The sequence below is a fragment of the Sphaerisporangium sp. NPDC049002 genome, assembly GCF_040649355.1.
Classification (GTDB): Bacteria; Actinomycetota; Actinomycetes; order Streptosporangiales; family Streptosporangiaceae; genus Sphaerisporangium.
The window spans coordinates 1-40,490 of the sequence record NZ_JBEZFH010000044.1 but is presented as its reverse complement, the minus strand read 5'-3'; the positions used below and the strand labels follow the sequence as shown (position 1 = coordinate 40,490).

Here is a 40,490-nt window from a genome sequence, read left to right as displayed (position 1 = left end):
CCAACGCGGCCCGAACCGTCTTGGCCTCCTCCAGCTCCACGACGGGCAGCGAGGCCCCGGTGAGCCACCGCAGCGCCGCGGCCTGATCAGCATCGGCAGTTGCCTCCGCCCGGCCAGGGCGCGCCACGGCGCGAGGTCTCCGGCTCGGAGACCGTCGTGAGCCGTGACATGGGCGGCAGGCGAAGCCGCAGGTCGCCCGGCGGTCCCGGGCCGGGTGCGCCCGGTGGCAGGGGTCCGGGCGACGGGCCTCCCGGTGAGGGCCCGGGCAGGCGGCGGCAGAGGGACGACGAGCCGCCCGGCCGTACGGGCTGGAGGCGGTTCGTCCCCAACTGGAAGATCGTGATGGTCGGCTTCGCCGTCCTCGCGGCCGGCGTCTTCGGCATGATCGCCGTCGCGTACGCCAACACTCCGCTGCCGAGCGAGAACGACGCCCAGAAGGCCGCCACCGCCCAGGCCAGCACCTTTCTCTATTCGGACGGCTCGACGATGGCCCGCCTGGGCACCGAGCGCAAGGCCGTCAAGCTCGCGGACGTGCCGAAGTACGTGCAGGACGCGGTGGTCGCGGCCGAGAACGACACGTTCTGGACCGACCCCGGCATCTCCCTGTCCGGCATCGCGCGGTCGGCCTGGAGCACCGCGACCGGAACGCAGCTGCAGGGCGCGTCCACGATCACCCAGCAGATGGCGAGGAACTACTTCAACGGCCTCAGCCAGGAGGTGGCGATCAAGAGGAAGGTCAAGGAGATCTTCATCGCGATCAAGCTGGACAAGGACTGGGACAAGGAGAAGGTGCTTGAGTACTACCTGAACACCGTCCCCTTCGGCCGCAACACCTACGGCATCGAGGCCGCCGCCCAGAAGTTCTTCGGTCATGGCGTCAAGAAACTGACAAAGGCCGAGGGCGCCTACCTCGCCGGACGCATCCAGCAGCCGGGCAACTTCGACATCGCCGAGGAAAAGAAGAACTACTCCGGCACCCAGTTCCGCTTCAACTACGTCCTCGGGCAGATGGCGAAGCTCAACCCCAAGGAGTACGGGGCCTTTCCGACGACGCTGAAGTTCCCGACGCCGAAGCCCCGCAGGGATTCCTCGGCGTTCGGCAAGCTGCGCGGCTACATGCTGACCCAGGTGCTCAGCGAGCTTGAGTCCAAGGGGCTGCCGCGGTCCGAGATCGAGACCGGTGGCTACAAGATCTACACGACCTTCGACAAGAACCTCATGCTCGCCGCGAAGAAGGCCGTCGTCCAGACCACCGCGGGGCTCCCGAAGGAGGTCCACACCGGACTCGCCGCCGTCGACCCGCGCAACGGCCGGGTGATCGCCTTCTACGGCGGCAACGACTACCTCGGCAAGCATCCCGACCAGTTCAACGAGGCGTTCCAGGCCCGCAAGCAGGCGGCGTCGGCGTTCAAGCCGTACGTGCTGGCGGCGTGGCTGGAGGCGGGCCACAGCCTGAAGAGCTACGTGAGCGGCAAGCAGCCGCTCAAGCTCGAAGGCACGACGCCGATCTTCAACGGTCACGCGACGCCGGCCTCGATGGACATCGTCTACGCCACGCAGCACTCCATCAACACGGCCTACGGCCAGATGGGCGCCGAGGTCGGGCTGGACGCCGTCAAGCGGATCGCCGAGGACGCGGGCCTGAGCAAGGACAGCCTCGACAAGGACGTCAACGACCACCGGTTCCTGTTCTCCATCGGCAGCGCCGGTGTGACCCCGGTTGAGCAGGCGGGCGGCTACTCGATCTTCGCCAACGCCGGCAAGCACTACCCGACCCACACGGTCATCAAGGTGATCGGTCCCGACAAGATCGAGGTCATCACCGAGGACAAGACGCCGAAGCAGGTCATCTCCGAGGAAGTGGCCGCGGACGCGATCGTCGCCCTGCGGTCCGTGGTGAAGGGCGGCACCGGTACGGCCGCGGCCCTGTCCGACCGTCCGGTCGCGGGCAAGACCGGTACGAACAATGACAACAAGGAAGCGTGGTTCGTCGGCTTCACCCCGCAGCTCTCCTCGGCGGTCGGCATGTACAAGGAAGACCGCAAGACCGGCGCCGAGCTGTCGCTGGGCAACAACTTCGACGGAGGCACCGTCCCCGCGCGCGTGTGGCGGGCCTTCATGGCCGAGGCCATGAAGGGCCAGAAGGCCGAGGAGTTCCCCCCGCCGACGAACATCGGCTCGCCGCTCGACCTCGCGCCCAAGCCGGTTCCGACGCCCACCCCCACACCGACCGACGAGGGGTTCCCGGACGACAACGGCTGGCCGGACGACAACGGCGGCGGGGACAACGGCGGCGGCGACAACGGCGGCGGCTGCCTTCCCTGGGACGACGCCTGCAACAACGGAGGCGGCGACCCGATCAACCAGGGCGACGCCCCGGGCGGCACCTCGACCACGCCGTCACCGCCCGCCCCCTCACCGTCGCCCACAGGCGGGCGCCGGTCGACGCCCGCGCCCACCCGGTGATCGGATAACGCCATGAGCCGATCGACGTACGTCCCCGGTCCCGCCGCCCCCGTGGCCCGTGCCGTGCTGCCCCTGGTTCCCCTCGGGCTGCTCGCGGCCCTCGGGGCCGTGCTCGCGTACGCCTGGAAGGCGCCCTGCCGGTTCGGCGGGGCGTGGAACGACGGCACCCAGCAGTTCCTCAACTTCTGCTACACCGACATCTATCCACTGTGGTGGAACGAGAAGCTCGACCAGGGGCTCGCGCCGTACTTCGGCCACGACGTGGAGTACCCCGTCGGCATCGGCTCCCTGATGTGGGTCATCCAGAAGATCGTGTCCGGGCTGAACGAGCCGGGGGTCTGGTTCTACGACCTCACCGTGCTCGTCATGGCGGCTTCGCTGATCGTGGGCGTCCTGGTCATGGCGTCGCTGGCCGGGATGCAGGGCCGTCCCTGGGACGCCGCCTGGTACGCGCTCGCGCCCGCGCTCATCCTCACGGCGTTCATCAACTGGGACCTGCTGTGCGGAGCCCTCAGCCTCGGGGCCTTCCTCGCGTGGTCGAGGAACAGGCACTTCCTGGCCGGGGTGCTGCTGGGCCTGGCGATCGCCACGAAGTTCTACCCGCTCGTCCTGTTCGGCCCGCTGTTCCTGCTGGCGCTGCGCACCCGCAGGTTCCAGGCCTTCCTCTGGACGCTCGGCGGCACCGTGATCGCGTGGGCGGCCGTGAACCTGCCATTCATGCTTCTCGCGTTCAAGGGCTGGAAGAGGTTCTACGCCTTCAGCAGCGAGCGCGGAGCCGACTGGGGATCGGTCTGGTACTTCTTCCAGACGAAGCAGTGGCCGGTCCTCGGGGATCCGAGCCGCATCGACATGCTCGGCATCGCGTCGTTCGGCGTGTTGTGCCTGGCCATCGCCGTGCTGGCCCTGACCTCGCGCACCCGGCCGAGGCTGATGCAGCTGTGCTTCCTGGTCCTCGCCGCCTTCATGGTGACCAACAAGGTGTGGTCCCCGCAGTACGTGCTGTGGCTGGTGCCGTTCGCGGTGCTGGCGCGGCCGAACTGGAAGCCCCTCCTGCTCTGGCAGGTGGCCGAGTGCTGGTACTTCTTCGCGATCTGGCTCTACCTCGTCGGCATCCAGCCCGGCAACGAGGCTCTCGGGATCAGCGACGGCACGTACTTCACCGGGGTCTGGGGCCGGGTGGCCACGATCGCGATCATGGCGGCGTTCGTGGTCAGGGACATCCTGCGGCCCGAGCACGACGTGATCCGGCGGGGCGGCGTGGACGACCCGATCGGCGGCGTCTTCGACGGGGCCGAGGACCGCTTCGTCCTGCGGGTGGCTCCGCGCGCGGTCGAGGACCGGCCCGCGTGAGCTCGGCCTGAGGTCCTGATCGAAAGTCCAGGATGACCCTCTATTCTCCTTCCTGTGCAGACCTCCCTCCAGGAGACCGTTTCCCGGGTGCCCTCCGGGCGCCGGTCCGACGGCGACGCGCTGGTTCTGTGGCTGGGTTCGCGCCTGGGGATCGTCGTCGCGGCGACGGTGGGAGCGAGCGTGCTGGCGGGGGACAAGCTCCTCACGCCGTTCCTGGACCGCTGGCAGCACTGGGACGCCAAGCTTCTCGTGGACATCGCGAAGTACGGCTATGACGGGAACCCCGCCACCGACCCCGACGCCGGGCTGCCCGCCTTCTTCCCCGGGATGCCCCTCGCCCTGCGCCTGGTCCATGTGATCGTGCCCGACTGGTCGCTCGCCGGCCTGCTCATCTCGTTCGTCGCGGGGCTGGTCGCGATGACGGCGCTGGCGAGGCTCGGCGAGTTAGAGGGCCCCGAGGGCGCCGGCTGGCGGGCCGTACTGGCGCTCCTGCTCTGCCCGACGGCGGTCTTCCTGTTCGCCGGGTACACCGAGTCGCTCTTCCTGGCCTTCGCGGTGCCCGCCTGGCTCTACGCGCGACGCCAGAACTGGATGGCGGCGGGCCTGCTCGCCGCCGGGGCCTCATGTGTGCGTATCACCGGGCTGTTCCTCGCCCTGGCCCTCATCGTGGAGTTCGTCATGCGCCGGGGCCGGGCCGGCAAGGCCGCGTGGCTGCTGGTCCCGTTCCTGCCGCTCGTGCTCTACTCCGCCTACCAGCACGGACGTACGGGCGACTGGCTCGCCTGGCAGCACGCCCAGGAGGCCGGCTGGGGACGGCAGATGGTGTGGCCGTGGCAGTCGTTCTGGACGACCTGGCAGATGGCCGCGGGCGACGGCCAGTTCGTCTGGGCGTTCCGCATGGAGATCGCCGGCGCGCTCGTGGGGTTCGCCGTGGTGATCTGGCTGCTCCTCGCGCGGCGGTGGAGCGAGCTGGTCTACGTCGGCCTCCAGCTCGGCGCGCTCGTCTTCTCCGCGTACTACCTGTCGATCCCGCGTGCCCTGCTGCTGTGGTGGCCGCTGTGGGTCATGCTCGGGCAGGCCTCCGCGCGGCGGCGGCCCGTGCTCATGCTGTACGCGCTGGTCGCGGGGCCGCTCATGGTGCTCAACACCATGACCTTCATCAGCGGGGCATGGGCAGGCTGAGGCGCTGGGCCGCAGCCTGTACCCACTTTCCCGGTGGAGTAATCCGGGGACTTATCCACAGGCTGTGGATCAAAGGTGATCGCGAAGGAAGGCGATGTCGGCCGCCTGGCCTTCGCCCGGGGTCTCCACCACGATCGGAGCCCCGGCCGCGCGGCACACGCTGAGGATCAGCTCGGGGTCGATCTGGCCGCTGCCCAGGTTGGCGTGCCGGTCGGCTCCCGAGTCGAAGGCGTCCCGCGAGTCGTTGCAGTGCACCAGGTCGATGCGGCCGGTGATTGCCTTGACGCGGTCGACCACGTCGGCGAGTTCCTCGCCGCCGGCGTGGGCGTGGCAGGTGTCCAGGCAGAAGCCCACGTCGAAGCCGTCGAGCGCCTCCCACAAGCGGGCCACGCGCTCAAGCTTGCGCGCCATCGCGTTGCCACCGCCCGCGGTGTTCTCGATGAGCACCGGGATGGGGGTGTCGAGCCGCTCGAACACCTTCCGCCAGTTGTCGAAGCCGAGCTGGGGGTCGTCGTCCTTGCCGACGTGGCCGCCGTGCACGATCAGGCCCTTGGCGCCGATGGAGGCCGCGGCCTCCAACTGGCTGGCGAGGAGCTTGCGGCTCGGGATCCGGATGCGGTTGTTCGCGGTCGCGACGTTGATCACGTACGGGGCGTGGACGTAGACGTCGACCTCCGACGCCTTGAGGGCGTCGGCGGCGGCCGGGACGACCGGCCCCTTCCACCCCTGGGGGTCACCGAGGAAGAACTGCACGACCTCGGCCTTTCGCGCCGTGGCGTGGGCCAGTGGGTCGTCTTGGTCGACGTGAGCTCCGATACGCACCATGGGACGAGCGTAGCCGTTTCAAGAACCGGCCCAGGGGCAGGTGGAGCGCCGGGTTGGTACGCCCAGAAACCCGCGTACCGTGAGACATAGGAGACGACTGTGGCCTATCGCCGCCGCGGAATCAGCCTGTTAGGCCTGATCTACATCCTCATCGGCATCTACGTTGCCTGGGTCCACGACTACATCACGCCCAGCCTGCTCAAGAAGGTCGCCCAAGCCCTTCTCGCGGTCTTCCTCTGGTTCCTCATCCTGCTCGGCGTCGATCTTCATATCGGAGGCTGACATAGCTTCCGCCCACCTGCCACGCCGACGGGGGCGCCTCGGGGGGCGCCCCCGTCGTTCGCGTCTCTGGCGAATTGGCCATCGCCCGTTACGTTGTGACCGTCAGGGGATGAACCCGCCGTGGTAGATGCCCGTCGCCACGCCGACGAACGACATGACGATGGCGACGATGTTGACCGAGCGCTCAGCGGTCGTGGCCGAGACGTACTGTGAGTACATCCCGACGACGAACCCCACCAGTCCGGCCCACGACGCGATCATGTGGGCGCTGACGACGAACCCGCTGACGAACGCCACCAGACCGCAGGCGAACGCGACCATGGTCAACATGTTCTCGCGGGTGTGCTTCCTGCCGTCGGTGTTGAGCGTGAGGCGGAAGGGCTCGCTCTCGGTCGGGCCAGGGGCTTGTGGCATGGCGGCCACCTCCTCTCTTCCCTCCGTGACGTTCCCCTTACAGGCGGCGGACAATCGCGGCGGGGCAGTCGGCCGGTCCTGGTAGACTTCTGGGGCCGCGTTTGTTATGCGTGTGTTATCGACCGCGCTTAGTCGCTCCGCCACCGAAGGCGGCACGAGAACGTCGGCGTCCTCCTGTCACGGCATGGTGTCGTGACCGCAAAAGTCCAGAGGAGGTTGGAAGTCCGCATGCGTCGTTACGAACTGATGGTCATCCTTGACCCGTCCCTCGATGAGCGCACGGTGACTCCCTCGCTCGACCAGTTCCTCACGGTCGTCCGCAATGACGGCGGCACCGTGGAGAAGGTCGACGTATGGGGTCGTCGCCGGCTGGCCTACGACATCATCAAGAAGTCCGAGGGCATCTACGCCGTCGTCGACCTCACGGCCGAGCCGGCCACGGTCAAGGAGCTCGACCGGCAGCTCAACCTGAACGAGGGCATCCTGCGTACCAAGGTGCTGCGTCCCGACATGCACTGAGCGGCTTCGGGTCATGCCGAAGCCCGGCTTTTGTCGGGCGGTAGCCGTACTCTGAGGCCCAACAGGCTGCGCAGATTCACGCAGGAAGGCGAAAGCGACCGATGGCAGCAGGCGACACAACGATCACCATCGTCGGCAACCTTGTCGACGACCCGGAGCTGCGTTTCACCCCCTCGGGGCAGGCCGTGGCCCGGTTCCGCATCGCATCCACTCCGCGGTTCATGGACAAACAGACCAACGAGTGGAAGGACGGCGAGAGCCTCTTCCTGACCTGCAACGTGTGGCGCCAGGCGGCCGAGAACGTCGCCGAGAGCCTCCAGCGCGGCATGCGGGTCATCGTTCAGGGGCGGCTGCGCCAGCGGTCGTACGAAACGAAGGAAGGCGAGAAGCGCACCGTTTACGAGGTCGAGGCCGACGAGGTCGGTCCGTCCCTTCGTAACGCCACGTGCAAGGTCAACAAGACCGCCCGTCAGGGCGGTGGCGGTGGCGGGTTCGGCGGCGGAGCCGACGACCCGTGGGCCTCGGCCACTCCGGCACCTCCGGGTGGCGGTGGCTACGGTGGCGGCGGCGGCGGTGGTGGCTACAACCAGGGTGGCGGCTTCGGCGGCTCCCACGGTGGCGGCGACCTCAGCGACGAACCGCCTTTCTGATCAGAAGTTCAATCCCAGTAACCGATCGACCATTCCCGCAACGTGCGGGGCTCTCTTAGGAGGAGCACCACGATGGCGAAGCCGGCACTGCGCAAGCCGAAGAAAAAGGTTTGCCTGTTCTGCCATGACAAGATCTCCTACGTCGACTACAAGGACACGGCGCTGCTTCGGAAGTTCATCTCCGACCGCGGCAAGATCCGTGCCCGCCGGGTGACGGGCAACTGCACCCAGCACCAGCGTGACGTGGCGACCGCGATCAAGAATGCCCGTGAGATGGCCTTGCTGCCGTACACGAGCACCGCGCGCTGACAGGAGGCGGAGACATGAAGCTCATTCTCACCAACGAGGTCTCGGGCCTCGGCGCCCCCGGTGACATCGTCGAGGTCAAGGACGGCTACGGCCGCAACTACCTGATCCCGCGCGGGTTCGCCATGCGCTGGACCCGTGGCGGCGAGAAGCAGATCGAGTCGATCAAGAAGGCGCGCGACGCCCGCGAGATCCGTGACCTCGGCACCGCCAAGGAGGTCGCCGGCAGGCTCGGCTCCCTCCGGGTGACGCTGAAGACCCGGGCGGGCGAGTCCGGCCGCCTGTTCGGCTCGGTGACGACCGGTGACATCGCCGACGCGGTCAAGGCCGCCGGCGGTCCGCTGCTCGACCGTCGCCGCATCGAGATCACGAACGCGATCAAGAGCGTCGGCTCCCACCGCGTCTCGGTCCGGCTGCACCCCGAGGTCGCGGCCAACCTTGACGTCGAGGTCGTCGGCAACTGAGCGACCCGCTCGTGAAGTGAATGGAGGGCCCCTTCCCGATCCGGGGAGGGGCCCTTCGCCGTCGCATGGGAGGGTGGGATTCCACCGGCGATAGGGCTGTATGTGGTAATGCGTCGTACCGGATATCCTGAGCGACGAATTCCCTCGGTTACACCCCCTTCTGGAGGCCTGAATGCTCCGTCCCTCGATGCTGCTGGCGCTCGGCGCCCTCGCGACGGTGGCGGTGGCATGCGCTCCGGCCTCCGACACCTCCTCGCCGTCGGGTACGACCACCGCCGCCCCCTCGGCGTCCGAGTCCTGCGCCAAGGACCAGCTCAAGCTGCTCAAGCCGGGCACCCTGACCGTCGGCACCGACAAGCCCGCCTATGAGCCGTGGTTCAAGGACGACAAGCCGGCGAACGGCCAGGGGTTCGAAAGTGCCGTCGCCTACGCGGTGGCGAGCAAGCTGGGCTTCGCGACCAGTGAGGTGACCTGGTCGGTCGCCCCCTTCAACTCGGCCTTCGCCCCCGGCCAGAAGCAGTTCGACTTCGACGTCAACCAGGTGTCCATCACCCCGGCACGGGCCAAGGCGGTCGACTTCAGCGACGGCTACTACACCGTCAAGCAGGCCGCCGTCACGCTGGACAGCTCGAAGTTCGCCTCGGCCACCTCGCTCGCCGACCTCAAGGACGCCAAGATCGGCGTCCAGGTCGGCACCACGTCCCTTCAGGCCGTGAAGGACGTCATCAAGCCCGGCGCCGAGCCGAACGTCTACAACGAGCAGATCGACGCGGTGACCGCCCTGAAGAACAAGCAGGTGGACGCCCTGGTGGTCGACCTGCCCACCGCGTTCTACGTCACCGCCGCGCAGGTCGACGGCTCGAAGATCGTCGGTCAGTTCGGCAGCGGCTCCGGTACGCCCGAGCAGTTCGGCCTGGTCTTCCAGAAGGGCAGCCCGCTGGTGAGCTGCGTGAACAAGGCGATCGGGGAGCTCACCTCCTCCGGCGAACTGGCGAAGATCGAGTCCCAGTGGCTCGGGTCCGCGGCCGGTGCGCCGGAACTGCGGTGAACGACCCGTCCATCGAACCCGGCGGGACCTCGACAGCCGAAGATCCAGCCGCCTCGACGGCGGGATGGGCCAAGAGCGAACGCCAGCGCGAGCGTGAACGGCTCCGCCGCCGCATGGACCTGCGGTCGAGCTCAGTCGCGACCGTCTCCACGATCGTGTTCTTCGTGCTGGTGATCTGGCTGGTCACCGCCTCCCCGGGCTGGCCCAGGGTCAAGGAGACGTTCTTCGACCTCGGGCAGTTCACCGACGCGTTCCCCGACGTGCTCCGGGGGTTCCTGCTCAACATCAAGATCTTCCTGATCGCTGAGCCGCTGATCCTCATCGTGGGCCTCGTGGTCGCGCTCGTACGCAACCTGCACGCGCCGGTGTTCTTCCCGCTGAGATCCCTCGCGGTGCTGTACACCGACGTGTTCCGCGGGGTGCCGACGATCCTGGTCATCTACCTGGTCGGCTTCGGGCTGCCCGCGCTGCGGTTGCAGGGCATGCCGTCCGACTTCGCCACCTTGGGAGTCATCGCGCTGACGCTTTCGTACGGCGCGTACGTCGCCGAGGTGTTCCGGTCGGGCATCGAATCCGTGCATCCCAGCCAGCGCGCCGCCGCGCGCTCGCTCGGGCTCACCCACGGCCAGACGATGCGGTTCGTGGTCCTGCCCCAGGCCGTACGCCGCGTCGTGCCGCCGCTGCTCAACGACTTCGTGTCGTTGCAGAAGGACACCGCCCTGGTCGCGACGATCGGGCCGCTGGAGGCGCTGCGCCAGGCGCAGATCCACGCGGCCGAGACCTTCAACTACACCCCTTACCTCGCGGCGGCGCTGCTGTTCATCCTGCTGACGATCCCGATGGCCCGTTTCACCGACTACCTGTCGGCCCGTTCCCAAAGGCGGCGAGGCATGTGAGCGGCCTGCTGGAGATCGAGGGCGTCTGGAAGCATTACCACCGGCACAGCGTGCTGCGCGGCATCGACCTGTCGGTGGACTCCCACGAGGTGGTCTGCCTGATCGGCGCCTCGGGGTCGGGCAAGTCGACCCTGCTGCGCTGCGTCAACCTGCTCGAAACAGTGGACGACGGTGCGATCAGGCTCGACGGCACCGAGATCACCGACGTTCGGGCGAACCCGGACGATGTGCGCAAGCGCATCGGCATGGTCTTCCAGTCGTACAACCTGTTCCCCTACATGACCGTGCTGGACAACATCACGCTCGCGCCGAGGAAGGTGCACGGCGTGGGGCGGGCGCAGGCCGAGGAGCAGGCCCGTGAGCTGCTCTCCCGGTTCGGCCTGGACGGCAGGGCCGCGGCCTACCCCGACCGGCTGTCCGGCGGCCAGCAGCAGCGGGTGGCGATCATCAGGGCGCTGGCCACCCGTCCCCGCCTGCTCCTGCTCGACGAGGTGACCTCGGCCCTCGATCCGGCGCTGGTCGCCGAGGTGCTGGAGATCATCCGTGAGCTCAAGGAGTCCGGCATGACGATGATCCTCGCCACCCACGAGATGGGCTTCGCACGCGACATCGCCGACAAGGTGTGCTTCCTTTCCGAAGGGGTCCTGCTGGAGCAGGGCACGGCCGAGCAGATCTTCACCGATCCCCGGGAGCCCCGCACCAGGGAGTTTCTCCGCCGGGTGCTCGGCGCCCGCCGCATATGACCAGACCGGCGGCGTACGGGCGGTGCGCGCCGGGCTCGGCGGGCCGGTCGGCATCGGCCCGTCAGGCCGGTCAGCCGCCGGTGACCAGCCACGCACGGCCGTACGCGCGCAGCCCGAGGGTGACCGCCCGGGCCGCCATCCAGGCGACGAACGCCATCCACAGTGCCACGAGGCCGCCGCCGAGGTGGACCACGCCGAAGGCCGCCGGGAGGTAGACGATCGTCGTGAGGGAGGAGGCCCAGGCGAGGTAGCGCCGGTCGCCCGCTCCGATCAGCACGCCGTCGAGGACGAACACCACCCCGGCCAGGGGCTGGAGCAGCGCGACGATCCACAGGACCGCCACGAGCTCGGCGCTCACGTCGGGGTCCGCGCCGAACAGGTGCGGGATGGCCGGCCGAAGGACGATGATCACGAGCCCGAGGAACACCCCGTACCCGATGCCCCAGGCCACCATGGTCCGCGTGGCGGCACGCGTCTGGCGGACGTCCCCGGCGCCGAGGGCGCGCCCGGTGATCGCCTGACCCGCGATCGCGATGGCGTCGAGGGCGAACGCGAGCAGCGACCAGATCTGCGTCGCGATCGAGTGCGCGGCGAGCTGGGCGATCCCCATGCGCGTGGCGACGGCCGTCGCGAGGATCAGCACCAGGCGCAGGCAGACCGTGCGGATCAGCAGCGCGATCCCCGCCGTGCCCGAGTCCCTGATGCCCGCGAGGTGCGGCTCCAGCGAGACGCGGTGCTCGCGGGCCGCCCTGGCCGCGACGAGCAGGTAGACGACCGCCCCGAGCCCCTGGGCGAGGACGGTGCCCCAGGCGGACCCCGCGATGCCCCAGTGGAGGACGAGCACGAACACTGCGTTCAGCACCGCGTTGAGCGTGAACGAGCCGATGGCGACGGCCAGCGGGGTCACGGTGTCCTGGAGCCCGCGCAGGATGCCCGTACCGGCCAGGACGATGAGCATGGGCGGGGTGCCCAGCAGGCTGATCCGCAGGTAGGTGACCGCCTGGCCGGCCACGCCGGGGGAGGCGCCGAACAGCTCGACGATCCACGGCGCGAGCGGCCAGCACGTCGCGATCAGCGCCAGGCCGATGGCGGTGGCCAGCCAGAGTCCGTCGATGCCCTGCTTGACCGCCCGCGCGAGGTTCCCGGCGCCCACCTGCCTCGCCACCGCCGCGGTGGTGCCGTATGCCAGGAAGACGCAGACGTTCACCAGGGTGGTCAGGGCGGTGCCGGCGATGCCGAGCGCCCCGAGCGAGGTCGTGCCGAGACGGCCGACGATCGCGTAGTCCACGAGGATGAAGAGTGGCTCGGCCACCAGCGCGCCGAAGGCCGGAACGGCGAGCCTGAGGATCTCCCGGCTCCCGACGTGGGGGGTAAGAGTCACTTGTCCATCTTGCCCCTTACGTCGCCGTGCTCGGGACGGGGGCGGGCGACTGTCCACGTGTCGCGCCAAGTTTCTTTTCTCCACAGCTCGTGGATATCGTTTTCCCTGCTCAATAGGGGTTCTGTGGTTATGCACATCGGTTATCCACAGGGTTGTCCCCAGCGCGCCCACACCTCATGACGAGAACTGCACACGTTATCCACAACCTTGTCGACAGGACGCGTTGCCGGTTCCTTCAGAACCGGCGAAACTGTCACCCCGGCTACTTCGGGGGTGGCACGGGAGTTCGAAGGAGGCGGCCAGTTGAGCAGTGAAGTGGTCCCCGCCTTCGACGCCCCGTTCGAGCGCACGCCCCCCAGCAACATCGAGGCCGAGCAGTCGGTGCTCGGCGGCATGCTGCTGTCCAAGGACGCCATCGCCGACGTCGTCGAGGTGCTGCGCTCCGACGACTTCTACCGGCCCGCCCACCAGATCATCTACGACGCCATCCTCGACCTGTACGGGCGCGGCGAACCGGCGGACGCGGTGACGATCTTCGGCGAGCTGTCCAAGCGCGGTGAGATCGCGCGCGTGGGCGGCGGCGCCTATGTCCACACCCTGACCGCCGTCGTGCCCACGGCGGCGAACGCCGGTTACTACGCCAAGATCGTGCGGGAGCAGGCGATCCTGCGGCGGCTCATCGAGGCCGGCACCCGCATCGTCGCCTACGGGTACGGCGGGCAGAACGAAGAGGTCGACGAGCTGGTCGACCGGGCCCAGGCCGAGATCTACGCGGTCACCGAGCGCCGCACCAGCGAGGACTACCGCCCGCTGTCGGAGATCATGCCGGGCGCGCTCGACGAGATCGAGGCCATCGGCAGCCGCAGCGGCCAGATGGTCGGCGTCCCGACCGGTTTCCAGGACCTCGACGCCCTGATGAACGGCCTCCACCCCGGCCAAATGATCGTCGTGGCCGCCCGTCCCGCCATCGGCAAGTCGACCCTGGGGCTCGATTTCGCCAGATCTGCCGCTATCAAGAACCATATGGCGACAGTCGTGTTCTCTCTGGAAATGTCCCGGAACGAGATCACGATGCGCCTGCTGTCGGCCGAGGCGCGGGTGGCTCTGCACACCATGCGCTCCGGCACCATGAACGACGACGACTGGACCCGCCTCGCGCGCCGCATGAGCGAGGTCGCCGAAGCACCCCTCTTCATCGACGACTCGCCCAACATGTCGATGATGGAGATCCGTGCCAAGTGCCGCCGCCTCAAGCAGCGTCACGACCTGCGCTTCGTCATCGTCGACTACCTCCAGCTGATGAGCTCCCCGAAGAAGACCGAGAGCCGCCAGCAGGAGGTCTCCGAGATCTCCCGTGCCCTCAAGCTCCTCGCCAAGGAGCTGGAGGTGCCCGTCATCGCGATCTCCCAGCTCAACCGAGGCCCCGAGCAGCGCACCGACAAGCGCCCCCAGGTGTCCGACCTGCGCGAATCAGGGTCGATTGAGCAGGATGCCGATGTTGTGATCCTCCTCCACAGGGAGGACGCCTACGAGCGCGAGTCGCCGCGCGCCGGCGAGGCCGACCTCATCGTGGCCAAGCACCGTAACGGCCCCACCGCCACGGTCACGGTCGCCTTCCAGGGTCACTACAGCCGCTTCGTCGACATGGCGCCCCACTGAGCCTGCGGTTGTTGGTCAGGGCGAAGGCGCGATCTGTGTCACCGGGTTCAGGGCAGGACCACGCGGGCGTGGGAGGTCAGGCGCCCGTCGCCGGTCAGTACGTGCAGCGCGAAACCGGGAGGCAGGTCGAAGTCGACCGGCGGCCACGCCGTGGACTCCTGCGGGAGCAGCCCCGTCGAGGCCACGCCCGGCGCGACGTACACCGGGAGGCCGGCGAAGGTGGTCGCGGCGGCGCTGTGGACGTGCCCGACCAGGAGGCCAACGACCTGGGGATGCGCGTGGAGCACCGCCTCCAGGCGCTCGGGCTCCTTGAGCCCGATGTCGTCGACGTAGGGGATGCCGACCGGCAATGGCTGGTGGTGCATGCCAACGAGGACCGGCGTGCCGGACGACTCCAGGACCTCGGCGAGCCACCGCAGGGTCTCGTCGTCGAGGTAACCGTCGTCGCGGCCGGGGATGCTGGAGTCGCACAGGGCGATCGTCGCGCCGCCGGCGCGGAGCACCTGGTTGACGGGCGCGCCGGTGTCGCCGGGCTCGCCGAGCAGCACCTTGCGGAACTCCGGCCTGCTGTCGTGGTTACCCGGGCAGATGATCGTCGGGTAGGGGAACCGCAGCAGTTCGCGGGCGATCTCGTACTCCTCGACGGTCCCGTGGTCGGCGATGTCACCGGTCACCAGCACGGCGTCGATCGGCCCGGGAAGGCCGGAAAGGTGACGTACGACCCGCTCCACGCGCTCGGCACTCCGCGGGGAACCGTCGATGTGGACATCGCTGACATGGGCGATCGTGATCATGCCTTCAGGTTCTCACAGGGATGGGAATGATGGCAGGTCCACAACGGCCGCTAATCCGATCGCGAGTGGCTCACCGCTCACCGATGGTCGACCTGAGAATCTCGGCGGTCGTACGGTCGGCGGGGAAGAAGGACTCGATGGCCAGTTCGGCGACCGTGATGTCCAGCGGGGTGCCGAACGTCGCGATCGTGCTGAAGAACGCGAGCTCGCGCCCTTCGTGACGGAAGCGGAGCGGCACCACGATCTCACCGGGGCCGGGAATCTCCACGTCGGGCTCCGGCTGGTCGCAGGGGTACGAGCAGAGCTCCTCGTAGAGCGCCTCCAACTGCGGATCGGCGGTCAGCGCAAGCTGGCGCCGGAGCCGTCCGAGCAGGTGACCCCGCCACTCGCCGAGGTTGACGATGTGCGGCGCCATGCCCTCGGGGTGCAGGCTGGCCCGCAGCACGTTGGCGGGCGCCGCCAGCAGGTCGGGCGACACGGGCCCGGTGAACAGCGAAAGGCTCACGTTGGCGTCGACGAGGTTCCAGCGCCCGTCCACCACAACCGCCGGATAGGGCTCGTGACCGGTGAGGACCTGCCTCAGGGCCGTACGCACGGCCGTCATCCGCGGCGCGTCCAGCGTGGTCTCGGAGTACACGGGGGCGAACCCGGCGGCGAGCAGCAGGTGGTTGCGCTCGCGGAGCGAAAGGTCGAGCTCCTCCGACAGGTGAAGGACCATGTCGCGGCTCGGGTTCGACCGCCCGGTCTCCAGGAAGCTCAGGTGGCGGGTCGAGATGTCGGCCTGGATGGCCAGGTCGAGTTGGCTGAGCCTGCGATGCTCACGCCACTGGCGGAGGAGCTCGCCTACGGGTCGCTGGGAGCGCGCCGTGGTCGTCATGCTGTGAGGCTATTCGGTCACCTCACCACCTGCGATTACGTGCCAGGTAACCGGAGGCGTTCGCGAGTCGTCGGCCGTGATGACGTGCCGGGTGACCGGAGGCGTTCGCGGGTCGTCGGCCGTGATGACGTGCGAGGTGACCGGAGCCGTTCAGAGACCGACGTGTCAGGCGGTCGAGCCTCCGTCGACGACCAGGTCGTTGCCCACCGCGAAGCCCGCCTCGTCCGACGCCAGCCAGAGCACGCTCGCGGTGATCTCATCCAGTGTGCCGACCCGCCCGATCGGGATCTGCAGCTTCATACGGGCGTCGCGGTCGGCCTCGGTCTCACCGGGACGCGTCGACATCGGGGTGTCGTGCGGGCCGGGGCTCACCACGTTGATCCGGATACCCTCGCCGATGTACTCCAGCGCGGCCGTGCGGGTCAGGGCGGCCACCGCCGCCTTGGACGCGGCGTACGCTCCGAGGCCGGGGATCCTCTTGTGGGCGCCGATCTGCGAGGCAACGTTCACGATCACACCGCCGCCGCCCTCGCGCATGGCGGCGATCTCGTGCTTCATCGACAGGAAGACGCCGGTCACGTTGGCGTCGAGCGTGCGCGACCACTTTGTCTTGAAACGGTCAAGATAAGACTTACTCCACCAGCGCCCGTACGGCGGGCAGCGCGGGACCGGGCTGGGAGAGGATCTCGATGGGCGAGGGGCTGCGCGTCTCGATGTAGCGAGCCAGTGCCTTCATGTAGAGGTCGTGCTTGCCGCCGAAGGTCGCGTACAGGCTGGCCCGTCCGACCCCCAGCCGCTCCACGAGATCGGCCACGGAGGTCGCCTCGTACCCGCGCTCCCAGAACAGCTCCAGGGCCGCCTGGAGCGCCGCGTCCGGATCGAACTCCTTCGACCTCGCCATGCACGCAACCGTATCAAGAACGATCGGTCAAATAGAATACCGGGGTACGGCGCCCCCGCGTGGGCCGTACCCCGGTGGAGGGCGAGGGTCACTCCCAGCGGAACGCTCGCGCCGCGAACAGGCCGGCCCCCAGCATCCAGGCGGCGAGGACGACCAGGTGAAGCACCTGCGGGGACGTGCCGGCCCACGTGTCGCGCAGGGCCTGGCCGAACGCGCCCGTCGGGGTGAAGTCGCTGAGCCCGCGCAGGACCTCGGGCATCAGCTCGCGGGGAAGCCACATCCCCGCGAGGAAGAGCAGGGGGAACATCACGATCGCCCCGATCCCGCCGGCGGCGCGGCTGTTCGGCACCACGGCCGCGATGGACAGGCCCAGGGCGAACATGGCGCACACCCCGAGCAGGAAGACCAGGACGAACCACGGGAGCTCGGCGGGCACGTGCGTGCCGAGGACCAGATGCCCGAAGAGGATCATCAAGAAGGTCGCCACGACCGTCGTCAGCAGGTTGAGCAGCAACTGGGCGGCCAGCAGCGAGCCCGGGGAGGCCGGGGTGATGGACAGGCGGCGCAGGACCCCGCGCTCCCGGTACACCGCGAGCACCGTCGGGATCACGCTGAAGGCCGAGGTCACCACCGACAGCAGGATCATCATGGCGGGCAGTTGGGTGTCCACCACCCGCTCGCCGCCGAGCGCGGGATCTGGGTCGCGGAAGCCGGGGATGGCGCTGCCGAGCACGAGCAGGAGCGCGAGGGGAAGCAGGAGCGCGAAGAACGCGGTGAGAGGTTCTCGCAGGTAGAGCTTCGTCTCCGTCAGGGCGAGCTTGCGAAGGCTCGTCCCCCTGCGGGTGGTGCCGGCGCGGATGGCAGTGGTCCGCATGGAGGTCCTCCTAGGACGCGTCGGTGGCCGGGTGGCCGGTGAGGGCGAGGAAGGCGTCGTCCAGCGTGGCGCGTTCCATCTGGAGCCCGGCGGGGACGATCTGGTTGGCCGCGAGGGCCGTGGTCACGGGGAGAAGGAGGTTCTCCGCCCCGGTCACCGTGACGCCCTCGCCGTCCCTGGTGACACCGGTCACTTCGGGGACCGACCTGAGGACGCGTTCGGCTTCGGGCGGGGCACGGAAGCTGATCCGTTGCCCCCCGTCCACCCGCGCGATCAGCCCCGCCGGTGAGTCGATCGCCGCCACGCGGCCCTCGTCGATCACGGCGATCCGGTCGCAGAGCCGCTCGGCCTCCTCCATGAAGTGGGTGACCAGGACGATCGTGACGCCGCGGGACCTGACCAGCTCGATGAGGTCCCAGGTCTCCCGCCGCGCCTGCGGGTCGAGGCCCGTGGTGAGCTCGTCCAGGATCGCCACGCGCGGGGCGCCGACGAGCGCCAGGGCGATCGACAGCCGTTGCCTCTGCCCACCGGAGAGCTTGGCGAACGCCGTGTCCCGCTTCTGGCCGAGGCCGACCTCCTCCATCAGCTCCCGCCAGTCCGCGGGCCGCTCGTAGAAGGAGGCGTAGAGGTCGAGCGCCTCCCACACCCTGAGCTTGTCCGGGAGTGAGCAGTCCTGGAGCTGCACTCCAACCCGTTGCCGCAGCTCGGCGCGGTCGTGGCGGGGATCGAGACCCGTGACGGCGACCGTGCCGCCGTCGGGCGTGCGGAGCCCGGAGACGCACTCGACCGTCGTGGTCTTCCCCGCGCCGTTGCGCCCGACCACGCCGAAGATCTCGCCTTCCTCCACGGCGAACGACACGTCGTCGACCGCGACCTGCTTGCCGTACAGCTTGCGCAGCTTGGTGATCTCGATGATTCCCATGCCGACGACGTTAGGAATCGCGGTGTGCCGGCGGAATGCGCCTGCGGCCCGAACGGGGGTGTACTTAGGTACACCTCAACCGGGTGCCCACGGCCACTTCGAACTACCGGCCCGTTGAAGCAGACTGGGCGCATGGTCCTCAAGACGATGGTCGGTTTCGGTCGCGGCCTGGCGCTCGTCACGCTGGCCGTCACGAACCTCGTCATGCTCGCGGTCTCCGCGGTCGTGCTGGTGCTGTGCTTCGGACTCGGGATGATCTTCCTGTTCCCGGCCACGGTTCGCATGGTCCGCGGACGGGCGCGCCAGGCGCGCCAGATCGCCGGCGCGTGGTCGGGGGTGGAGATCGACGCCCCCTACAGCCCCGCTCCGCCTCCGCCCCAGCCCCAGCGGGACGGCTGGTACCGCGAGGGGCGGCAGCTCTACCGCACGTCCCTGGTCCCGTCCTTCAACAGGACCTGGAACTGGATGACCAAGGACCCCGCCACCTGGCGCGACTTCGCCTGGCTGCTCGCCGAGCCGCCGGTCGGCGGCCTGCTGGCCGCGTCGCCCCTGATCATGGTGGGGTGCGGCGTCGCCCTGGTGCGGGTGTGGCAGCCCGTTGAGGTGCTCGCCGGGGTCGTCCTCGCCATCGCGGGGGTGCTCGTGGCCCCGAGGATCGCCCGCGTCCACGGTCTGTGGACACGGCTGCTGCTGGCCCCCACGAAGAAGGCCCGCCTGGCCAACGAGGTGCGGCACCTCACGCAGGTGCACACCGAGGCCGTCGACTCGCAGGCCGCCGAGCTGCGGCGCATCGAGCGCGACCTGCACGACGGGGCCCAGGCCCGCCTGGTGGCCATCGGCATGACCCTCGGCGCGGCCGAGGAGCTGGTGGACTCCGATCCGACGGCCGCGAAAGCCCTTATCGCCAAGGTCAGGGAGGCCTCGGCCGCCTCGCTGATCGAGCTGCGTCAGCTCGTACGCGGCATCCACCCGCCGGTCCTCGCCGAGCGCGGCCTCGGCGACGCCGTACGGGCGCTCGCCCTCGACAGTCCCCTCAAGGTCACGGTCAGCGTCGAGCTGCCCGTACGTCCCGAGGCGCCCGTCGAGTCGGCCGCGTACTTCGTCATCACCGAGCTGCTCGCGAACGCCAGCAGGCACGGAGACGCCAGGAACGTCGCGGTCGACATCAGCCACCGCCGTTCCGCCCTGCGCGTCACCGTCACCGATGACGGGCACGGCGGAGCCGACCCCTCGCGCGGCAGCGGCCTGCGTGGCATCGAGCGGCGGCTGTCCGCGTTCGACGGCGTCCTCGCCCTGAACAGCCCGCCAGGGGGACCGACCGTGGCCACCGTGGAGCTTCCGCGCGCGTTCCCGGCGGACGCCGTCCGCCGATCGACGCTGCCGGTGTGGAAGCAGAGGCTGCTGGCCGTCTGCTGGGGGCTGTTCTGGCTGCCGCTGTTCCCCCAGGGCCTGGCGGCCATGTTCTCCAAGATCTTCGGGTCGGATGTGCGGAGCTGGTTCCTCGCGCTCTACCTGCCCGAACCGTTCCAGTGGCCGGTCATCCTCGGCATGATCGCTCTGGGTGTGGCCATGGTTTCCTTCGCGGTCATGACCACCAAGCAGATGAAGGAGCGAGAAGGCTCGTGCGTGTAGTCCTGGCCGAGGATCTCTACCTGCTGCGCGACGGCCTGGTCCGTCTCCTCCAGGCGCACGGGTTCGAGATCGTCGCGGCGGTCGAGTCGGGGCCCGAGCTGCTCAGGGCGCTGCTCGACGAGCGTCCCGAGGTGGCGGTGGTCGACGTACGGCTGCCGCCCACCTTCACCGACGAGGGACTCCAGGCGGCGCTCACGGCCCGCCGGGCGATCCCCGGGCTGCCGGTGCTGGTCCTGTCGCAGCACGTGGAGCAGCTCTACGCCAGGGAGCTGCTCGCCGACGGCACCGGGGGCGTGGGCTACCTGCTCAAGGACCGCGTCTTCAACTCCGGGCAGTTCGTCGACGCGGTGCGCCGGGTGGCGTCCGGGGGCACGGCCATGGATCCCGACGTGATCGCCAAGCTGCTGGCCAGCAACGCCCGCCACGAGCCGCTGGGCAAGCTCACCCCGCGCGAGCGCGAGGTGCTGGAGCTGATGGCAGAGGGTCGCTCGAACGCCGCCATCGCCCAGCGGCTGTACCTGAGCGAGAGCGCCGTGAGCAAGCACACCGCGAACATCTTCGCCAAGCTCGACCTCGCCGTCTCCGACGACGACAACCGCCGCGTGCTCGCCGTGCTCACGTATCTCAACGGCACCCGAGGCTGACGGATCCTTCGGTCCAGGCTCGCTGGTTCCCGGGCCGCCAAATGTCCGACCCAGGCGCTACCTTTCTGGGAACGAGACGTTTCGAAGGGGATGGATCAGGGTGAAGTTCCAGGTGAACCGCGATGTCCTGGCCGACGCGGTGGCGTGGAGTGCCCGCACGCTGCCGGGCCGCCCCGCCTTGCCGGTGCTGTCCGGCATCCTGCTGGAGGCGCTCGACGACAGTCTCTCGCTCTCGGTCTTCGACTACGACGTGTCCGCCCGCGCCTTGATCGAGGCCGACGTCGCCGAGCCGGGCAAGGTGCTCATCCCGGGGCGGGTGCTCGCCGAGATCACCAAGAGCCTGCCCGCCGAGCCGGTCCAGATCGTCACCTCCGGGTCCGAGGCGGTGCTGACCTGCGGCGGTGCCGAGTTCGGCCTGCTCACCATGCCTGTGGAGGATTTCCCGACCCTTCCGGCCATGCCACCGAAGGCCGGCGCGGTGGGAGGGGGCGTCTTCGCCTCGGCGGTCGGCCAGGTGGCCGTCGCCGCGAGCCGCGACGACACGCTTCCCATGCTCACGGGCATCCGGGTCGACATCGACGGCGTGAACGTCTCCGTGGCGGCCACCGACCGCTACCGCATCGCCGCCCGCGACTTCCTCTGGAACCCCGAGCGTCAGGGGCACACGGCCGCCGTGATGGTCCCCGCGAGGGTGATGGTCGAGGTGGCGCGCTCGCTGCGCGCGGGAGAGGTGTCGATCGGGCTCGGCGACGGCATCGCCGGCTTCGAGTGCGCGGGCCGCGTCACGACGGTGCGCCTGCTGGACGACCAGTTCATCGACTACCGCGCGCGCCTCGTCGACGACTGGTCGATCCGGGCGGGCGTCAAGGTCGTCCCGTTCGTCGAGGCCATCAAGCGCGTGGCGCTGGTCGCCGAGCGCAACACCGCCATCCGGCTGTCGTTCACCCAGGGCCAGGTGCTGGTCCAGGCGGGCGGCGGCGACATCGGCCGGGGGGCCGAGGCGGTCGAGGCCGAGCTCGAAGGCGACGACATCCAGATCGCCTTCCAGCCCCACTATCTGCTCGACGGGCTCTCCGGCGTCGAGAGCGAGAAGGCACGCGTCAACATGGCGTCGCCGACCCGCCCGGTGCTGATCACCGACGACGAGGGCGACCCCACGTTCCGCTACCTGGTGATGTCCCTGCGACTGGCTTGAGGGCCGCCCAGGCCGAGCGTGTCAGTCCAGGAGCGCGGGAGTGTCGGTGAGGGCGATCGCGATGTGCTCCATGCAGGCGTGGCCGGCGCGCTCGGCGGCGGCCGCGTCGCCGGAGGCGATCGCACGGGCGATGGAGTCGTGGGGGATGTGGCCGTTCTCCAGCGGAGCCCCCGCGGCGGCGATGCTCGCGCGCAGCGCGGCCGAGAAGTCCTTGTAAAGCTCGATCAGCACGCGGTTGTGCGTGGCCTCGACGACCGCGATGTGGAAGGCGAGGTCGGCCTCCACGAAGGCGTCGACCTCGGCCTCCACCCAGGCCTGCTCCCGGCGGGCGAGCGCCGCCTCGATGAGCTCGATGTCCCCCTCAGTGCGCCGGACGGCCGCGAGCTTGGCGGCCTCGACCTCCAGCGCCCGTCGCACCTCCAGGATCTCCAGGTGCTCGGCCGTGCGCAGGCGCCTGGCCATGGCTCCGGAGAGCTCGCTGGTGGCACGCACGTACGTGCCGTCGCCCTGGCGGCACTCCAGCAGACCGGCGTGGGTGAGGGCGCGGACCGCCTCGCGCACGGTGTTACGACCGACGCCGAGTTGCTCCGCGAGCACCGTCTCCGTAGGGATCTTGGCATGCAGGTGCCATGATCCGGAGGTGATCTGCTCCTTGAGCTGCTCGATCACCTGGTCGACGAGGGAAGCCCGCTGCGCCGTACGCAGACTCACAGTCTGCCTCCTCCGGGAAACCAATCATCCTACGAGTCAATGATTGGTCGACCTTAATTATTCCGGTGTCTCCGCGCCAAATCCGGAGCTCCGGCGAGGAGGCCTACCGTGCGAAAACCGCGGATGTCACGGCACCGGCGACGGTCGACCTGACACCGACCGCTTCGAGTGCCCTACGATACGCGCCCGTCTGCTGCTCCCGGTTACCGGCCTTCCCCCATAGGTCACCCAGCTCGCGCCAGACGCCCGCGATCTCCCGGTCGCGGACCGTTCCCGCCGCCGGCGCCGCCGACAGAAGGGCTCCGGCACGCTCCAGGTTCGTCTTGACGGAGCCATCGGACCGTGCCAAACCGACTTCGGCCAGCACCAGGTGCGCGGACGCCGCGAGGGTTCCGGGAGCGCCGGAGAGCAGCTCCAGGGCCTTCGAGGCGAGGTCTTCCGCGCGACGGGTGTCGCCCGACCTGAGCTGGACGCGCGCCAGCGCGATCAGGCTCCGCGAGTGCTCCACGGACTCGGCCGGGAGAACGGAGAAGACCTGGGTCGCGCGGGAGACGAGCTCGTCGACCTGCCCGAGGTCGCCACCAGGGCGGGACGCGGAGATCTCGGCCCAGCGCATGGCGATGCGAGCCATCTGGGCGGCTATCCTCGCGGGCCTGCCCGCGGAGAGGGCGTCGTCGGCGAACTGCACCGCGAGCGCCGAATCCTCGCCCTCGGCGGCCGAGACACTGGCCTGCCAGAGCGAGAGGATCTCCGTGGTGCGGTCGGCCGGGACGGGCACGCCGGCGTCGGCGAGCACCTGCTCGACGTACGGCAGCCCGATCTCGGCGTCGGCCAGCGCCGCGGCGAGGTCGACGGCGACCTCCCCATGGAAAAGTGACAGTTGTGTGACCTGGTCCAGCGCCCTGGTACCCAGATCGCGGGCGCGCATCACGTCGCCGGCGCGCTGGTAGCACCGGCACAGTGCCACGGTGAGCGGCACGTCGGCCAGGCGCTCGGGGTGCGCGGCGGCCTCGCGGCGCAGGCGCTCGTACGCCTCCACCGCGCGCCCGATGCGACCCTGAGCCTCCAGGGCACGCGCACGCCCAAGGCGGGCATGCGCGGCGAGGAGCGCGTTGTCCTCACCCGCGGCCTTGACGATGTCACCGAAGCGGTCGGCGGCGATGGCCGCGTCCCCGTGGTAAAGCTCCAGCTCTGCGTGACGCAGCCCGAGCTCGGTGTCGATGCGCTGGCGCGGCTCGATCCCGTGGAGGAGAAACTCGGTGGTGCATCCTAGGCGTTCCGCGAGCAGGCGGGCGACCACCGGCGTCGGCGTTCGCTTGCCGGACTCGATGAGAGAGACATAACTGTCGGAGAGGTCGGGTCCAGCCAGCTGGGCCTGAGACATTCTCCTGCTCAGACGCAGCCCGCGGACGCGGTCACCGATGGTTCCCTGACTCGGCATGTGATCTCTTAGGGCGGGGATATGGTCAATGGTTCCGCCATGATGGCACGAAGCAGCCGAATCGGGTATACCCACGTCAAGAATCCCGAGGGGAAGTCTGTCTCACCCCTCGGGATTCAGGACGAAAGCGGACTAATCATCGTCGTCAGAACTGGGAAAGAGCATCTGGCAGACCTCGAGGTACAGGGTCTCCGGATACGGAATGTAGGGGACGGTCGACAGGGCCTGATCTTGGCCCGCCGACTCCAGGACGAACTCGCCGTACCCCAGCATGCGGCCGAGCAGTGAGCGCTGGAAGCTCATGTCGGTCACCTTGCCGAGCGGCATCATCGCCACCCGGCGGGTGATCAGGCCGGTGGTCAACAGCATGCGTTTGGACGTCACCACGAAGTAGTCGACCGACCACTCCGCCACTTTCCACACGAAGCGGATCAGTAGGAGAAGCCAGGCCCACCAGACGATGACCAACGCCTGTGACCCTTGGTTCGCACCGAGCCACTTGCTCAGCAACCCTGCCAGGACCAAGCCGCCGAAGACCTCGGCGACCGGTCGTAACAGGACGGCCGGGTGGCGTCGCACCATGATGACCTGGTGTTCCTGGGGGAGAAGGTAACGATTGACCGACGACGGAGCAGAGTCCCCGTGGGTCACAAGTCTCATGTCAGCTTCGTGAAGAATAGCGCCAGCGAATCCGCCGCGTTCACCACAGTGTCCATTGCTCCCTTGACCGCGCTTGCCGCGTCAGCCGGTCTGGTGAACAGGTAGAAAGCCACAAACGCGATGGCTGTGTACGTTAGAACCTTCTTGACCTGCACTGCCGCCTCCGTTAACCGCTCACCCACTGCACCCACCGTATACATTACCCAGCCCAATGGCCGGGTAAAGCGCATCCGCACCCCATAGTCTTTAGGGGTCTGGATGTGACCTGCGTCACCCTTGCTCGCCGGCGACCACTGCCAGCACCTGGAGGTGCTTGCGAGCGATTCGCTCGACCAGGCTTGGGTACGCGTAACCAGTGACTTCCATCGCACCGTGGTGAGCCGCTTCGATGCAGCGCGTCACCGTCGCGGCGGGATGAACCCCGGCGAACTCGACCTTAAGCACCGTCTCGACCTGTGTATAGGCGTCAATATCCGGCAGCTGGTCCATAGCTCTCCCAGGTGTGCGTTCGCGGTCTGAGGGACCGGAACACAGTGACATCGTCATCACTCTGTGTACCCACCGAAACACATTATGTAACGAGTCGAACGTCAACCTGGGGAAAAGAAGGGAAAGGAATTCAGACGACGCCGTAGAGGCGGTCGCCGGCGTCGCCGAGGCCGGGCACGATGTACCCGTGCTCGTTGAGCCGCTCGTCGAGTGCGGCCGTGACCACGCGCACCGGCCGGCTGAAGTCCGAGAACACCTTCTCCATGAAGGCCAGTCCCTCGGGGGCGGCCAGAAGGCAGATGGCCGTGACGTCCTCGGCGCCGCGCTCGAAAAGCAGCTCGATGGCCGCCGCGAGGGTGCCGCCGGTCGCGAGCATCGGGTCGAGCACGTAGCACTGGCGACCCGAAAGATCTTCCGGGAGCCGGGTCGCGTACGTCTGGGCCTTGAGGGTGCCCTCGTCGCGGATCATACCGAGGAAGCCGACCTCGGCGGTGGGCAGCAGCCGGGTCATGCCGTCGAGCATGCCGAGCCCGGCCCGGAGGATGGGCACGACCAGGGGCGCGGGACGCGCCAGCCGTACCCCGTGAGCGGGGGCGACGGGGGTGTCGACCGTCGCTTCGGTGACCCGCACGTCGCGGGTCGCCTCGTAGGCGAGCAGGGTCACGAGCTCATCCGCGAGCCGGCGGAACGTCGGGGAGTCCGTGCGTACATCCCGCAGCGTGGTCAGCTTGTGGGCGACGAGCGGGTGGTCGACGACGAGGGTCTTCATGGCTGCCAAAGGTATCTCCTGGGAACGGGTAAATGGTACGAGCGGGTCGGTAACGGCCATCACACCCTAAGCTGGCCAGGCACGGCCGTTTTTGATCACAATTTGCCCGAGGGGCGTACGGGGACTGAGTGATTCTGCGAGCATTGCCAACTGTAAGAACCGCGTCGGTGGGGTGAAGATGACAGACGTAGATGCTCTTGACTTCGCCATCGTGGTCTACCGCGAGGACGACCAGTGGGAAGCCGAGATGCTGCCCATAGGTCTCACGGCCGATCTGCACGGGCTGATCCACTCCCTGCGCCAGCAGCCGAGCATGGGCACGACGATTGGCCTGGTCGCCGTGGGGGATGACTTCTTCGTGGCATTACGGGTGTTTGGTGAGCGCGTCGACGTGTTCCTCTCCGACATCACGGCATCGTGGGACTGGCCTCTGGCCCAGCAGGTCCTTGAGCTGCTCGATGTCCCGGTGCCGGAGGAGGAGGAGCTCGACATGGTCCTCCCGGCGGGAGATCTGTCGATCTTCTCCGACCTCGGGCTCGACGAGATGGAGCTCGGCGCCCTCTCCGGTGACCTCGAACTGCTGCCTGATGAGGTGCTTTCCAGCATCGCCGCCCGGCTCGGATTCTCCCAGCCGTTTGAACGTGCCGTCGACTCAGCCCTCGGCTGACCTCGGGAGCCCCGATCATGCCCTCGAGACCAACCCACAGCGCCATGTTCGCCGCTGCCTTCGTCCGCACACCCGACGGGTGGAGCGGCGCGGAGGTCGACCTGACGAGCGCCGAGATCGCCGACGACCTCGGTGACGCGGTGCAAGACGCCCTCGGCCTCCAGGGCGACGAGCTCGCCCTGCTCTGCGTCGAGGTGGAGGACGAGTGGTTCGCCCTTGTCCGCTACGACGGCGACGCCGAGCCCCGGGCTTTCGTCTCCGACGTCCATTCCGCGGCGAGCGACCCCCTCGGAGAGCTCTTCAGCGAGCTCGCCGGGGTGCTCGTGCCCGACAAGGAGGCTGATCTCGGGGTCCGGCCCGCCGGCGACTTCGAGCTGCTGAGCGACCTCGGGGTGAGCGCCGAGGAGCTGCTGGAGCTCAGCATGGAAGAGGGCGTGCTCCCCGCCGACACCCTCTCGGTGATCGCGGAGAAGCTCTCCTTCGCGGACGAGCTCGACCGGCTGCACTAGCGAGAGATCGCGTACGTGGGCGAGTCCGGTTTCGAGGAACCCATGAGGCTCGCGCTGGCGCAGGCCGTGAGGGCGGGCGAGAGGGGCGAGGTGCCGGTCGGCGCGGTCGTCCTCGGCCCCTCGGGCGAGGTGCTGGCGGCGGCCGGGAACGATCGTGAGGGGAGTGCCGATCCCACGGCCCACGCGGAGATCCTGGCGCTGCGCGAGGCGGCCCGCGTGCGCGGGGAATGGCGCCTGGCCGGCTGCACGCTCGTGGTCACCCTGGAGCCGTGCACGATGTGCGCGGGGGCCGCGGTGCTCGCGCGGGTCGGCAGGGTCGTCTACGGCGCCGCCGACGAGAAGGCGGGCGCGGCCGGTTCGCTCTGGGATGTGGTCCGCGATCGGCGGCTGAACCACCGTCCTGAGGTGATCCTGGGCGTGCTCGCCGGGGAGTGTTCGGCCGTGCTCAGAGACTTCTTCACGGACCGACGACCATGAAAGCCTCCTTTCTTCGCATAACGGACGCTTACGACGCGCGAGCAGGGGCGCGGATCCGGTAGGCTGCTCGGCGGTGGAGTCGCCTAGTGGCCGAGGGCGCACGCCTCGAAAGCGTGTGATGGGGCAACCCATCCGTGGGTTCAAATCCCACCTCCACCGCCACTACGAAGGGCCCCAGCCCGCATCACCGGCTGGGGCCCTTCGCGTGTCTCCGTCTGACGCCGTGTGCGAGGTGGCGCGGGCAGTCCCATGGGGACCGCCCCCTGCCGACAAAAGGCTTCAAATGGGGCAATTAGCCCCGGGCTCGGGGCCGGCTATCCGGTGCCGGTCGTGGGGACCCTCATACCGGGGCATTGGCCTACATAAGGCGATAAGCCGGGTATGCACCTGGGCGTGAGTCGTGCTTGTCATCCGGAATTTATGGTTATACATCGTCAAAAGGTGGGGCATACGCGAAATCACCGCGTATGGCGGGTGTATAGGTGCTCAGTGTGCGGGCCTGGAAGTGCGGGGCCCACCCTGGCACCGGCGGCGTGATTCCGTACTCCTCGGCCGGGCGGAAACCGAACAGCGGGTAGTAGTCGCTGTGACCGAGCAGCACGACAACGGATTCGCCGAGCGCGTCCGCCGCCCCGAGAACGGCGTGCATGAGCGCGTGCCCGACTCCTTGCCGCTGGAATGCGGGGAGCACTCCGAGCGGGCCGAGCCCGAGCACGGATACGGCGCCGACCGAGGCCCGGCTGCAGACCACATGCCCGACGACGGATCCATCGCCCGAGGTGGCCACCAGGGAGAGCTCGGGGATCCAGGCGTCGCAGGCCCGCAGCGCGTCGACCAGGCGGGCCTCCGCGGTATGCCGGCCGTCCCCGGCGGAAGGCGGGCCGGTCTCCACGGGGGCCTGGCCGGGTGCGGGCGGCTTGGCGAAGGCGGCGGTGTGCACCTCGCGGATGGCTGGGATATCTGCTGGGAGTTCACGTCGTATCAACACTTGTTCAGGCTTTCGGCCCCCAGACGAGCCGTCAACCGAATAAACCCACCAATCGGCGCCTCGCGGCCGGGCCGTACGGACAAGGGGGCGATGGTCCCGCGTGCCGCACCGATTTCCCTGAGGGACCGGTGAATCGGGAGCTTCCCACCCGCCGGATCGGGTCCGTGAAAGCGGCGAATGCGATTCAGGGATGCGCCGAATGTCCGAAACCAAGCCTTTGCCTCTTACGGGATGCTCGCTGGATTTCGTCCGGTTAAGGTGAGATATGTAGTTTCTCGCGACGTTTGGGATATCCCGAGGAAACCAATACGAAGCTCCGCGCGCCCGGGTGTCGCCCGGGCCTCAGACCACCTCTATTAACGGAAGTGATCTCCTATGCTCAGGAAAGCTCTCGCCACCGGATTCCTTGTGGCCGCCGTCCTCGTCATCCCGGGGACGGCGGCGGTGAGCTCCGCCGGCGCGTCCACCGTGGCCGGCGCCTCTGTGGCCTCTCCGACGACGGACCACGCCTCCTGCAAGGGCAAGAGGTGCGCCACCAGACAGGGCCACCACAAGAAGAAGCGCGTCACCCACCACAAGAAGCACAGCGGCAAGCACAAGAAGCACGCCGGTGCCCCGCACAAGAAGGCGCACGCCGCGAGCCGCCACCACAACAAGGCGCACAGGATGTCGCACATCGTCAAGCACTAGAAACGGCCCCGCTCCCGGCCAGTTCTCCGTCGCCCCGCGAGGACCTCCTCACGGGGCGACCACCGCGGGCGCAGGACCTCATCAGGGGTCGAGCGTGCTCCCCTCGACGTTCTCCGTGCGGCCGTAGAGCACCTGCTCGTTGATCTCAAGGTTGTTGATCAGTCGCAGGGCGGCCGTGATGGCCGTGCCGACCAGGTCGCCGTCCACCTCGCCGTACTCGATCTGGAGGATCGTGTCCGCGGCCCGGTCGTCGTCGGCCACGCGCTGGGGATCGTGCCAGGCGCCCTCGGCGCCGGTCTCCGTGGCGGCGCGCATGATGGATCCGACGGCATGCGCCTTGGCCTTCGGGATCGTGAGGGTCAGCAGCTCGCGCTCCACGCGATCGAGCCTCACGTCGTCATCGGCGCCCCCGAACAGCAGCGCGTACAGGAGATCCTTGGCCTCGCACAGCAGCGCCTCCGCGCTGGGCGCGCGGTGCTCGGGCGAGATGAGCGGGCCGCCCTTGTGCGGTGGATCGAGCAGGTGGCCCTCTCCCTCCAGGACCTCGCGGGTCAGAGCCCGGTAGTGTTCGATGTATCCCGGCAGGGACGTGTGGTCGAGGGCGAGCCGGCGGATGCGGGCGGCCCTGGCGACCCGCTCGGCCTCCTCCTGCTGACGCGCCTGGCCGTTCACCGCCTGTACGGGCTGACGCGCGGCCCGCGCCTGGTCGTTTCCCGCGTCGTCGTCCTCGTCGCCCGTGATCACCTGGTCGGCGCCGCTCTCCCAGACCGGATGGGCGTACACGCCGTCCTCCGCCGAGGGGCCCCGCGGCACCTGCCTCGGGATGGAGTAGGTCATCTCATCCGCTCGTAGGACCAACGCCATCAACTGCTCGACCAGCCAGTCCGTGGGCTGCTCGTGGAGACGTACGCGCAGGCGTTCGCGCAGCTCTCCGGCGAGCTCTTCACGGACCTGCGCCACGAGGTGCGTGACATCTCGCATTGGGTCACCGTCCGACGTTGCGTTCCAGCGGCCTGAGCCGTGTCGCCCCTGCGACTGTCGCAGCTTAGGAACCCGCAGGCCGGAGGATGGCCGGTAAGGGAACTGTTTTACCTAGGACGCCGGCGGCTGACGGACGGTATGCGGATCATTCGGGTGAGGCGCCCGTGGGAGCGTCCACATCGAGCACTCGCGCGTGGAGCACCGAGCGCTGGTGGAGCGCCGCGCGCAGCGCCCGGTGAAGACCGTCCTCAAGATAGAACTCGCCACGCCACTGCACGACATGAGGGAAAAGATCGCCATAGAACGTCGAGTCCTTGGCGAGCAGGGAATGCAGGTCGAGCACCGCCTTCGTGGTGATCAATGAGTCGAGCCTGACCTGCCGGGGCGGTATCCGCGCCCATTCACGATGCGACAGGCCATGCTCTGGGTAAGGGCGGTTGTCACCGACTGACTTGAAGATCACCTATTCAGTTTAAGAGAGTTTTCGACCTTTGCCTGCTTCAGTGGCTCGGTGGTGAGGTGCCGAGTGGCTCAGACGCTGCCCGAGAAGGTGTCGCACTGCCCAGGGTCACCGGACTTGTAGCCGGTGCTGAACCACTTCATCCGCTGCTGCGACGTCCCATGGGTGAAACCTTCCGGGTTGACGCGGCCCTGTGCCTTCTGCTGGATCCGGTCGTCTCCGACGGCGGCCGCGGCGTCGAGCGCTTCCTTGATGTCGGTGTCGGTGAAGGGCTTCTCGTAGAAGCCGGTGTCCACGGCGTTCTTGGCCCAGACCCCCGCGTAGCAGTCCGCCTGAAGCTCCAGCCGCACCGAGCCGCTCTCGGCGCCCTGGCTGTTCCCGCCGACCTTGTCCATGGTCCCCAGGAGGTCCTGCACGTGGTGCCCGTACTCGTGGGCGATCACGTACGCCTGGGCGAACGGGCCGCCCTTCGCGCCGAACTTGCTCTGCAGCTCGTCGAAGAAGGTCAGGTCCAGGTAGACGAGCTTGTCGCTCGGGCAGTAGAACGGCCCGACCTCCGAGGTCGCCTGGCCACACCCGGTGTTCACCGCCTGGGAGAACAGCACGGTCTTCGCCTGCGTGTACTGGCCGTTGCCCGCCTTGTCGAAGGCGTCCCGCCAATAGGCCTGAATGCTGTTGACGACACCCACGACGCGGCAGTTCTCCGACTTGTCGGCGTCGGAGCCCTTCTTGCATTCCTGGGAGGTGTCGGAGGTCGGCTGGACACCCGTCGTGTCACCCCCGCCGGTGATGTCACCGGGGTTGATTCCAAAGATCAGTGCGGCGATAAGGGCGATGATGCCCGCCGCGCCTCCGCCGATGGCCAGACCGCCACCGCGAAACCCGCCACCGCCACCACGGTTCTCGACCTGCGAGGAATCAAGGTCGACATCGTCACGGAAATCCATTGGCCCGTTTTCCCTTTTCTTAGGTTTTCAGGGTCATATATGACCCCGCTAGTTCCCCAGAGAGAAACGATCATGCGTGTCTCATACAGAGTGCCAGCTCAGAGCGCCCGTCAAAGGCGGTATGGCTCTTCTTCAAGGCTTGCACCGCTGCGGGCCAACGGCATGCCGTGATCGGTTGGCCAAGGGCGCGGGATCCCGGGCCCCAGGTCCACATCTGGTTACTGTGACGACCAGGCGACCACTGACAGTGATATGGAGGCGACCTTGCGTACGGTGCACGAGGAGCCGCTCCCCTATCAAGTGCCGCCTCCCGCCTTCTTCCTGCGGAGCGGGCCGATCATGCCGACGGGCAGGTGGATACGGGCCAGGGTCGCGTCCCAGGGCCCTCTCGTCGCGGGTCTGGTGCTCGCGCTGGCGGCCGGCACGGGCATGGGCCTCGGGCTGAGCCCATCCTGCGCGCTGACCGCTCCGTTCCCGACCGGCCTCGGCCCCGAACCCCGCCCCCCGGACCACTCGGGCCTGCCGTACATCGTCCAGTGGCGCCCCATGCCCCCGACCGTCCCTCCCGTGAACCCGTAGCAACCAGCCGGAACGCCAAAAAGGGCCGACCCGCATGCGCGGCCCGACCCTTTCGGAAGGTGGCGGAGGATAGGAGATTCGAACTCCTGAGGGGTTGCCCCCAACACGCTTTCCAAGCGTGCGCCCTAGGCCAACTAGGCGAATCCTCCGTCGAGAAGCTTACCGGACTTCGGGGGCTGAGAAGACCGCGAAGACGACCACGAATCGGTCTCGGTGTTCGCGCGGTGGCTGCCACGAGCACTGCCGGGCACGGCTAGACTGTCACCGGACCCCTCGCACGGCGTCATCCTGTGAACCTCCCCAGGGCCGGAAGGCAGCAAGGATAAGCGGGCTCTGTCGGGTGTGCGAGGGGTCTCTTAGCTGGAGTTACAGGATGGTGCCGTCACATGAGCGAGCCGCTCGACCCTCGTGACACCCCTGGTCTTCCGGCGCATTCGCACTCCGACCCCCTAGGCGAGGAGACGGCATGAGTCTCGCTCTCTACCGCAAATACCGGCCTGGGACCTTCGCCGAAGTCAAGGGTCAGGATCACGTCACAGAGCCGCTGCGGCAGGCGCTGAGCACCGGCCGCATCAACCATGCCTATCTCTTCAGCGGCCCGCGCGGGTGCGGCAAGACCTCCAGCGCGCGCATCCTCGCCCGCTCGCTGAACTGCGAGAAGGGCCCGACGCCCGACCCCTGCGGCGAGTGCGAGTCCTGTGTGGCCCTTTCGTCCACCGGGCCCGGCCACCTGGACGTCATCGAGATCGACGCCGCGTCCCACGGAGGTGTGGACGACGCCCGCGACCTGCGCGAGCGCGCCTTCTTCGCCCCGGTCTCCGCGCGCTTCAAGATCTACATCATCGACGAGGCGCACATGGTGACCCGCGAGGGCTTCAACGCGCTGCTCAAGCTCGTCGAGGAGCCCCCGCCCCACCTGAAGTTCGTCTTCGCGACCACCGAGCCCGAGAAGGTCATCGGGACCATCAAGTCCCGCACCCATCACTATCCGTTCCGGCTGATGCCGCCGGCGACGCTGCGGCAGCTCCTGGAGGAGATCCTCGGCTCCGAGTCGGTGCCGTACGAGCCCGCCGCGCTGCCGCTGGTCGTACGAGCGGGCGCCGGCTCGGCGCGCGACTCACTCTCGATCCTCGACCAGTTGCTGGCGGGCGCCGACGACGCCGGCATCACCTACGCCCGTGCGGTCTCGCTCCTCGGCTACACCGACGCCGATCTGCTCGACGAGATCGTCCTGGCGTTCGCCAGACGTGACGGCGCCCAGGTGTTCCAGGCGGTCAACCGCGTGATCGAGGGCGGTCACGACCCGCGCCGGTTCGCCATGGATCTGCTTGAGCGCTTCCGCGACCTGGTGGTGCTCGCCAACGTGCCGGAGGCCGCGGCCAACGGCCTGCTCGACCGCCCGGCCGACGAGCTGGAGCGGCTGGCCGAGCAGGCGGCCTCGATGGGGCCGGCCGAGGTGACCCGGGCGGCCGAGCTGTTCAACGCCGGGCTGACCGAGATGCGCGGTGCGACCTCTCCCCGGCTGCTGCTGGAGCTGATGTGCGCTCGGGTTCTCCTTCCGGCGGCCGAGCAAGGTGAGGCGGCTCTGCTCGCCCGGCTGGAGCGCTTGGAGCGCGGAGGGGTGGCGGCCGCGGCCGTGCCGGTGCCCGGCTCCGCTGCCCCGCTCGCCCCGGCCGTCCCCGTGGTGCCCGGGCCTCCGGCGGCCGGCACCGTGATCGCGGCCGACGAGCCGCAGTACGCCCAGCCGACGCAGCACATTCAGCCGACGCAGAACGCTCAGCAGGCACAGTCCGTCCAGCAGGCAGCACAGTCCGTGCAGCGGCCTCAGACGGCCGAGGGGCGGATGCCCGCCGCACGTCCTCCGGCGGACGACTGGCCCGCAACGTCGCGGCCGGGTGCCCCGCAGGCGCCGCAGCGGCGGGCTGAGAGCACTCCCGCGCCGGCCCAGGTGTCACCGGCGGGCGGGGTCTTCCACCAGACGTGGCCGCAGGTCCTCGATGTGCTCAAGCAGCGCTCCCCGGCCGTCTGGGCCAACGTCAACACCAACTCCCAGCTCATCGGCGTCGAGGGCAACATCGTCACGCTCGGCTTCAGCCAGGTCGGCGCCATGCGCAACTTCGTCAACGGCGCCAAGGACTCCGTGGTCGCGGCGGCGATCACCACGGTGATGGGCGGCACCTGGCGCGTGGAGGCCGTCGTCGGCAACTCGGGCGGCGGAGGTTCCCCCTCGGCCCCGGCCTCGTCCGCTCCGGCGCAAGCCGTACGGCAGGCTCCCGCGGCGCGCCCGGCGTCATCGCGCCCGGACGGCCCGCAGGTGGCCCCCTCCCCGCCGGCGGCCACGAGAGGGCCGGTCGGCGCCCAGGACGCGCAGTCGCAGGCGCGGCGTCAGGCAGCCGCGCAGCAGCCGCAGGCCGCGCCCTCGCCCTCGGACGACCCCTGGCCGGATGCGCCGCTTCCCGACGACGAGGGCACGGCGCCCAGGGCCGGTTTCACCGCCGCCCGTCCGGCGCAGGCGGTCGCCCAGTCCGGGCCCCGGCAGACGGGGGCAGCGGGGTGGCCCGACGCCGTGCCCCGCCGTTCCGGCCCGCCGGTCAGTGAGGCCGACGAGGTCGACCCGTACAACGACGTGGTCGCCGACGGCGACTCGCTGAGCGGCATGGCGCTCGTCCAGCGGGAACTCGGCGGGCAGATCATCAACGAGATCGACCACCCGTAGCCTCCGGCCGCGGGGTCATGCCCATCCACCGGATAGGCTGCCAAACCGTACCTATCTGTCCCTTTTTGGATCTGCCGGAGACCGTGCCTATCCGCCCCTTTTCGGGTTCGGCCGCAGGTCGCGGCCGGTTCGCTGTTTCGGGGGTCGGCGGGTCACGGCCGTTCCGCGTGCGGGGGCTCCCCACGCCAACACTGACGTGCGCCAGTGCAACATGCGTGGCAAACCCCGTAGGCTCGTGCCACACGCGAAGCCATGAGGAGCGCAAGATCGTGAATCCAGGGGATGTCAACTTGCAGCAGTTGCTGGAGCAGGCGCAGCTCATGCAGCAGCAGCTCGCGACGGCCCAGCAGGAGCTCAACGACGCGGAGGTCGAGGGGAGCGCCGGTGGCGGCCTCGTCGTCGCGACCGTCAACGGGAGTGGTGAGCTGCTTGAGCTGAAGATCAGCCCCAAGGCCATCGACTCCGGCGACCCGCAGGATACGGCCGATACGATCGCCGACCTGGTGATCGCGGCGGTGCGAGACGCCGTGCGAGCGGCCGCCGAGCTCCAGCAGGAGAAGCTCGGCCCGCTGGCGCAGGGCCTTGGCGGGGGCGGATTCCAGCTGCCGGGGTTTTAGCCGCCATGTATGAGGGGGTCGTCCAGAACTTGATCGACGAGTTGGGCCTGCTGCCCGGCGTCGGTCCCAAGAGCGCGCAGCGGATCGCCTTTCACCTGCTGTCCGCCGACCCGGCCGATGTCAAACGGCTGGCGCACGCCCTGCTTGAGGTCAAGGAGAAGGTCCGGTTCTGCCGCGTCTGTGGAAACGTCGCGGCCGAGGAGGAGTGCCGGATCTGCCGGGATTCCCGGCGCGACCCCGCCGTCATCTGCGTGGTGGAGGAATCCAAGGACGTCGTCGCCATCGAAAAGACTCGTGAGTTCCGTGGCCGCTACCACGTGCTCGGCGGGGCGATCAGCCCTATCGAGGGAGTCGGCCCCGATGACCTGCGCATCCGCGAGCTGATGACGCGGCTGGCCGACGGGCGGGTCACCGAGCTGATCCTGGCGACCGATCCGAACCTCGAGGGAGAGGCCACGGCGACCTATCTCGCCAGGCTGGTGAAACCCATGGGTTTGAAAGTGACACGATTGGCCAGCGGTCTGCCAGTGGGCGGAGACCTCGAGTACGCCGACGAGGTCACCTTGGGCCGCGCTTTCGAAGGACGGAGGCTGCTGGATGTTTGATGAGTGGAGCGCTCTCGCGGATCGCGTCGCGGTACATGCGCAGAACTACCTGGACGGCCTGACCAGGCTCGCGAGCGGTGAGGGCGGCGACGCGACGCTCCCCATGCTGCTGGTCGAGGTCTCCCAGGTCAGCCTGGCGGGCTCGCAGCTCGGAGCCGCGCAGGACGTGATCCTGCAGGGCAACTTCGAGCCCGCGACCGGCCCCGACCCCGATCTCGACGGGGTGCGCACGGCTCTCGCCACGCGTCTTGGGCCTGTGGACGACTACGCCGAGGTCTTCGACCCGTACAAGGACACGGTCGTCACGCCGTACCGGCTCTCCGACGACCTGGCGGCCGTGGCGGCCGACCTCATCCACGGGCTCGGTCACTACCGCGCCGGGCGCCCGCTGGAGGCGCTGTGGTGGTGGCAGTACTCCTACTTCAACACCTGGGGCAACCACGCGGGCGCCGCGATGAGGGCGCTGCAGGCGCTCGTCGCGCACACCCGGCTCGACGTGGTGGAGGAGACCACGACCGCCTGATCGTCCAGAGGTTCGCGGGTCGGCCGTTCGCAGATCACGGCCACTGGTTGTCCACAGGCCGGCCCGGTTTTTCAGGGTTCGTGGCGGTGGCTGTCCACATGCTGGCCAAATCAGTTGGGCCTTCTGGGGGCCCCAGTAGACTGTGAGCTCCGCAGACTGAACCTTTGGGAGACATCCCGTGGCGCTCGTTGTCCAAAAGTACGGTGGTTCCTCCGTCGCCGACGCATCCGGCATCAAGCGTGTCGCGCAGCGAATCGTCGCGACGAAAAAAGCCGGCAACGACGTCGTGGTGATCGTTTCGGCGATGGGCGACACCACCGACGAGCTGCTCGATCTGGCCCAGCAGGTGACGCCGCTGCCCCCCGGGCGCGAGCTCGACATGCTGCTGACCGCCGGCGAGCGCATCTCGATGGCGTTGCTCGCGATGGCGATCGCCAACCTGGGTCACGAGGCCCGGTCGTTCACCGGCTCGCAGGCCGGTGTGATCACCGACTCGACCCACGGCAAGGCGCGCATCATCGACGTGACCCCGGGCCGCATCCAGGAGGCGGTCAGGGTCGGCCAGATCGCGATCGTGGCCGGCTTCCAGGGCGTCTCACAGGACAAGAAGGACATCACGACGCTCGGCCGGGGTGGCTCCGACACCACGGCGGTCGCGCTCGCGGCGGCCCTGGAGGCCGACGTCTGCGAGATCTACACCGATGTCGACGGCATCTTCACCGCCGATCCGCGCATCGTCTCCGCCGCTCGCCAGATCCCGAAGATCTCCTACGAGGAGGCAATGGAGATGGCCGCGTGCGGCGCCAAGATCCTGCACCTGCGCTGCGTGGAGTACGCCCGGCGGTTCGATCTGCCGATCCACGTAAGAAGCTCGTTCAGCAGCAAGGAAGGCACATGGGTCGTGTCCGATCCCAACACTGAAGGAAACGAGATGGAGCAGCCGATCATCTCCGGTGTCGCACACGACCGGAGCGAGGCAAAGATCACTGTGGTCGGGGTGCCCGACAAGGTCGGAGAGGCCGCGGCCATCTTCAGGACACTCGCCGACGTCGAGATCAACATCGACATGATCGTGCAGAACATCTCGGCCGCCGCCACCGGGCGCACGGACATCTCCTTCACGCTGCCCGCAGCCGACGGCACGGTAGCCGTCACGGCCCTGAAGCGCATCCAGGAGCAGATCGGCTTCGAGAAGATCCTCTTCGACGACCAGATCGGCAAGGTTTCGCTGGTGGGGGCGGGCATGCGCTCGCACCCCGGCGTCACCGCCAAGTTCTTCGGCGCCCTGGCCGACGCGGGCGTCAACATCGAGATGATCTCGACCTCCGAGATCCGCATCTCGGTCATCGTCGGGCAGGACGAGGTCGACGCGGCCGTCACCGCGGCACACCGGGCGTTCGATCTCGACGTCGACCAGGTCGAGGCCGTGGTCTACGGGGGCACCGGACGATGAGCGACCAGCCACAGCGCGCCAGCGAGGAGAGTGACCACGGAGTGAACGCCAAGCCCACCCTGGCCGTCGTCGGTGCGACCGGTGCCGTCGGAACCGTGATGCTGGACATCCTGTCCAACCGCCCCGACGTGTGGGGAGAGATCCGCCTCATCGCCTCGGCGCGCTCCGCGGGCAAGCGGCTCCTGGTCCGCGGGCAGGAGGTCGAGGTCGTCGCGCTCTCGCCCGAGGCCTTCGACGGGGTCGACGTGGCCATGTTCGACGTGCCCGACGAGGTGTCGGCCGAGTGGGCGCCGATCGCCGCGTCCCGTGGGGCGGTCGCGGTCGACAACTCCGGCGCCTTCCGCATGGACCCCGAGGTGCCCCTCGTCGTGCCCGAGTGCAACCCAGAGCAGGTGCGCCGGCGGCCCAAGGGCATCATCGCCAACCCCAACTGCACGACGCTGTCGATGATGGCCGCCCTCGGCGCCCTGCACCGCGAGTACGGCCTGACGGAGCTGGTCGTGGCCTCCTACCAGGCGGTCTCGGGGATGGGCGTGTCCGGGCCCGAGCGACTCTACGACGAGATCGCGGCCGTGGCGGGCAACCGCAGCATCGGCACCGTGGCCGGTGACGTGCGCAAGGCCGTTCCCGACCTCGTCGACTCGCCGTTCCCCGCGCCGCTGGCCTTCAACGTGGTGCCGGCGGCCGGCTCGCTCAAGGAGGACGGCTGGTTCTCCGAGGAGCTGAAGGTGCGCAACGAGTCGCGCAAGATCCTCGGCATCCCCGAGCTGAAGGTGTCGGCGACCTGCGTGCGGGTTCCGGTCATCACCACCCACTCGCTGGCGGTGCACGCCACCTTCGCCAAGCCGGTGACGGTGGAGGCCGCGCGGGCGGTGCTGGAGGCGGCTCCCACGGTGGTGGTCCTGGACGACCCGGCGAACGGCGTGTTCCCGACGCCGGCCGACGTGGTAGGTACCGATCCCACCTATGTCGGCCGCATCCGCCAGGCGCTCGACTTCCCGAACACCCTCGACATGTTCGTCTGCGGAGACAACCTTCGTAAGGGCGCGGCGCTCAACACCGCGGAGATCGCCGAACTGCTCGCGGCGGAGTTCACGGCATAGCACCCAAGGTCGGGTGCGGTACCGGATCGGTACGGCGCCCGCTGAGGAGTGATGGGAAGCGGGAGTCAGGCCGGGCGTGGTACCAGAGGCTACGGCGCCCGGCTGAGGGGTGTGGAACTGTGGGAGTCTCGGCGGGACTCCCACCGGGCATGCGCGCCGCCACAGGGCCGTACGCGCCTCCGGCCGGGGACGCGTGCGCGGTCAGGTGACCGGGACGCTTGCGCGGTCAGGGGACCGGGACGCTTGCGCGGTCAGGGGACCGGGACGCGTGCGCCGTCAGGAATGAGTGTGGGTGACCGGAGCGGGCCTGGTCACAGGAACATGATGTCCCAGTGGCTGGGTTCGTTGGCGTAGACCGTGTAGCCCTGGGGGCGGCGTTCGTAGTAAAGGCGGGCGCCGTCGCCGCGGACACGGCCCATGCGCTTGTTCCTGATGAAGCGGTCGACGCACTTGTTGTGCTCGATGTCGATCTTGTAGCCCTTCCCGTGGCTGTGCGGGCCAGTGGCGTGCCCGACCTCGGTGCCCCCTGTGACGACGACGCCGCATCCGCTGCGGCGCTTGAGGTTGACCAGGCCCCACAGCGTGCCGAGTCGTACGGAGGCCAGCGACGTGCAGGAATGCCGGTGCCGGTTGGCGCAGTGGCCCGATGACCTCCATCCGAGACCCGCGTGGTGGAGCCGCCGCGCGGCCTGCGGGTGCTGGAGCCGTACCGCCCGGTACAGGCGGTGCTGCTTCCACAGCGTCGGGCTGACCATCCCGGCGGCCCGTCCGACCCGCGCCTGCCGGGCCGTGGCCCGCCGTAGCCTCCGGGCGTCGAGCGTGCGGGGCTTGGCCGCCACAGAGGTCTTTTGGGTGTCGAGCGTGCGGGGCTTGGCCGCCACAGAGGCTTTTTGGGTGTCGAGTGTGCGGGGTTTGGTTGCCGCAGAGGTCATTCGGGTGTCGAGTGTGTGGGGATTGGCTGCCATGGAGGTCTTTCGGGTGTCGAGCGTGCGGGGCTTGGCCGCGGCGCGCAAGGTGAACAAGCCGCTGGGTGATTATCTGCGCAAGCACGACATCACCCCGCGCCGCTACTTCGTCGAGC

The 40,490-nt window shown here is 68.8% G+C and carries 44 protein-coding genes, 2 tRNA genes, 1 other RNA gene and 3 pseudogenes; 29 read left to right on the top strand and 21 right to left on the bottom strand.

The window, feature by feature from the left end:
* Positions 1-156: 156 nt before the first annotated feature.
* Genes AB0B89_RS12325 through AB0B89_RS12315 form a run of 3 tightly spaced genes read left to right on the top strand, consistent with a single transcriptional unit; the run spans position 157 to position 4,998 of the window.
* Entirely contained in the window at positions 157-2,466 is a 2,310-nt protein-coding gene (locus AB0B89_RS12325; RefSeq protein WP_358551490.1) for a transglycosylase domain-containing protein, read from the top strand.
* A gap of 12 nt (positions 2,467-2,478) precedes the next feature.
* Positions 2,479-3,816 carry a glycosyltransferase 87 family protein gene (locus AB0B89_RS12320; RefSeq protein WP_358551488.1) on the top strand — a complete coding sequence of 446 codons (1,338 nt, stop codon included), beginning with the start codon at positions 2,479-2,481 and terminating at the stop codon, positions 3,814-3,816.
* 54 nt (positions 3,817-3,870) lie between these two features.
* Complete coding sequence (locus AB0B89_RS12315) at positions 3,871-4,998, top strand: mannosyltransferase family protein (RefSeq protein ID WP_358551486.1); 1,128 nt, start codon at positions 3,871-3,873, stop codon at positions 4,996-4,998.
* Between the two features lie 69 nt (positions 4,999-5,067).
* Here AB0B89_RS12315 and AB0B89_RS12310 read toward each other — a convergent pair whose 3' ends face one another.
* The gene (locus tag AB0B89_RS12310; protein ID WP_358551484.1) at positions 5,068-5,823 is read right to left on the bottom strand and encodes a deoxyribonuclease IV; all 756 of its coding nucleotides are present in this window, start codon (positions 5,821-5,823) and stop codon (positions 5,068-5,070) included.
* A 99-nt stretch (positions 5,824-5,922) separates the two neighbouring features.
* Here AB0B89_RS12310 and AB0B89_RS12305 point away from each other — a divergent pair, with 99 nt between their 5' ends.
* Positions 5,923-6,105 (top strand): hypothetical protein, encoded by a 183-nt coding sequence (locus AB0B89_RS12305; RefSeq protein WP_358551482.1) that lies wholly within the window; start codon positions 5,923-5,925, stop codon positions 6,103-6,105.
* Positions 6,106-6,207: 102 nt separating this feature from the next.
* Here the strand turns inward: AB0B89_RS12305 and AB0B89_RS12300 are convergent, their stop codons facing one another.
* Positions 6,208-6,519 (bottom strand): hypothetical protein, encoded by a 312-nt coding sequence (locus AB0B89_RS12300; RefSeq protein WP_358551480.1) that lies wholly within the window; start codon positions 6,517-6,519, stop codon positions 6,208-6,210.
* Between the two features lie 228 nt (positions 6,520-6,747).
* Here AB0B89_RS12300 and rpsF point away from each other — a divergent pair, with 228 nt between their 5' ends.
* The 7 genes from rpsF to AB0B89_RS12265 all read left to right on the top strand — a co-directional run bounded on the left by rpsF (position 6,748) and on the right by AB0B89_RS12265 (position 11,145).
* Positions 6,748-7,038, top strand: coding sequence for a 30S ribosomal protein S6 (rpsF, locus tag AB0B89_RS12295; protein ID WP_358551478.1), 291 nt, complete (start codon positions 6,748-6,750; stop codon positions 7,036-7,038).
* Between the two features lie 101 nt (positions 7,039-7,139).
* Positions 7,140-7,688, top strand: coding sequence for a single-stranded DNA-binding protein (locus tag AB0B89_RS12290; protein WP_358551476.1), 549 nt, complete (start codon positions 7,140-7,142; stop codon positions 7,686-7,688).
* A gap of 72 nt (positions 7,689-7,760) precedes the next feature.
* On the top strand, positions 7,761-7,997 hold the full coding sequence (gene rpsR, locus AB0B89_RS12285; protein WP_061256131.1) for a 30S ribosomal protein S18: 237 nt from the start codon (positions 7,761-7,763) through the stop codon (positions 7,995-7,997).
* A gap of 14 nt (positions 7,998-8,011) precedes the next feature.
* Complete coding sequence (gene rplI, locus AB0B89_RS12280; protein WP_358551474.1) at positions 8,012-8,458, top strand: 50S ribosomal protein L9; 447 nt, start codon at positions 8,012-8,014, stop codon at positions 8,456-8,458.
* A 172-nt stretch (positions 8,459-8,630) separates the two neighbouring features.
* Positions 8,631-9,506 (top strand): ABC transporter substrate-binding protein, encoded by an 876-nt coding sequence (locus AB0B89_RS12275; protein WP_358551473.1) that lies wholly within the window; start codon positions 8,631-8,633, stop codon positions 9,504-9,506.
* The gene (locus AB0B89_RS12270; RefSeq protein ID WP_358551471.1) at positions 9,503-10,402 is read left to right on the top strand and encodes an amino acid ABC transporter permease; all 900 of its coding nucleotides are present in this window, start codon (positions 9,503-9,505) and stop codon (positions 10,400-10,402) included. The genes AB0B89_RS12275 and AB0B89_RS12270 overlap by 4 nt, the downstream gene beginning before the upstream one ends.
* Complete coding sequence (locus tag AB0B89_RS12265; RefSeq protein ID WP_358551469.1) at positions 10,399-11,145, top strand: amino acid ABC transporter ATP-binding protein; 747 nt, start codon at positions 10,399-10,401, stop codon at positions 11,143-11,145. The genes AB0B89_RS12270 and AB0B89_RS12265 overlap by 4 nt, the downstream gene beginning before the upstream one ends.
* 70 nt (positions 11,146-11,215) lie before the next feature.
* On the opposite strand, the gene AB0B89_RS12260 is transcribed toward AB0B89_RS12265, so the two are convergent.
* A complete protein-coding gene (locus tag AB0B89_RS12260) occupies positions 11,216-12,526 on the bottom strand; it encodes an MATE family efflux transporter (protein ID WP_358551467.1) in 1,311 nt (436 codons plus the stop codon).
* Positions 12,527-12,829: 303 nt separating this feature from the next.
* Between AB0B89_RS12260 and dnaB the strand changes: the two genes are divergently transcribed.
* A complete protein-coding gene (gene dnaB / locus AB0B89_RS12255) occupies positions 12,830-14,185 on the top strand; it encodes a replicative DNA helicase (protein WP_358551465.1) in 1,356 nt (451 codons plus the stop codon).
* Between the two features lie 47 nt (positions 14,186-14,232).
* Here the strand turns inward: dnaB and AB0B89_RS12250 are convergent, their stop codons facing one another.
* The 6 genes and pseudogenes from AB0B89_RS12250 to AB0B89_RS12225 form a co-directional block, all read right to left on the bottom strand.
* The gene (locus AB0B89_RS12250; RefSeq protein ID WP_358551463.1) at positions 14,233-14,979 is read right to left on the bottom strand and encodes a phosphodiesterase; all 747 of its coding nucleotides are present in this window, start codon (positions 14,977-14,979) and stop codon (positions 14,233-14,235) included.
* A gap of 70 nt (positions 14,980-15,049) precedes the next feature.
* Positions 15,050-15,856 carry a helix-turn-helix transcriptional regulator gene (locus tag AB0B89_RS12245; RefSeq protein ID WP_358551461.1) on the bottom strand — a complete coding sequence of 269 codons (807 nt, stop codon included), beginning with the start codon at positions 15,854-15,856 and terminating at the stop codon, positions 15,050-15,052.
* A 165-nt stretch (positions 15,857-16,021) separates the two neighbouring features.
* Positions 16,022-16,477 (bottom strand): annotated as a pseudogene (locus AB0B89_RS12240) (SDR family oxidoreductase); the annotation flags it as partial.
* 13 nt (positions 16,478-16,490) lie between these two features.
* Positions 16,491-16,757: pseudogene (locus AB0B89_RS12235) on the bottom strand (helix-turn-helix domain-containing protein); the annotation flags it as partial.
* Between the two features lie 88 nt (positions 16,758-16,845).
* Positions 16,846-17,631, bottom strand: a complete 786-nt coding sequence (locus tag AB0B89_RS12230) for an ABC transporter permease (protein WP_358551459.1) — start codon at positions 17,629-17,631, stop codon at positions 16,846-16,848.
* Between the two features lie 10 nt (positions 17,632-17,641).
* Positions 17,642-18,553 (bottom strand): ABC transporter ATP-binding protein, encoded by a 912-nt coding sequence (locus AB0B89_RS12225; protein ID WP_358551457.1) that lies wholly within the window; start codon positions 18,551-18,553, stop codon positions 17,642-17,644.
* A 132-nt stretch (positions 18,554-18,685) separates the two neighbouring features.
* On the opposite strand from AB0B89_RS12225, the gene AB0B89_RS12220 reads away from it, so the two are divergent.
* The 3 genes from AB0B89_RS12220 to dnaN all read left to right on the top strand — a co-directional run bounded on the left by AB0B89_RS12220 (position 18,686) and on the right by dnaN (position 22,024).
* Positions 18,686-20,185, top strand: coding sequence for a histidine kinase (locus AB0B89_RS12220; RefSeq protein ID WP_358551455.1), 1,500 nt, complete (start codon positions 18,686-18,688; stop codon positions 20,183-20,185).
* A complete protein-coding gene (locus AB0B89_RS12215) occupies positions 20,176-20,829 on the top strand; it encodes a response regulator transcription factor (RefSeq protein WP_358551453.1) in 654 nt (217 codons plus the stop codon). Before AB0B89_RS12220 ends, AB0B89_RS12215 begins: the two co-directional genes overlap by 10 nt.
* A 100-nt stretch (positions 20,830-20,929) precedes the next feature.
* The gene (gene dnaN / locus AB0B89_RS12210) at positions 20,930-22,024 is read left to right on the top strand and encodes a DNA polymerase III subunit beta (protein WP_358551451.1); all 1,095 of its coding nucleotides are present in this window, start codon (positions 20,930-20,932) and stop codon (positions 22,022-22,024) included.
* A 21-nt stretch (positions 22,025-22,045) separates the two neighbouring features.
* On the opposite strand, the gene AB0B89_RS12205 is transcribed toward dnaN, so the two are convergent.
* The 6 genes from AB0B89_RS12205 to upp all read right to left on the bottom strand — a co-directional run bounded on the left by AB0B89_RS12205 (position 22,046) and on the right by upp (position 26,094).
* Positions 22,046-22,735, bottom strand: coding sequence for an FCD domain-containing protein (locus tag AB0B89_RS12205; RefSeq protein WP_358551449.1), 690 nt, complete (start codon positions 22,733-22,735; stop codon positions 22,046-22,048).
* A 103-nt stretch (positions 22,736-22,838) separates the two neighbouring features.
* Positions 22,839-24,176 (bottom strand): helix-turn-helix transcriptional regulator, encoded by a 1,338-nt coding sequence (locus AB0B89_RS12200; RefSeq protein ID WP_358551447.1) that lies wholly within the window; start codon positions 24,174-24,176, stop codon positions 22,839-22,841.
* A 132-nt stretch (positions 24,177-24,308) separates the two neighbouring features.
* Entirely contained in the window at positions 24,309-24,836 is a 528-nt protein-coding gene (locus AB0B89_RS12195) for a PH domain-containing protein (protein WP_358551445.1), read from the bottom strand.
* The gene (locus tag AB0B89_RS12190) at positions 24,833-25,018 is read right to left on the bottom strand and encodes a hypothetical protein (protein ID WP_358551443.1); all 186 of its coding nucleotides are present in this window, start codon (positions 25,016-25,018) and stop codon (positions 24,833-24,835) included. The genes AB0B89_RS12195 and AB0B89_RS12190 overlap by 4 nt, the downstream gene beginning before the upstream one ends.
* Positions 25,019-25,106: 88 nt before the next feature.
* A complete protein-coding gene (locus tag AB0B89_RS12185; RefSeq protein WP_358551441.1) occupies positions 25,107-25,325 on the bottom strand; it encodes a three-helix bundle dimerization domain-containing protein in 219 nt (72 codons plus the stop codon).
* Positions 25,326-25,455: 130 nt separating this feature from the next.
* On the bottom strand, positions 25,456-26,094 hold the full coding sequence (gene upp, locus AB0B89_RS12180) for a uracil phosphoribosyltransferase (protein WP_358551439.1): 639 nt from the start codon (positions 26,092-26,094) through the stop codon (positions 25,456-25,458).
* Between the two features lie 178 nt (positions 26,095-26,272).
* Between upp and AB0B89_RS12175 the strand changes: the two genes are divergently transcribed.
* From AB0B89_RS12175 to AB0B89_RS12160, 4 genes are all read left to right on the top strand, one after another.
* On the top strand, positions 26,273-26,761 hold the full coding sequence (locus AB0B89_RS12175; protein WP_358551437.1) for a tRNA adenosine deaminase-associated protein: 489 nt from the start codon (positions 26,273-26,275) through the stop codon (positions 26,759-26,761).
* Between the two features lie 17 nt (positions 26,762-26,778).
* Positions 26,779-27,270, top strand: coding sequence for a tRNA adenosine deaminase-associated protein (locus tag AB0B89_RS12170; RefSeq protein WP_358551435.1), 492 nt, complete (start codon positions 26,779-26,781; stop codon positions 27,268-27,270).
* Positions 27,271-27,312: 42 nt separating this feature from the next.
* Positions 27,313-27,747 (top strand): tRNA adenosine(34) deaminase TadA, encoded by a 435-nt coding sequence (gene tadA / locus AB0B89_RS12165; RefSeq protein WP_358551433.1) that lies wholly within the window; start codon positions 27,313-27,315, stop codon positions 27,745-27,747.
* Positions 27,748-27,819: 72 nt separating this feature from the next.
* Positions 27,820-27,909: transfer RNA gene (locus AB0B89_RS12160), tRNA-Ser, on the top strand.
* Between the two features lie 262 nt (positions 27,910-28,171).
* On the opposite strand, the gene AB0B89_RS12155 is transcribed toward AB0B89_RS12160, so the two are convergent.
* Entirely contained in the window at positions 28,172-28,687 is a 516-nt protein-coding gene (locus AB0B89_RS12155; RefSeq protein ID WP_358551431.1) for an N-acetyltransferase, read from the bottom strand.
* Positions 28,688-29,110: 423 nt separating this feature from the next.
* On the opposite strand from AB0B89_RS12155, the gene AB0B89_RS12150 reads away from it, so the two are divergent.
* A complete protein-coding gene (locus AB0B89_RS12150) occupies positions 29,111-29,425 on the top strand; it encodes a hypothetical protein (RefSeq protein ID WP_358551429.1) in 315 nt (104 codons plus the stop codon).
* Between the two features lie 81 nt (positions 29,426-29,506).
* On the opposite strand, the gene AB0B89_RS12145 is transcribed toward AB0B89_RS12150, so the two are convergent.
* The 3 genes from AB0B89_RS12145 to AB0B89_RS12135 form a co-directional block, all read right to left on the bottom strand.
* Positions 29,507-30,406 carry a hypothetical protein gene (locus AB0B89_RS12145; RefSeq protein WP_358551427.1) on the bottom strand — a complete coding sequence of 300 codons (900 nt, stop codon included), beginning with the start codon at positions 30,404-30,406 and terminating at the stop codon, positions 29,507-29,509.
* A gap of 145 nt (positions 30,407-30,551) precedes the next feature.
* The gene (locus tag AB0B89_RS12140; protein WP_358551425.1) at positions 30,552-30,869 is read right to left on the bottom strand and encodes a type II toxin-antitoxin system VapB family antitoxin; all 318 of its coding nucleotides are present in this window, start codon (positions 30,867-30,869) and stop codon (positions 30,552-30,554) included.
* 68 nt (positions 30,870-30,937) lie between these two features.
* Entirely contained in the window at positions 30,938-31,813 is an 876-nt protein-coding gene (locus tag AB0B89_RS12135) for a neutral zinc metallopeptidase (RefSeq protein ID WP_358551423.1), read from the bottom strand.
* Between the two features lie 264 nt (positions 31,814-32,077).
* Between AB0B89_RS12135 and AB0B89_RS12130 the strand changes: the two genes are divergently transcribed.
* Positions 32,078-32,392, top strand: a complete 315-nt coding sequence (locus tag AB0B89_RS12130; RefSeq protein WP_358551421.1) for a hypothetical protein — start codon at positions 32,078-32,080, stop codon at positions 32,390-32,392.
* A 60-nt stretch (positions 32,393-32,452) separates the two neighbouring features.
* Here the strand turns inward: AB0B89_RS12130 and AB0B89_RS12125 are convergent.
* A tRNA-Ser gene (locus AB0B89_RS12125) sits at positions 32,453-32,541 on the bottom strand.
* Positions 32,542-32,656: 115 nt separating this feature from the next.
* On the opposite strand from AB0B89_RS12125, the gene ffs reads away from it, so the two are divergent.
* The 7 genes from ffs (at position 32,657) to AB0B89_RS12090 (ending at position 39,409) form a co-directional block, all read left to right on the top strand.
* Positions 32,657-32,752, top strand: an RNA gene (ffs, locus tag AB0B89_RS12120) — signal recognition particle sRNA small type.
* 106 nt (positions 32,753-32,858) lie between these two features.
* Positions 32,859-35,108: a DNA polymerase III subunit gamma and tau gene (locus AB0B89_RS12115; RefSeq protein ID WP_358551419.1), complete on the top strand. Its 2,250-nt coding sequence runs from the start codon at positions 32,859-32,861 to the stop codon at positions 35,106-35,108.
* Between the two features lie 269 nt (positions 35,109-35,377).
* Complete coding sequence (locus tag AB0B89_RS12110) at positions 35,378-35,725, top strand: YbaB/EbfC family nucleoid-associated protein (protein ID WP_358551417.1); 348 nt, start codon at positions 35,378-35,380, stop codon at positions 35,723-35,725.
* A gap of 5 nt (positions 35,726-35,730) precedes the next feature.
* Positions 35,731-36,330, top strand: coding sequence for a recombination mediator RecR (gene recR, locus AB0B89_RS12105; protein ID WP_358551415.1), 600 nt, complete (start codon positions 35,731-35,733; stop codon positions 36,328-36,330).
* Positions 36,323-36,853, top strand: coding sequence for a DUF5063 domain-containing protein (locus tag AB0B89_RS12100; RefSeq protein WP_358551413.1), 531 nt, complete (start codon positions 36,323-36,325; stop codon positions 36,851-36,853). The genes recR and AB0B89_RS12100 overlap by 8 nt, the downstream gene beginning before the upstream one ends.
* Positions 36,854-37,031: 178 nt before the next feature.
* Positions 37,032-38,306 carry an aspartate kinase gene (locus AB0B89_RS12095; RefSeq protein WP_358551411.1) on the top strand — a complete coding sequence of 425 codons (1,275 nt, stop codon included), beginning with the start codon at positions 37,032-37,034 and terminating at the stop codon, positions 38,304-38,306.
* Positions 38,303-39,409, top strand: a complete 1,107-nt coding sequence (locus AB0B89_RS12090; protein ID WP_358551409.1) for an aspartate-semialdehyde dehydrogenase — start codon at positions 38,303-38,305, stop codon at positions 39,407-39,409. Before AB0B89_RS12095 ends, AB0B89_RS12090 begins: the two co-directional genes overlap by 4 nt.
* A 311-nt stretch (positions 39,410-39,720) precedes the next feature.
* Here the strand turns inward: AB0B89_RS12090 and AB0B89_RS12085 are convergent, their stop codons facing one another.
* Positions 39,721-40,290 (bottom strand): hypothetical protein, encoded by a 570-nt coding sequence (locus AB0B89_RS12085; RefSeq protein ID WP_358551407.1) that lies wholly within the window; start codon positions 40,288-40,290, stop codon positions 39,721-39,723.
* Here AB0B89_RS12085 and AB0B89_RS12080 point away from each other — a divergent pair.
* Positions 40,280-40,490: pseudogene (locus tag AB0B89_RS12080) on the top strand (hypothetical protein); the annotation flags it as partial. The gene AB0B89_RS12085 and the pseudogene AB0B89_RS12080 overlap by 11 nt on opposite strands.

Bases quoted from the DNA above. Each gene is read 5' to 3' on its own strand.
- AB0B89_RS12320 (WP_358551488.1), top strand. From the start codon at position 2,479: ATGAGCCGATCGACGTACGTCCCCGGTCCCGCCGCCCCCGTGGCCCGT.
- AB0B89_RS12310 (WP_358551484.1), bottom strand. From the start codon at position 5,823: ATGGTGCGTATCGGAGCTCACGTCGACCAAGACGACCCACTGGCCCAC.
- AB0B89_RS12300 (WP_358551480.1), bottom strand. From the start codon at position 6,519: ATGCCACAAGCCCCTGGCCCGACCGAGAGCGAGCCCTTCCGCCTCACG.
- rpsF (WP_358551478.1), top strand. From the start codon at position 6,748: ATGCGTCGTTACGAACTGATGGTCATCCTTGACCCGTCCCTCGATGAG.
- AB0B89_RS12290 (WP_358551476.1), top strand. From the start codon at position 7,140: ATGGCAGCAGGCGACACAACGATCACCATCGTCGGCAACCTTGTCGAC.
- rpsR (WP_061256131.1), top strand. From the start codon at position 7,761: ATGGCGAAGCCGGCACTGCGCAAGCCGAAGAAAAAGGTTTGCCTGTTC.
- rplI (WP_358551474.1), top strand. From the start codon at position 8,012: ATGAAGCTCATTCTCACCAACGAGGTCTCGGGCCTCGGCGCCCCCGGT.
- AB0B89_RS12275 (WP_358551473.1), top strand. From the start codon at position 8,631: ATGCTCCGTCCCTCGATGCTGCTGGCGCTCGGCGCCCTCGCGACGGTG.
- AB0B89_RS12250 (WP_358551463.1), bottom strand. From the start codon at position 14,979: ATGATCACGATCGCCCATGTCAGCGATGTCCACATCGACGGTTCCCCG.
- AB0B89_RS12245 (WP_358551461.1), bottom strand. From the start codon at position 15,856: ATGACGACCACGGCGCGCTCCCAGCGACCCGTAGGCGAGCTCCTCCGC.
- AB0B89_RS12230 (WP_358551459.1), bottom strand. From the start codon at position 17,631: ATGCGGACCACTGCCATCCGCGCCGGCACCACCCGCAGGGGGACGAGC.
- AB0B89_RS12225 (WP_358551457.1), bottom strand. From the start codon at position 18,553: ATGGGAATCATCGAGATCACCAAGCTGCGCAAGCTGTACGGCAAGCAG.
- AB0B89_RS12220 (WP_358551455.1), top strand. From the start codon at position 18,686: ATGGTCCTCAAGACGATGGTCGGTTTCGGTCGCGGCCTGGCGCTCGTC.
- AB0B89_RS12200 (WP_358551447.1), bottom strand. From the start codon at position 24,176: ATGCCGAGTCAGGGAACCATCGGTGACCGCGTCCGCGGGCTGCGTCTG.
- AB0B89_RS12195 (WP_358551445.1), bottom strand. From the start codon at position 24,836: ATGAGACTTGTGACCCACGGGGACTCTGCTCCGTCGTCGGTCAATCGT.
- AB0B89_RS12185 (WP_358551441.1), bottom strand. From the start codon at position 25,325: ATGGACCAGCTGCCGGATATTGACGCCTATACACAGGTCGAGACGGTG.
- upp (WP_358551439.1), bottom strand. From the start codon at position 26,094: ATGAAGACCCTCGTCGTCGACCACCCGCTCGTCGCCCACAAGCTGACC.
- AB0B89_RS12175 (WP_358551437.1), top strand. From the start codon at position 26,273: ATGACAGACGTAGATGCTCTTGACTTCGCCATCGTGGTCTACCGCGAG.
- AB0B89_RS12170 (WP_358551435.1), top strand. From the start codon at position 26,779: ATGCCCTCGAGACCAACCCACAGCGCCATGTTCGCCGCTGCCTTCGTC.
- tadA (WP_358551433.1), top strand. From the start codon at position 27,313: ATGAGGCTCGCGCTGGCGCAGGCCGTGAGGGCGGGCGAGAGGGGCGAG.
- AB0B89_RS12150 (WP_358551429.1), top strand. From the start codon at position 29,111: ATGCTCAGGAAAGCTCTCGCCACCGGATTCCTTGTGGCCGCCGTCCTC.
- AB0B89_RS12145 (WP_358551427.1), bottom strand. From the start codon at position 30,406: ATGCGAGATGTCACGCACCTCGTGGCGCAGGTCCGTGAAGAGCTCGCC.
- AB0B89_RS12135 (WP_358551423.1), bottom strand. From the start codon at position 31,813: ATGGATTTCCGTGACGATGTCGACCTTGATTCCTCGCAGGTCGAGAAC.
- AB0B89_RS12115 (WP_358551419.1), top strand. From the start codon at position 32,859: ATGAGTCTCGCTCTCTACCGCAAATACCGGCCTGGGACCTTCGCCGAA.
- recR (WP_358551415.1), top strand. From the start codon at position 35,731: ATGTATGAGGGGGTCGTCCAGAACTTGATCGACGAGTTGGGCCTGCTG.
- AB0B89_RS12100 (WP_358551413.1), top strand. From the start codon at position 36,323: ATGTTTGATGAGTGGAGCGCTCTCGCGGATCGCGTCGCGGTACATGCG.
- AB0B89_RS12090 (WP_358551409.1), top strand. From the start codon at position 38,303: ATGAGCGACCAGCCACAGCGCGCCAGCGAGGAGAGTGACCACGGAGTG.